Origin of the sequence: Trinickia dinghuensis (genome assembly GCF_003367175.1) — a bacterium.
Taxonomy (GTDB): domain Bacteria; phylum Pseudomonadota; class Gammaproteobacteria; order Burkholderiales; family Burkholderiaceae; genus Trinickia; species Trinickia dinghuensis.
The window spans coordinates 57,672-115,109 of sequence record NZ_QRGA01000011.1 but is presented as its reverse complement, the minus strand read 5'-3'; the positions used below and the strand labels follow the sequence as shown (position 1 = coordinate 115,109).

The 57,438-nt window shown below is 65.2% G+C and carries 48 protein-coding genes, 1 tRNA gene, 2 pseudogenes and 1 riboswitch (2 of these 52 running past the window's edge); of the genes and pseudogenes, 25 read left to right on the top strand and 26 right to left on the bottom strand.

Annotation, left to right across the window (positions count from 1 at the left end; translation table 11 throughout):
• The 4 genes from DWV00_RS20210 to DWV00_RS20195 form a co-directional block, all read left to right on the top strand.
• A protein-coding gene (locus tag DWV00_RS20210; RefSeq protein WP_115535387.1) for an ABC transporter permease crosses the window boundary here: on the top strand, nucleotides 1-640 show its 3' portion. Its footprint begins 122 nt before the window's first position; only the last 640 of its 762 coding nucleotides appear in the window; the start codon falls outside the window, past its left edge; its stop codon occupies nucleotides 638-640.
• 90 nt (nucleotides 641-730) lie between these two features.
• Nucleotides 731-2,335 carry a sensor histidine kinase gene (locus DWV00_RS20205; protein ID WP_115535386.1) on the top strand — a complete coding sequence of 535 codons (1,605 nt, stop codon included), beginning with the start codon at nucleotides 731-733 and terminating at the stop codon, nucleotides 2,333-2,335.
• 73 nt (nucleotides 2,336-2,408) lie between these two features.
• Nucleotides 2,409-2,858, top strand: coding sequence for a response regulator (locus DWV00_RS20200; RefSeq protein ID WP_115535560.1), 450 nt, complete (start codon nucleotides 2,409-2,411; stop codon nucleotides 2,856-2,858).
• On the top strand, nucleotides 2,855-4,492 hold the full coding sequence (locus tag DWV00_RS20195; RefSeq protein WP_115535385.1) for an ATP-binding response regulator: 1,638 nt from the start codon (nucleotides 2,855-2,857) through the stop codon (nucleotides 4,490-4,492). Before DWV00_RS20200 ends, DWV00_RS20195 begins: the two co-directional genes overlap by 4 nt.
• Here the strand turns inward: DWV00_RS20195 and DWV00_RS20190 are convergent.
• Nucleotides 4,489-5,070: a DJ-1/PfpI family protein gene (locus DWV00_RS20190; protein WP_115535384.1), complete on the bottom strand. Its 582-nt coding sequence runs from the start codon at nucleotides 5,068-5,070 to the stop codon at nucleotides 4,489-4,491. The two genes, DWV00_RS20195 and DWV00_RS20190, sit on opposite strands and share 4 nt — an antisense overlap.
• Nucleotides 5,071-5,335: 265 nt before the next feature.
• On the opposite strand from DWV00_RS20190, the gene DWV00_RS20185 reads away from it, so the two are divergent.
• The 4 genes from DWV00_RS20185 (at nucleotide 5,336) to DWV00_RS20170 (ending at nucleotide 7,468) form a co-directional block, all read left to right on the top strand.
• Nucleotides 5,336-5,776, top strand: coding sequence for an Rrf2 family transcriptional regulator (locus DWV00_RS20185; protein ID WP_115535383.1), 441 nt, complete (start codon nucleotides 5,336-5,338; stop codon nucleotides 5,774-5,776).
• A gap of 99 nt (nucleotides 5,777-5,875) precedes the next feature.
• Nucleotides 5,876-6,520, top strand: a complete 645-nt coding sequence (locus tag DWV00_RS20180; RefSeq protein ID WP_115535382.1) for an NAD(P)-dependent oxidoreductase — start codon at nucleotides 5,876-5,878, stop codon at nucleotides 6,518-6,520.
• Between the two features lie 173 nt (nucleotides 6,521-6,693).
• On the top strand, nucleotides 6,694-7,146 hold the full coding sequence (locus DWV00_RS20175; protein WP_115535381.1) for an Lrp/AsnC family transcriptional regulator: 453 nt from the start codon (nucleotides 6,694-6,696) through the stop codon (nucleotides 7,144-7,146).
• A 106-nt stretch (nucleotides 7,147-7,252) separates the two neighbouring features.
• Nucleotides 7,253-7,468 carry a hypothetical protein gene (locus tag DWV00_RS20170; RefSeq protein ID WP_115535380.1) on the top strand — a complete coding sequence of 72 codons (216 nt, stop codon included), beginning with the start codon at nucleotides 7,253-7,255 and terminating at the stop codon, nucleotides 7,466-7,468.
• Nucleotides 7,469-7,548: 80 nt separating this feature from the next.
• On the opposite strand, the gene DWV00_RS20165 is transcribed toward DWV00_RS20170, so the two are convergent.
• On the bottom strand, nucleotides 7,549-9,855 hold the full coding sequence (locus tag DWV00_RS20165) for an FUSC family protein (RefSeq protein ID WP_115535559.1): 2,307 nt from the start codon (nucleotides 9,853-9,855) through the stop codon (nucleotides 7,549-7,551).
• A gap of 236 nt (nucleotides 9,856-10,091) precedes the next feature.
• On the opposite strand from DWV00_RS20165, the gene recC reads away from it, so the two are divergent.
• The 3 genes from recC to DWV00_RS20150 are packed head-to-tail and all read left to right on the top strand — an operon-like array spanning nucleotide 10,092 to nucleotide 19,664.
• Nucleotides 10,092-13,601, top strand: coding sequence for an exodeoxyribonuclease V subunit gamma (gene recC / locus DWV00_RS20160; protein ID WP_115535379.1), 3,510 nt, complete (start codon nucleotides 10,092-10,094; stop codon nucleotides 13,599-13,601).
• Nucleotides 13,598-17,383, top strand: coding sequence for an exodeoxyribonuclease V subunit beta (gene recB / locus DWV00_RS20155; RefSeq protein ID WP_115535378.1), 3,786 nt, complete (start codon nucleotides 13,598-13,600; stop codon nucleotides 17,381-17,383). Before recC ends, recB begins: the two co-directional genes overlap by 4 nt.
• Before the next feature lie 25 nt (nucleotides 17,384-17,408).
• Nucleotides 17,409-19,664, top strand: coding sequence for an AAA family ATPase (locus tag DWV00_RS20150; protein ID WP_115535377.1), 2,256 nt, complete (start codon nucleotides 17,409-17,411; stop codon nucleotides 19,662-19,664).
• A 101-nt stretch (nucleotides 19,665-19,765) separates the two neighbouring features.
• Here the strand turns inward: DWV00_RS20150 and DWV00_RS20145 are convergent, their stop codons facing one another.
• Nucleotides 19,766-20,281, bottom strand: a complete 516-nt coding sequence (locus tag DWV00_RS20145) for a DUF2867 domain-containing protein (RefSeq protein WP_115535376.1) — start codon at nucleotides 20,279-20,281, stop codon at nucleotides 19,766-19,768.
• 167 nt (nucleotides 20,282-20,448) lie between these two features.
• Here DWV00_RS20145 and arfB point away from each other — a divergent pair, with 167 nt between their 5' ends.
• Nucleotides 20,449-20,853 (top strand): alternative ribosome rescue aminoacyl-tRNA hydrolase ArfB, encoded by a 405-nt coding sequence (arfB, locus tag DWV00_RS20140; RefSeq protein ID WP_115535375.1) that lies wholly within the window; start codon nucleotides 20,449-20,451, stop codon nucleotides 20,851-20,853.
• A gap of 93 nt (nucleotides 20,854-20,946) precedes the next feature.
• On the opposite strand, the gene DWV00_RS20135 is transcribed toward arfB, so the two are convergent.
• The 3 genes from DWV00_RS20135 to thiC form a co-directional block, all read right to left on the bottom strand.
• Entirely contained in the window at nucleotides 20,947-22,221 is a 1,275-nt protein-coding gene (locus DWV00_RS20135; RefSeq protein ID WP_115535374.1) for an EAL domain-containing protein, read from the bottom strand.
• A gap of 363 nt (nucleotides 22,222-22,584) precedes the next feature.
• Entirely contained in the window at nucleotides 22,585-23,508 is a 924-nt protein-coding gene (locus tag DWV00_RS20130) for a DMT family transporter (RefSeq protein ID WP_115535373.1), read from the bottom strand.
• A gap of 366 nt (nucleotides 23,509-23,874) precedes the next feature.
• On the bottom strand, nucleotides 23,875-25,806 hold the full coding sequence (gene thiC / locus DWV00_RS20125) for a phosphomethylpyrimidine synthase ThiC (RefSeq protein WP_115535372.1): 1,932 nt from the start codon (nucleotides 25,804-25,806) through the stop codon (nucleotides 23,875-23,877).
• Nucleotides 25,807-25,879: 73 nt separating this feature from the next.
• A riboswitch (TPP riboswitch) is annotated at nucleotides 25,880-25,993 on the bottom strand.
• A 229-nt stretch (nucleotides 25,994-26,222) separates the two neighbouring features.
• Here thiC and DWV00_RS20120 point away from each other — a divergent pair.
• The gene (locus DWV00_RS20120; RefSeq protein ID WP_115535371.1) at nucleotides 26,223-27,161 is read left to right on the top strand and encodes an EamA family transporter; all 939 of its coding nucleotides are present in this window, start codon (nucleotides 26,223-26,225) and stop codon (nucleotides 27,159-27,161) included.
• A gap of 103 nt (nucleotides 27,162-27,264) precedes the next feature.
• On the opposite strand, the gene DWV00_RS20115 is transcribed toward DWV00_RS20120, so the two are convergent.
• From DWV00_RS20115 to DWV00_RS20080, 9 genes and pseudogenes are all read right to left on the bottom strand, one after another.
• Nucleotides 27,265-29,289: an NADPH-dependent 2,4-dienoyl-CoA reductase gene (locus DWV00_RS20115; RefSeq protein ID WP_115535370.1), complete on the bottom strand. Its 2,025-nt coding sequence runs from the start codon at nucleotides 29,287-29,289 to the stop codon at nucleotides 27,265-27,267.
• Nucleotides 29,290-29,477: 188 nt separating this feature from the next.
• Complete coding sequence (locus DWV00_RS20110; RefSeq protein WP_115535369.1) at nucleotides 29,478-30,692, bottom strand: MFS transporter; 1,215 nt, start codon at nucleotides 30,690-30,692, stop codon at nucleotides 29,478-29,480.
• Nucleotides 30,693-30,822: 130 nt separating this feature from the next.
• Entirely contained in the window at nucleotides 30,823-31,650 is an 828-nt protein-coding gene (locus tag DWV00_RS20105; protein ID WP_115535368.1) for a phosphodiesterase, read from the bottom strand.
• A 52-nt stretch (nucleotides 31,651-31,702) separates the two neighbouring features.
• Nucleotides 31,703-31,927: pseudogene (locus DWV00_RS35100) on the bottom strand (TOBE domain-containing protein); the annotation flags it as partial.
• 71 nt (nucleotides 31,928-31,998) lie between these two features.
• Nucleotides 31,999-32,746: pseudogene (locus DWV00_RS34640) on the bottom strand (ABC transporter ATP-binding protein); the annotation flags it as partial.
• A 31-nt stretch (nucleotides 32,747-32,777) separates the two neighbouring features.
• On the bottom strand, nucleotides 32,778-33,623 hold the full coding sequence (locus DWV00_RS20095; protein WP_245964962.1) for an ABC transporter permease: 846 nt from the start codon (nucleotides 33,621-33,623) through the stop codon (nucleotides 32,778-32,780).
• Between the two features lie 56 nt (nucleotides 33,624-33,679).
• The gene (locus DWV00_RS20090) at nucleotides 33,680-34,504 is read right to left on the bottom strand and encodes an ABC transporter permease (protein WP_115535365.1); all 825 of its coding nucleotides are present in this window, start codon (nucleotides 34,502-34,504) and stop codon (nucleotides 33,680-33,682) included.
• 92 nt (nucleotides 34,505-34,596) lie between these two features.
• Nucleotides 34,597-35,640 carry an ABC transporter substrate-binding protein gene (locus DWV00_RS20085; RefSeq protein WP_115535364.1) on the bottom strand — a complete coding sequence of 348 codons (1,044 nt, stop codon included), beginning with the start codon at nucleotides 35,638-35,640 and terminating at the stop codon, nucleotides 34,597-34,599.
• Nucleotides 35,641-35,743: 103 nt separating this feature from the next.
• A complete protein-coding gene (locus DWV00_RS20080) occupies nucleotides 35,744-36,787 on the bottom strand; it encodes a substrate-binding domain-containing protein (RefSeq protein ID WP_115535363.1) in 1,044 nt (347 codons plus the stop codon).
• A gap of 240 nt (nucleotides 36,788-37,027) precedes the next feature.
• On the opposite strand from DWV00_RS20080, the gene DWV00_RS20075 reads away from it, so the two are divergent.
• The 5 genes from DWV00_RS20075 to DWV00_RS20055 all read left to right on the top strand — a co-directional run bounded on the left by DWV00_RS20075 (nucleotide 37,028) and on the right by DWV00_RS20055 (nucleotide 40,384).
• Nucleotides 37,028-37,858, top strand: coding sequence for an undecaprenyl-diphosphate phosphatase (locus DWV00_RS20075; protein WP_115535362.1), 831 nt, complete (start codon nucleotides 37,028-37,030; stop codon nucleotides 37,856-37,858).
• Nucleotides 37,859-37,949: 91 nt separating this feature from the next.
• Nucleotides 37,950-38,024: transfer RNA gene (locus tag DWV00_RS20070), tRNA-Arg, on the top strand.
• 197 nt (nucleotides 38,025-38,221) lie between these two features.
• Nucleotides 38,222-39,340 carry a tyrosine-type recombinase/integrase gene (locus tag DWV00_RS20065; RefSeq protein WP_245964958.1) on the top strand — a complete coding sequence of 373 codons (1,119 nt, stop codon included), beginning with the start codon at nucleotides 38,222-38,224 and terminating at the stop codon, nucleotides 39,338-39,340.
• Between the two features lie 174 nt (nucleotides 39,341-39,514).
• The gene (locus DWV00_RS20060; protein WP_115535361.1) at nucleotides 39,515-40,042 is read left to right on the top strand and encodes a hypothetical protein; all 528 of its coding nucleotides are present in this window, start codon (nucleotides 39,515-39,517) and stop codon (nucleotides 40,040-40,042) included.
• A gap of 12 nt (nucleotides 40,043-40,054) precedes the next feature.
• Complete coding sequence (locus DWV00_RS20055) at nucleotides 40,055-40,384, top strand: hypothetical protein (protein ID WP_115535360.1); 330 nt, start codon at nucleotides 40,055-40,057, stop codon at nucleotides 40,382-40,384.
• A 45-nt stretch (nucleotides 40,385-40,429) separates the two neighbouring features.
• Here DWV00_RS20055 and DWV00_RS20050 read toward each other — a convergent pair whose 3' ends face one another.
• Together DWV00_RS20050 and DWV00_RS20045 are read right to left on the bottom strand one after the other, a co-directional pair.
• Nucleotides 40,430-40,948: a hypothetical protein gene (locus DWV00_RS20050; RefSeq protein WP_147297947.1), complete on the bottom strand. Its 519-nt coding sequence runs from the start codon at nucleotides 40,946-40,948 to the stop codon at nucleotides 40,430-40,432.
• Between the two features lie 9 nt (nucleotides 40,949-40,957).
• On the bottom strand, nucleotides 40,958-41,251 hold the full coding sequence (locus tag DWV00_RS20045; protein ID WP_115535358.1) for a hypothetical protein: 294 nt from the start codon (nucleotides 41,249-41,251) through the stop codon (nucleotides 40,958-40,960).
• Nucleotides 41,252-41,489: 238 nt separating this feature from the next.
• Between DWV00_RS20045 and DWV00_RS20040 the strand changes: the two genes are divergently transcribed.
• A complete protein-coding gene (locus DWV00_RS20040; protein WP_245964957.1) occupies nucleotides 41,490-42,500 on the top strand; it encodes a P63C domain-containing protein in 1,011 nt (336 codons plus the stop codon).
• Nucleotides 42,501-42,592: 92 nt separating this feature from the next.
• On the opposite strand, the gene DWV00_RS20035 is transcribed toward DWV00_RS20040, so the two are convergent.
• On the bottom strand, nucleotides 42,593-42,871 hold the full coding sequence (locus tag DWV00_RS20035; RefSeq protein WP_115535356.1) for a hypothetical protein: 279 nt from the start codon (nucleotides 42,869-42,871) through the stop codon (nucleotides 42,593-42,595).
• A gap of 734 nt (nucleotides 42,872-43,605) precedes the next feature.
• On the opposite strand from DWV00_RS20035, the gene DWV00_RS33740 reads away from it, so the two are divergent.
• From DWV00_RS33740 to DWV00_RS20010, 6 genes are all read left to right on the top strand, one after another.
• On the top strand, nucleotides 43,606-44,340 hold the full coding sequence (locus tag DWV00_RS33740) for a hypothetical protein (protein ID WP_147297946.1): 735 nt from the start codon (nucleotides 43,606-43,608) through the stop codon (nucleotides 44,338-44,340).
• Nucleotides 44,341-44,758: 418 nt separating this feature from the next.
• Nucleotides 44,759-44,938: a hypothetical protein gene (locus tag DWV00_RS20030; protein WP_115535355.1), complete on the top strand. Its 180-nt coding sequence runs from the start codon at nucleotides 44,759-44,761 to the stop codon at nucleotides 44,936-44,938.
• A gap of 713 nt (nucleotides 44,939-45,651) precedes the next feature.
• On the top strand, nucleotides 45,652-46,317 hold the full coding sequence (locus DWV00_RS20025) for a response regulator (protein WP_115535354.1): 666 nt from the start codon (nucleotides 45,652-45,654) through the stop codon (nucleotides 46,315-46,317).
• Between the two features lie 50 nt (nucleotides 46,318-46,367).
• Nucleotides 46,368-48,245 (top strand): ATP-binding protein, encoded by a 1,878-nt coding sequence (locus tag DWV00_RS20020; protein WP_181885538.1) that lies wholly within the window; start codon nucleotides 46,368-46,370, stop codon nucleotides 48,243-48,245.
• On the top strand, nucleotides 48,217-48,615 hold the full coding sequence (locus DWV00_RS20015; RefSeq protein ID WP_115535352.1) for a hypothetical protein: 399 nt from the start codon (nucleotides 48,217-48,219) through the stop codon (nucleotides 48,613-48,615). The genes DWV00_RS20020 and DWV00_RS20015 overlap by 29 nt, the downstream gene beginning before the upstream one ends.
• Nucleotides 48,616-48,894: 279 nt before the next feature.
• Nucleotides 48,895-51,009: a flagellar biosynthesis protein FlhA gene (locus DWV00_RS20010; RefSeq protein WP_147297945.1), complete on the top strand. Its 2,115-nt coding sequence runs from the start codon at nucleotides 48,895-48,897 to the stop codon at nucleotides 51,007-51,009.
• 35 nt (nucleotides 51,010-51,044) lie between these two features.
• On the opposite strand, the gene DWV00_RS20005 is transcribed toward DWV00_RS20010, so the two are convergent.
• The 8 genes from DWV00_RS20005 to DWV00_RS19975 form a co-directional block, all read right to left on the bottom strand.
• Nucleotides 51,045-52,145: an EscU/YscU/HrcU family type III secretion system export apparatus switch protein gene (locus tag DWV00_RS20005; RefSeq protein WP_115535350.1), complete on the bottom strand. Its 1,101-nt coding sequence runs from the start codon at nucleotides 52,143-52,145 to the stop codon at nucleotides 51,045-51,047.
• A complete protein-coding gene (locus DWV00_RS20000) occupies nucleotides 52,142-53,005 on the bottom strand; it encodes an EscT/YscT/HrcT family type III secretion system export apparatus protein (protein WP_147297944.1) in 864 nt (287 codons plus the stop codon). Before DWV00_RS20000 ends, DWV00_RS20005 begins: the two co-directional genes overlap by 4 nt.
• Nucleotides 53,006-53,033: 28 nt before the next feature.
• Nucleotides 53,034-53,297: a flagellar biosynthetic protein FliQ gene (locus tag DWV00_RS19995; RefSeq protein WP_181885537.1), complete on the bottom strand. Its 264-nt coding sequence runs from the start codon at nucleotides 53,295-53,297 to the stop codon at nucleotides 53,034-53,036.
• A gap of 4 nt (nucleotides 53,298-53,301) precedes the next feature.
• Nucleotides 53,302-53,991, bottom strand: a complete 690-nt coding sequence (sctR, locus tag DWV00_RS19990) for a type III secretion system export apparatus subunit SctR (protein ID WP_115535347.1) — start codon at nucleotides 53,989-53,991, stop codon at nucleotides 53,302-53,304.
• Entirely contained in the window at nucleotides 53,955-54,926 is a 972-nt protein-coding gene (gene sctQ / locus DWV00_RS19985; RefSeq protein WP_181885536.1) for a type III secretion system cytoplasmic ring protein SctQ, read from the bottom strand. The genes sctR and sctQ overlap by 37 nt, the downstream gene beginning before the upstream one ends.
• Nucleotides 54,927-55,032: 106 nt before the next feature.
• The gene (locus DWV00_RS34130) at nucleotides 55,033-55,542 is read right to left on the bottom strand and encodes a hypothetical protein (protein ID WP_181885535.1); all 510 of its coding nucleotides are present in this window, start codon (nucleotides 55,540-55,542) and stop codon (nucleotides 55,033-55,035) included.
• A complete protein-coding gene (locus DWV00_RS19980) occupies nucleotides 55,508-56,893 on the bottom strand; it encodes a FliI/YscN family ATPase (RefSeq protein ID WP_115535345.1) in 1,386 nt (461 codons plus the stop codon). The genes DWV00_RS34130 and DWV00_RS19980 overlap by 35 nt, the downstream gene beginning before the upstream one ends.
• Nucleotides 56,893-57,438, bottom strand: partial view of an FHA domain-containing protein gene (locus DWV00_RS19975; protein ID WP_115535344.1) — the 3' portion only. The gene runs 201 nt beyond the window's last position; only the last 546 of its 747 coding nucleotides appear in the window; its start codon lies off the right edge, out of view; the stop codon is at nucleotides 56,893-56,895. Before DWV00_RS19975 ends, DWV00_RS19980 begins: the two co-directional genes overlap by 1 nt.

Here is a 57,438-nt window from a genome sequence, read left to right as displayed (position 1 = left end):
GGCGATCGGCTCGCGCATTCGCGAGATCGACGGCATCAGCTACGGCGCGTTCATCGTGCCGGGGCTCGTCATGCTGTCGCTGCTCACGCAAAGCATCAGCAATGCCTCGTTCGCGATTTATTTTCCAAAATTCACGGGTACGATATACGAGCTTTTGACGGCGCCCGTCTCGTACTTCGAACTCGTGCTGAGCTTCGTGGGCGCGGCCGCCACCAAGTCGATCGCGCTCGGGCTCATCATCATGGCGACGGCCGCGTTCTTCGTGCCGCTGCGGATAGACCACCCGTTCTGGATGATCGTGTTTCTCGTGCTCACGTCGGTCACGTTCAGCCTGTTCGGATTCGTGATCGGAATCTGGGCCGACGGCTTCGAAAAGCTGCAGGTGATCCCGCTGCTCATCGTCACCCCGCTGACGTTTCTGGGGGGAAGCTTCTATTCGATCGGCATTTTGCCCCCGCTTTGGCGCACGATCGCGCTCGCGAACCCGGTCGTCTATCTGATCAGCGGTTTCAGATGGAGCTTTTATGGCATCTCCGACGTGCATGTGGGCGTGAGCCTCGGCATGACGTTCGTATTTCTTGTCATTTTCACGGGCATCGTGGCATGGATTTTTAAAACCGGGTACCGTCTCAAAAATTAGCGACGGCTTTGTCATTCGCTAAAAAGGCCGACATAATGCGTCAATCTCCGGCTCTCGAACCGCCGGGCTCCCGAACCGCATTGACCGCGCATGAGACTGACGACCAAAGGCTTGTTGCTGATCGCTATTCCGACGGCGGTCGAGCTCGCGTTGCTTTCCGGGCTCGTGAAAGCGCAGAACGACGCCGAGCAGGCCGAGCAATGGGCGCTGCATAGCAAGGACGTTCTGCGTCAAACGAGCGCCATTTTGGAACCCGTGCTGATCGAATCGGTCCGCATGCGCGGCGCCGTACTCAAGAACGAACGCGGCTCGTCCACGCCCGTCACGCTGTGGATCGATCTCGATCGCCGGATCGACCATCTCGTCGATCTGGTGGCGGACAACCCTGTCCAGGTCGAGCGCGCCGCGCAGATCCGCCAGTCGGTGCAGGCCTATCGGCAATGGTCCGACCGCGTGCAAGATTTGCTGCGCACGGGCCGGCGCGACGACTTGCTCGAGCGGTTCCGCAACCAAGCCAGCGTCGACGTCGTCGATCGCTTCCGGACCCAGCTCACGGCGTTCCAGAACGAAGAACTGCGGATGGACGCGATGCGCTCGGCGCAGGCGGCCCAGGCGCTCGCGCAACAGCAGCAATTGACGGCCGCCGTCGTGGTCGGTTCGCTCGTGATGACCGCGTTGGCCGTGTTTCTGTTCACGCGCGGCTTGCGCGGGCGGCTCGCGCGCCTCTCGGACAACGCGGCCCGGCTGGCCGAGAGCGCGCCGCTTGGGCCGCCGTCGGCAGGCAACGACGAAATCGCGCAGCTCGACGAGATCCTGCACGATACGAGCCGGCGCCTGCTCGAATCCGAACGGCTCCAGGCGCGCTTCCAGAGCGACTTGGCGCGCCGCGCCGATGAACTCGCGCGCACGAATGAAACGCTGCATCAGCAGACGCAGGAAAACGAGATGTTCATCTATAGCGTGTCGCACGATTTGCGCGCGCCGCTCGTCAACCTGCAAGGCTTTTCGAAAGAACTCACGCATGCCTGCGACGATTTGCGGGAGGCCGTACGCGCGTCGTCGCTGGAGCCGGCCGAGCGCGAACGCATCGAGCGGCTCATCGACGAAGACATCGGCGAGGCGCTGCGCTACCTGCAAAGCGCGGTGCTGCGCGCGGCGCACATCATCGATTCGCTGCTGCGCCTGTCGCGCGTCGGGCGCGTGGAATACCGGCGCCAGGAAGTCGACGTCGCGGCCGTCGTGCGCCATGTGCTCGACGCGATGCAGGCGTCGATCCGGGCTTGCCACGCGGAAATCGTGGTCGACGAACTGCCGCCCGTCTGGGGCGATCCCACCGCGCTCGAGCAGATTTTTGCCAACCTGATCGGTAACGCGATCAACTATCTCGACGCGGACCGTCCCGGCCGCATCGAGATCGGCGCGCTGCCCGCGCCGCCGGGCGGCGTGCGCTCGCTGCGCATTTTCTACGTCAAGGACAACGGCCTGGGCATTCCGGCCGGGGCGATGCCGCGCCTGTTCAATGCCTTCCAGCGCCTGCACGGCAATATCGCCGCCGGCGAAGGCATCGGCCTCGCGCTCGTGCGCCGCATGGTGGAGCGCCATGGCGGTCGCGTATGGGCCGAGTCGACGGAAGGCGAGGGCACGACGTTCTATTTATCGCTACCGGAGGCGGCCAAGCAGGTCGTCGCCGCATAACGAACCGAGGAATCTGAACACAATGCATACCCCAACAGGGCCCGCGGGCCTGCCGACGGCGGGGCAGCCCACGATGGGCCATATGGGCCAGTCGGTCGGCATCATCTTGATCGAGGACGACGACGGCCACGCCACGCTGATCGAGCGCAATCTGCGGCGGGCCGGTTTGACGAACGGCTTCACGCGCTTCGCCGACGGCCAAGAGGCGCTCGACTACTTCTTCAGCGAGCCGTCGCAGTTCGTGCGCGAGGATTTGCCGCCGACGGTGATCCTGCTCGATCTGAAAATGCCGCGCATCGACGGCCTCGAGGTGCTGCGGCGTCTCAAGGCCGACCGGCGTACGGCGTCGCTGCCCGTCATCGTGCTGACGACCACCGACGATCCGCGCGAAATCGAGCGTTGCTACGAGCTCGGCTGCAATGTCTATGTCACCAAGCCGGTCGAGTACGACGCGTTCATCGAGGCAGTGCGGCGCCTCGGGTTCTTCTTGCAGGTAGTGAAGCTGCCCGCGGCCGCTCGATGAGCGCGAAAGCGCTGTTCGTCGACGATGACGAAGGGCTGTTGCGGCTCGCCGCGCGCTCGCTGACGCGCGCCGGCTACCGCGTAAGCACCGCGGCGAGCACCGAAGCGGCCCGCGAGGCGATCGGCGCCGAGCCGCCCGACGTGATCGTCGTCGACTATGCGCTCGGCGGTGCCGAAACGGGGCTCGATTTCCTGCGCGCGCTGCGCTCGCAAGGCCTCGTGCTACCGGCCATTCTTTGTACCGGGTTCGCGGACGAAGCGCGCGTGATCGAAGCGCTGCGCTCGGGCGTTGCCGACGTCGTGCCGAAGAGCGAAGGCTATCTCGATTACTTGCCCGAAGCGATCGAGCGTGTCTTGCGCGAGCGGCGCATCGAGCGCGAACTGGCGCAGGCGCAGCGCTCGCAGGAGCGCGAGGCGCATTTCCGGGCGCTGGCGGAGGAGCGCGAGGCGCTGCTCGCGGCCGAGCGCGCGGCCCGTGCCGAAGCCGAGCGCGCCTCGCGGATGAAAGACGAGTTCGTGGCGACGCTCTCGCACGAGTTGCGCACGCCGCTCAATGCAATCGTCGGCTGGTCGCAATTTCTGCTGCGCGATGCGAGCGTTCCGGAATCGCTGCGCAAGGGTCTCGACGTCATCGACCGCAATGCGCGCGCGCAGGCGCGCATGGTCGACGATTTGCTCGATTTTTCCCGCATTCTTGCCGGCAAGCTGCGGCTGGAAACGGAACGCGTCGATCTGGTCGACGTGGTCGAATACGTCATCCACTCGGTCGGTCCGGCCGCGCAGGCCAAGGGAATCCGTTTCGTACCGTCGCTCGGGGCGGCAGGGGACGTGCTCGGCGATCCGTCGCGCTTGCAGCAGATCGTCTGGAATCTGCTCTCGAACGCCGTCAAGTTCACCGGCCAAGGCGGCTGTGTCGAGGTCAAGCTCGAGCGGCGCGGGAGCGAAGTCGAGCTGATCGTGGCCGACAACGGGCAGGGCATCAAGCCTGAATTCCTGCCGCACGTATTCGAGCGCTTTTGCCAGGAAGACCCCGGCATCGCGCGTCAGCACGGCGGCTTGGGTCTCGGTCTATCGATCGCTCGGCAACTCGTCGAGATGCATGGCGGGCAGATCGTCGCGCGCAGCGACGGCACCGGCCGCGGCGCCACGTTTGTCGTGACGCTCCCCGCGACGTGCGCCGAACCGGCTCGCGAACGCGATGCCGACGCGCTCGAACTCCATGCGCCGCCCGCGCTGGCGGGCCTGCGCGTGCTCGTGCTGGAAGACGAGCCGGACGCGCGCGAACTCGTCGAGCGCGTGCTGCAAGAGCGCGGCGCGACGACGCTCGCGTTCGCCTCCGCTCTGGAGGCGTTGGACGCCTGCACGGCCGAGGCGCCCGATGTCATCCTCAGCGATATCGGTCTGCCCGGCGTCGACGGCTACGAGTTCATCCGGCGCTTGCGGATGTCGGAAGGGCAGCGCGGACGCAGCACGCCGGCGGCGGCGCTCACCGCCTTCGCCCGCAGCGAGGACCGGCGCCGGGCACTGCTCGCCGGCTTCCAAACGCACTTGGCCAAGCCGTTCGATCCGCTCGAACTCGTCGTCGTCGTGGCCGCGCTGGCGGGGCGCACGACATCGTTTGCCGAAGAGGCTTAGAGCTCGATGCGCGTGCCGAGCAAGACGAGGAATTGACGCAGCCACTCGGGGTGGGCCGGCCAGGCGGGCGCCGTGACGAATTGTCCGTCGGTGACGGCCGCATCGACGGGAATGTCGGCGTACTCGCCGCCCGCGAGGCGGACTTCGGGCGCGCAGGCCGGATACGCGGAGATGCGTTTGCCCCGGATCACTTCGGCCGCCGCGAGCAGTTGCGCGGCGTGGCAGATGGCCGCGATCGGCTTGCCCTCCTGCGCGAAATGGCGCACGAGGTCGATCACCTTCGGATCGAGGCGCAAATATTCGGGGGCGCGGCCGCCGGCGATCGCCAGCGCGTCGTAGGTGACGGGGTCGATTTCATCGAAGGTCGCGTTCAGCGCGAATTGGTGACCGGGCTTCTCGGTGTAGGTCTGATCGCCCTCGAAATCGTGGATCGCCGTTTTCACTTTCTGGCCGGCCCGCTTGCCGGGACAGACGGCGTCGACCGTATGTCCGACCGCCTGTAGCGCCTGAAACGGGACCATCGTCTCGTAATCTTCTGCGAAATCACCTGTCAGAAACAGAATCTTCTTCGCGGCCATGGCCTTTCTCCTTCGCGATGTGAGGGGATGGACGACTACAGAACGAGTACCGAACGACGACCGATCTAGGCTTCGTGGGACGAGCAAGGGCGAGCAGGGCAGTGTACTCCTCGCGAGTGACGGCGATGCGCGCGGCATCGCGACGTCGATCGTTTCGTCGTTTCCCGTGGCGGTTCCCGGTTGGCCGGCGTTTTTGTCCGGGGTTGCACACGGTGTGAAATGTAATTACTATAGTTACAGTTTTTGAAGCCCAACCCTTTCCTCGATGAACACCAGCAGTCGTTTCGCCTACGCTGTGCATATCCTGGCGCTGCTTTCGCTACAGCAAGGCGTGCCGTTGTCGTCGGACATCATCGCCGGCAGCGTCAACACGAATCCGGCGCTGATCCGCCGGCTGCTGTCGATGCTGGCTCAAGCGGGGCTTACCGCGTCGCAACTCGGTGCCGGCGGCGGTGCGCTGCTGGCGCGGGAGCCCGGCGCGATTCGGCTCGTCGAGGTCTATCGCGCGGTGGACGAGGCGCGTTTGTTCGGCTTGCATCGAGAGGCGCCGAATCCGGCGTGCATGGTCGGGCGGCACATCCAGCAGGTGTTGGAAGGTATCGTCGACGATGCGCAGCAGGCGATGGAGGCGTCGCTCGGCGCGCGGACACTGGCCGACGTCACGGCGGGCGTGATCGAAGCCGAAAACGCGGTCGGTGGGGGATAGGCGGGGCGGTGATTGACATCCGCGAGAGGCGCAGCCTCTCTTTTTTCGGCTCATAAATGTAACTATCTAAGTTACATATTAATTTGACAGGAGTCTCACATGCAACAACGTTTGAAAATCGCGCTTTTCGGCGCCACGGGGATGATCGGATCGCGGATCGCTGCGGAAGCGCTCGCGCGGGGGCACGAGGTGACAGCGATCGTGCGTCGGCCGAAGGCGGTGGATGGGTTGCCCGAATTGAAGGTTATCGCGGGCGATCTGTTCGATGCGGCAGCGAGTGCGGCGCAAATCGCCGGCTTCGACGTCATCGCCAGTGCCTACGGTCCTGCGCATGACGACGCGTCGAAAGTCATCGAGGCCACCCGTTCGCTCGTTGGGCTTGCACGCGCGGCGGGCGTCAAACGGCTCGTCGCCGTCGGCGGCGCGGGCTCGCTCGAGGTCGCACCGGGCAAGCAGCTCGTCGATACCGAAGGTTTTCCGGATGCCTACAAGGCGGTCGCGCTCGCGCATCGGGAAGCGCTCGGCGTCTATCGAACGGTTGACGATCTCGATTGGACGTTCTTCTCGCCGGCCGCGATGATCGCGCCGGGCACCAAGACCGGCACGTTCCGCACCGGGGCCGACTCTTTGATTGTCGATGCTAGCGGCAACAGCAAGATCTCGGCCGAGGACTACGCGGCCGCCTTCGTCGACGAAATCGAGCAGGGCCGCTTCGTGCGCCGTATCGCGACGGTCGCGTATTGAGCGGAGCCTCTTGAGCGATGACGTGCCGTTCGGGGCGGCACGCCATCGACAATACGCCGCCGGATTGGAGCGAGGCAGGATTGATAGCGTCTTGTCTCGACGAAGCATTTCCCTATAATTCCACGGTATCGCTACTATGTAGAAAAAATTTCTATCTAGGAATTGAAATGGGAATGGATGCTATCGATCGCAAGCTCGTCGAGTTGCTACAGGCCGACGCGACGTTGCCGATCGCCGAACTTGCCAGCCGGGTCAATCTCTCGCAGACGCCCTGCTGGAAACGTGTTCAGCGGCTCAAGGAAGAGGGCGTGATTCGCGCGCAGGTGGCGCTGTGCGACGCGCGCAAGCTTGGGGTCGGCACGACGGTGTTCGTCGCCGTGCGCACGAACCAACATACGGAGGAATGGGCGCGCCAGTTCGTGCAGGCGGTGCGCGACATTCCGGAGGTGGTTGAAACGTACCGGATGAGCGGCGAAACCGACTATCTGCTGCGTATCGTCGTCTCCGACATCGACGATTACGATCGCGTCTACAAGCAGTTGATCCGGGCCGTGCCGCTGTTCGACGTCAGTTCGAGCTTCGCGATGGAGCAGATCAAGTACTCGACGGCGCTGCCGGTCAGGTGACACAGACGACGCCGGTGACACTCCCCCCGATGCGCGTAGAATGCCGGCTTTCGTCTCACTATTTTTGCCCGGCGGTTCGTCTTTGATGCGCCGCGGGCCCGCACTCATGAACGATCCGCGCCAATCGAAGAAATCCGATCCCACGACCCGCGTCGCCATCCTCATCGTCGTAGTCGTGCTGATCGTGATCGCCACCTTCGTCTACAACGCGATGAAGGGCAAACGCGAGTACGACGAGCAGCATTACGGCGCGCAATCGGCGGCCACGGCCGCGGTAACGAGCGGCGCCGCTGCCGCGAGCGCCACCGGCGCTTCGCAGTAAGCTACTTCGAACCGGCGACCCGGCCCGCCAAGCGGATACCGGCCCGATAACGCGCAGTTGTTCGGCCCGCACGCGGGCCGTCAAGCCTCGGGCAGGTGAATCGCGCCCGCGTCCTTCCTAATGAGGAACGAGGCGGCGAGCATCTGCTTGCATTGGAGCGCGAGCAGCTTCAACTCGCCGATGAACTCGGCCGGCTGCGCGCCGGCGCGCTCGACGTCGACCACCATCGCATCGAGTTCGCGCGTGACCTGCTTGGTCGTCTCTGCCTGGTCGGCGGGTGCCGCGTTGCCCGATTGCGCTTGCGCGAGATTCTCGCGCACCGTCGACAACGCCCGCTGCAATGCCTGCGAGCCGTCCGGCTCGCGCTGAACCATGCCGCGCAGCAGCGGCGCGGCCGCGGTAATGTGGGCGGCCAGCACGTGACTTTGCACGAGCAAGTCGTTCATTTCGGGCACGAACCGCTGCTGGGCCTTGGGTTCGAGCATCATGCGGCGAAACGCCTGCGCCAGATTCGCGAACGCGATATGGACGTTCTTGCGGGCAAGGCGATAACGGAAATCGCGATCGTCGTCGCCGGCTGGGTCGGCGGGTGAACCGCCGGCCCGCGCTGCGGTTGCCGCGCCCGAGGTGCGCTCACCTTCCGTATTCGCCGCACCCGCACCCGTACCCGGCGCGTTGCCCCACCACCAGGCACTCTCGAGATACTGCCGCGTCGCGGCCAGCATTTCCGTGACGAGCTTGCCCATCAGCCTATATTCCCAGTAGGGGAACAGGTGACTCGCCGCGATCGCGAGCGCGCAGCCGATGAAGGTGTCGATCGCCCGCTCGCCGATGATGCGCATGCCGCCCGGCGCGAGCAGGTGGAACAGCAGCAGCACGTACGACGAGGTGAACACGACGCTTCCCGCGTAGTTGAACAGCAGCAGGCTGTAGCTCATCACCATCGACGCGAACATGAAGACGAGCAGCACGACCGGCGACTTCACGAACCAAATCAACGCAAGGCTCGCCGCGCAGCCGATCGCCGTGCCGACGATCCGCTGCGTGTTGCGCTGCTTGGTCAGCGAGTAGCCCGGCTTCATGATGATGAGCGTTGTCATCACGATCCAATAGGCGTTCGTCAGCGGCAGCAAACGCCCGAGCCAGAAGCCGACGGCCACCGCGATCGTCACGCGCAGCGCGTGGCGAAAACTCGGCGACGCCATCGTCAGATTCGAAAAGATCTGCGGCAGCGGCACGCGTCGGCCCGACAGAAACCGCATGAGCGTATGGTCGATGCGCATCTCGGTCTTCACGCTCGGCTTCTCGTTGGCGACGCTCTTTTTCATCTTGTCGATGAGGCGCACCGCGCTCCAGATGCGCCGGAACGTGGCCGATGCCGCCGCGTAAGCCTCGGGGTTGCGCTCGGGCAGATTTTGCTTGCGCATGACCTCGATCTCATACTCGATCGCGCGCATTTCGGCCTTCATGTTCACGCGCGAATCGGGCTTGCGGTTTTGCAGCACGGCCAAGCCGATCTCCTCGAGGTCGCTCGCCGCCTTGCGGATCAGATCGCGGAAGAACAGCATCAAGTCGGCATTGCCGAAAGTACTGCGCATGAGCGGATAGTCGGTGTGCGCGCCGACGAACAGCTCATGCAGATCCACGGTATTGATGAACAGATTGAACAGCGTGACGCGTTGCGCGTCGAGCTTGCCGCGCCGGAGCTTCGGCAAATTGCGCAGGACGATCGCCCGCGCGGCGTCCTGCATTTCGACGGCCGCCGTCTGCTTCTCGACGAGCCGGGTGTAGCACTCGTCGAGGTTCGCGTCGACATCGTAGAAATCGGCGCGAGCGAGCAGGTATTCGGCGCTGGCGAAGACGTTTTCGGCCAATGCCTGCTGTTCGATCCGGTGCGCCTGCCACTGCGAGATCAGCGTCGCCCAGTAGGTGTACCAGAGCCCGCCCAGCAAAATCCAGCTCGCGTTGATCAGCGCCTGCAGCGGCGTGAAATGCTCCTCGAGCGTCATCACCATCATGAACAGCGTGGCAAAGCTGATTTGCGGCCAGCGGTTGCCGTAGACGACGGCCAGCGACAGCACGAACGTCAGCGCGACGACGACGGCCCATAGCGCGAAGACGTTGAACGTCGCCAGTCCCGTCGCCAGCGCGGAGAGGAAGCCGAGGACGCTGCATACGAGCATTTCGTTGTGCTTGTATTTGAGCGGGCCGGGCATGTCGACGACGCAGGCGCCGAGCGCGCCCGTCGCGATCGTGAAGCCGAGGTCGGCCTTGTGAAACACGACCAGGCACAGGACTGCCGGCAGCGACACGCCGATGGCCGAACGCAGTCCACCGAAAAAATATTGGCTGTAGAGAAATTTTTCGATTTCTTTCGAGTAGCGCATCGATCTCGCGGCGGGCAGCGGGAAGGGCCAGATGGGGTTCGCGTGGAGTCTATCGTATTTCATGCGCGCCGGGCACGGCCGCCTGGGCTCGCCTTGCACCAGAGGCGAGCGCGAGAGGCGAGTGTGCCGCCGTGCCACCGCAAAGCGGATCCGGCGGCCCATGCCTTTGCTATGCTGACGCTTTTGCCGCCCGCCTCGCGCGCGAGTGTCGGGCGCGCGCTCCACGCCAAGGGTTCATGCTCCAGCTTTTCTATTCGAATCGGTACGAAACGCTCGTTCAAGCGCTCGTCGACGATCTCGCCGCCATGCCCGCCGATCCGTGGACGAGCGAGCAGATCGTCGTGCCGAGCGCGGCCGTGCGCCGCCGGCTCGAACTCGAACTCGCCGCGCGCCGCGGCATTTGCGCGAACGTCGATTTCGATTACCTTGCCCAGTGGCTCTGGAAGCAGATCGGCGGCGTCATCGACGTGCCCCAGCATTCGCCGCTCGGGGCCGAGCGTCTCGCTTGGCGCTGTTACCGGCTGTTCGCGCGAAGCCCACAAGGGGCGGACGGCGCGCTTGACGACGAATCGGCGGGCTCGGCCGCGTGGCTCGATTCGCCGCGCCTGCGCAGCTATCTCGAGGCGGCCGACGCGCCGATGCGCTACGAGTTGGCGCGGCGCGTGGCGACCGTCTTCGACCACTACCTGACGTACCGCCCCGAATGGCTCGCGCGTTGGCAGCGCGGGCAGTCGATCTTCGAGGCCGGCCCCGGCGGTGTCGCGCCGTCGCGCGTCGCGAAGGCGACGGCCGCCGCGCGCGAAGACGAGCGCTGGCAGGCGGGGCTCTGGCGCGCGGTGCTGGCCGAACTTGCGCAGGCGAACGGGACGGCCGACGCCACGCCGCCCGCTCACCGCTTCCTGGAACTCGTCCGCACGCTCGATCTCGACGCGGTGATGCGCGCGCGTTGGCCCGAGTCCGTCAGCGTATTCGCGTTGCCGACGATCGCGCCGCTTTATATTGCGCTGCTGCGCGAACTGTCGCGCTGGATCGACGTGCGGCTGTACGTGATGAACCCGTGCCGCCAGTTTTGGTTCGACATCGTCACCGAAAAGACGGCGCTTGCGCTCGACGCGGCCGACTCGCTCGATTTTCACGAAGTTGGGCATCCGCTGCTCGCCGAGTGGGGGAGGCAAACGCAGGCGCAACTGCATCTGCTGCATGAATTGACGGAAGGCGCGGCATCGGGCGAGGCGACGCGTTTCGCCGAGAACGAGGCGCCGAACTGGCTCGCTCGCGTGCAGAACGCCATGCTGGATTTGGTGCCGGAGGGGTCCGGCGGCGACGGCGACGGCGATGGAGGTGCCGATGCCGACGGGTACGCGGATGCGGAGGATGTCACGGCTGAGCTTGAAAGCGCACGCGGCATCGAGGTTCACGCGTGCCATAGCTTGTCGCGCCAGCTTGAAGTGCTGCATGACCGGCTCCTCGGCTGGTTCGACGATGCCCGCGCGACGAGCGGCGACGCGCTGCCTGGGCTGCGTCCGTCCGACGTGCTCGTCGTCTGTCCGGACCTCGCGGCGGCCGCGCCGCTGATCGACGCTGTGTTCGGCACGACGCAGGGCGACGAACGCGGCCGCATTCCCTATCGGATCACGGGCCTGCCGCCGTCGCAGGCCAATCCGATCGCGCGCGTGCTGCTCGATTGGCTCGCGCTCGCCGATCGTGGCGTGACGGCGCCCGAACTCGTCGAATGGCTGCGTGTCGATGCGGTTGCGGTGCGCTACGGCATCGATGCCGTGGCGCTCGACACGGTGCAGGGATGGTTGGCCGCGGCCGGCGCGCGGCGCGGCCTCGCGAACGAGGCGCCGGCGGGTGGCGACGAGCGTGCCGCGCATGCCTTGACGGGCGCGCGCCATACCTTCGCCGATGCGCTGACGCGGCTCTTCCTCGGCTATGCGATGCCCGACGACGGCGAGCCCGTCGATGCTTGGTTGCCCGTTGCCGGCGCGCGCGGCGCCGATGCCGAACTGCTCGGGCGTCTCGCGCGCTTCGTCGACGACCTATACGGCTTCGTCCGGCGATCGCGCGAAGCGCTGACTTGCGACGCGTGGAGCGCGCTGTTGGCCGATGCGCTCGCGCGCCTATTCGATGCGGCGCCCCCGTTCGCCGATTCACTCGCCGGCGTGCGCGACGCCGTCGAGAAAGCCCTCGATGCGATGCGCGACGGTGCCCGCGACGAGCAGGCGCCGGCCGCGGTCGTGCGGGCCGCGTTGACGGTCGCACTCGATGATGCGGCGCACGGCGGTGTGCCGTGGGGCGGCGTGACGTTCTCGTCGCTGACGAGTTTGCGCGGCTTGCCGTACCGCGCGATCTGCTTGATTGGCATGGACGATGGTGTCTTGCCGAGCCTCGCGCGCGCCGACGAGTTCGACTTGATGGCCGCGATGCCGCAGCTGGGCGACCGCCAGCGCCGTGCCGACGAACGCAATCTCTTCCTCGATCTGCTGCTGGCCGCGCGCGAGCGCTTCTTCATCGGCTACACGGGGCGCAGCATCCGCGACAACGCGCCGCTGCCGCCGGCCTCGCTCGTCGACGAATTGCTCGATCACCTCGCGCGCGCGAAGGCGGGCGCGGACGCGGCGCCCGCCGAAATCGAGGCCGCGCGCGCCTCGTTCGTCGTCGAACATCCGTTGCAGCCGTTTTCGGCGGCCTATTTCAACGGCACACGTCCGTTGTTCTCGTACGACGCCGAGCGCGCCCGTCTGGCGCGGCAATTGGCCGCCAATGCCGAGCCCGTGACCGCGCCGTTCTTCGCGGCTCCGCTGCCGCCCGAAGCAGCCGAGCCCGTTTCGTTCGCCGATTTTCAGCGCTTCTGGCAGCACCCCGCGCGCGCGTTGCTACGCGAGCGGCTCGGTGTCGTGCTCGAGAAGTCGCAAGGCGAACTGCTCGAAGTCGAACCGTTCGAACTCGACTACGCGGGGCGCGATGCGCTCGCCGATCGATTGCTGCCGCGGCTAATCGATCGCGACGACGACGAGTCGCGCGCTCGTGCATGGCGAATCGCGCAAGCGAGCCCCGAACTGCCTGCCGGCGCGACGGGCGATGTGCTCAAACGCCGCGAACTCGGCGCGCTGGGCCGGCTGGCCGGTGACGTGCGCACGGCCCTCGCGGCGGGCGCGGCCCGCTTGCCGTTCGCACTGCAAGTGTCTGCCCGCTGGCCGGATACCGGCGGCGTCGCGCTCTTCGGCGAGCACGACGCGGCCCTGCGCGAGGCGCTGCTCAACGCGGCGCCCGTGCAGCTGCAAGGGACGTTGAGCCGCGTGACCGATGCGGGTCAGGTGCTCTATCGCTACGCGAGCCCGAATGCGCGCGAATATCTGAACGCTTGGCTCGCTCATCTCGCGTACTGTGCGGCGCAGCCCGACGGGCCCTGCCGCACGGTGTGGTACGGCGCAACCGATCGTTTCGCGTTCTCGCGTGTCGATGAGCCGCTCGAACATCTCGCACTGCTCGTTGCGCTGTTCGTCGCCGGGCGCCGGTTGCCGTTGCGGTTTTTTCCACGCAGTGCGTGGGCCAAAGCGAACGGCGGCGATTCGGAAGCGCTCGGTGTTTGGATCAGCGACCGCGTGCGCGGCGAGTCCGACGACCCCGCACTGACGATCGCCTGGCGCGGCCTCGACCTGACGCTCGACGAACCGTTCGGTGCGCTGGCGGGCATCGTCTTCGAGCCGTTGATCGCGCATTTGACCGGAGCCGAAGCATGAGCGTGCACGATCGCGCCTACGCGCTGCCGCCTCAGCCGCTCGACGTCTTTACCTGCGTGCTGACCGGCGTCAATCAGATCGAGGCGTCGGCCGGTACCGGCAAGACCTGGAATATCTGCGCGCTCTACGTGCGGCTGCTGCTCGAACGCGATTTGAACGCGGATCAAATTCTGGTCGTGACGTTCACGAAGGCGGCCACGGCCGAGTTGCACGAGCGGATTCGCGGCCGGCTGGCCGAGCTCGCCCGCGCAATCGAGATCGACGACGACGGCGGCGACCCGTTCGTCGCGCAGTTGCTCGACACGACGCTCGGACCCGACGGGCTCGACCGCGAGCTGGCCGGCAAGCGCATTCGGCGCGCGCTGTCGACGTTCGATCAGGCGGCCATTCACACGATCCACGCGTTTTGCCAGCGCGCGTTGCAAGAGGCGCCGTTCGCCGCCGCCATGCCGTTCGCGTTCGAGATGGAAGCCGACGACGCGTCGCTGCGTTTCGAATTGGCCGCTCAGTTTTGGCGCGAGCGCATCGAGCCGGTCGCGGCCACCTATCCGGCCTTCGCGGCGTGGCTCGTCGCACGCGGTGCGAGCCCGTTGGAACTCGATGCGCAACTCGCGCGGCGCCTGAAAAAGCCGCTCGCGCAGTTGCGCTGGGGGACGTCGGGAACGACGCCCCCCACGCTCGAACGGGAGAGGAATGACGATGCGCGCGCGCGGTTCGATGCCGCCGGCGCGCTGTGGCACGCCGAGCGCGAGTCGATCGAGCGTGTGCTCGACGATGCGCAAGCCGCGCTCAAACAGACGACGCACAAGCGCGAAGCCGTGCGCGCGGCGCTCGATGCGTGGGGCAGGTATTTCGCCGAAGGCGACTGCCACGCGGCGCCGCCGCGCGAGGCGGCGAAGCTGACCGCGACGGCGCTCGCGAAGGCCACCAAAGTTAAATTCGAGCCGCCCGAGCATCCGTTTTTCGAACTGGCCGACGCACTCGCTTCAGCCGCCGAAGCTGCGGAGGCCGGGCATCGGACGCGCTGGCTCGCCTTGCTCGCGATGTGGCTCGACGGCGCGCCGCAGGCCCTTTCGGCGATGAAGCGCACGCGCCGGCTCGCGTCCTTCGACGATCTGCTGTCGAACCTGCACGGCGCGCTGACCGCCCACCCGTGGCTGGCCGACACGCTGCGAGCGCGATACCCGGCCGCGCTCATCGACGAATTCCAAGACACGGACCCGCTGCAGTTCGCCATTTTCGAGCGCATCTTCGCGGGGCCGGGCAGCGACGGCGAGGCTGGTCCGCTATTCCTGGTCGGCGATCCGAAGCAGGCGATCTACAGCTTCCGCGCCGCCGATCTGCACACGTACCTGGCCGCGCGGCATGCGGCCACGGCGCGCTACACGCTGGCGGTCAACCAGCGTTCGACGGCGCCGCTCGTCGCCGCGTGCAATCGGATCTTCGGCGCGAACCCGCGTGCGTTCGTGCTCGATGGGCTCGACTACACGCCCGTTGCGGCGGCCGGGCGCGCTCGCGCGCCGCTGATCGACGAGACCGATCCCGCCCGCGAGCGGGACGCGGACGGCGCGTTGCGCGTCTGGATGCTGCCGTCGGGCGAGGCGACGCTGATCAAGCGCGAGGCGCAGAGACAGGCAGCGGAGGCGTGCGGGCAGGAGATCGTTCGCCTGCTGCGTGGTGCGCGCGAAGGCGGCGTTGCGCTCGGGGCTCAGGCGCTGGCGCCGGCCGACATCGCCGTGCTCGTTCGCACGCACAAGCAGGGCAGCTTGATGAAGCGCGTGCTCGCGGCGTGGGGCGTGGGCAGTGTCGAACTCGCGCAGTCGTCGGTGTTCGCGACGCTCGATGCCGAGCAGCTCGAACGCGTGCTCGCGGCCGTCGACGCGCCCGGCGACTTGCGGCGTTTGCGGGCGGCGCTCGCGGCCGATTGGTTCGGCCTCGATGCGCAGGCGCTCGCGCGGCTCGCGCAGCTCGCCGACGCGCCCGCGCTGGCGCATGCCGACGAGGCGACGGCTTGGGTCGAGCGATTCTCGCGCTACCGGTCGCTATGGCTCGACCGCGGCTTTGCGACGATGTGGCGAACGATGATGCGCGAACTCGGCATCGGCGAGCGCCTCATTGCGGGGCGGGAAGGCGAGCGGCGGCTCACCGACGTCAATCATCTGGCCGAGCTCGCGGGGGCGCGCTCGGCCGTGCACCCCGGCATCGCGCCGACCTTGCGCTGGCTCGCGGCCGAGCGCGCGCGAGGCGGCGGCGAGGACGCGCAGTTGCGGCTCGAATCGGACCGCGATCTCGTGCAGATCGTCACCGTCCACAAATCGAAAGGGCTCGAATATGCCGTCGTCTTCTGTCCGTTCTTGGGCGACGGCGCGCGCATGACCGGGGTGGGCACCGGCTTGCCCGACGCGAGCGAGTATCACGAAGATGCACAGGCGGGCGCGCGTGCCGTGCTTCACTACGGCTGCGAAGGCGCCGATGCCGATCGCGCCGAGGCCGAAGCCGCGCGCGAGGAGGCGGCCGAGCGTGCTCGGCTCGTCTATGTTGCGCTGACGCGTGCCGTGCATCGCTGCTACCTCGTCGCCGGCGCGTATCTCTCGTCGCGTTCGACGAAGGAGTCGCGCCGCAGTGTGCTCAATTGGCTCGTTGCCGGCGACGGCCGTCCGTTCGAAACTTGGGCCGACGATCCTCCGGCCGACGACGCGATCGAGGCGGCATGGGCGGGGCTGGCCGACGATACGATCGCACGCGCGCCGCTGCCGTCGCCGGCCCGGCGCGTCCCGCTCGCGCGCGAGGCCGCGCTCGGCAGCAAGCTCGCGGCGCGCACGATGGGCCGCACGCTGACCGAGACTTGGCGTATCGCGAGCTTCAGCTCGCTCGCGGCCGCCGGTGCGAGGCACGCGAGCGTGACCGTGGACGACGAGCCGAGGCCCGATCACGATGCACTCGCCGCCGCTCGGCAAGAGGCAGCGGCTGCTGCCGATCCGGTGTGGCTACCGGAACCGACGCTGCCGGTGCCGGCGCCGACGCCGGAAGCACTGCTCGCGGCCGACGACATTCTGGCGTTTCCGCGCGGGGCGGCAGCCGGCGAGTGTCTGCACCGGATGTTCGAATTGGCGGACTTCTCCGACCCGTCGACGTGGCCGGGCGCCATCGCGGACGCGCTCGTCGAGCGGCCCGTCGCCACCGATGCCGACACGGCCGCGCGCCTGCCGGCGATGATGGCGCATCTGATTGCCGACGTCACGGCGACGGAGGTGGCGCCCGGCATGACGCTCGCGGCACTCGATCCCACGCGCAGGTTGACCGAATGGCCATTTCTGTTCGCCTCGCCGTCGCTCGAACTGCCTGCATTGCGCGGCTTGCTCGCGCGTCACGGATATGCGGACGTGGCATTGGAGGCAGGGACGCTCTCCGGCTACGTGAAGGGGTTCATCGACATGGTGGTCGAGCATGAGGGCCGGTTTTGGATCATCGATTGGAAGTCGAATCATCTTGGTACGAGTCCCGCGGAGTACGGCGCGGCCGCGCTCGAAGCCGCGATGGCGCACCATGCCTACCATCTGCAGGCACTGCTTTACCTGGTCGCGGTGCACCGCTACTTGAAGGCGCGCCGCCCGAGCTACGACTACGACGCGCACATCGGCGGCTACAGCTACTTGTTCGTTCGCGGCGTGCGGCCGTCCTGGCGCGACGGGGCGGTTCCGGCCGGAGTGCATGCGCGCCGGCCGGCGCGCGAGTTGATCGAGGCGCTCGATGCGCTGATGAGCGGGGAGCGGACATCATGACGGCTATTTGTCTGCGGAGGCTCGCATGAGCGCGGCGACGCAACCCTCGCGGCCGGTCCGGGCGCGCGCGAACGGCGACTTCGGAATGGCGCTGGCCGAAGGCTTCGCACGCCGCATCGGTGCCTTGGCGCAGCGCTTGGGCGCCGGTCCCGCCGCCGCGGCTTGGGCGCGCCGCGCCGCGTTCGCGGCCAGCCGCGCGACGGGCGCGGGCCACGTTTGTGTCTCGCTTGCGCGACTGGCCGACCGTTATGGCGAAACGCTCGATGCCGCCGCCGCGGCGCTGCGCGCGAGCGGGGTCGTCTCGGACGAGTCGGAGGACGCGGCAGCGTTGAAGCCGCTCGTCGTCGATGCCGACGGCCGGCTTTACCTTGCGCGCTACTACGACGACGAGCGGCGGCTGGCCGCCGCGGTCGTCGGACATGCCGCGACGAGCGCGCGCGGCGCGGCGAGTACGCTCGCCGCCGATGCGGCCGCGTCGGCGGCGCGCCTTGCGCGTTTTTTCGGGCCGCCTAATGGCAGCGAAGTCGACTGGCAGCGCGCGGCCGCGGCGTTGTCGTTGTCGAGCAGGGTGACCGTCGTGAGCGGCGGGCCGGGCACGGGCAAGACGACGACCGTCGTCGGCATACTGGCTTGTCTGCTCGATGCGCAACCCGCGTTGACGATCGCACTTGCCGCGCCGACCGGCAAGGCCGCGCAGCGAATGCAGGAGGCGCTGCTCGCGCGCGCGGCGAGCTTGCCCGGCGAGATCGCGGCACGGTTGCCGCGCACGTCGCAGACGCTCCACCGCCTGCTCGGGCTCAGTCAAGGGATGCGCGCGCGCTACGGGCCCGACAATCCGCTGCCGTACGACGTACTCATCGTCGACGAAGCATCGATGATCGACGTTGCGCTGGCCGCACAGTTGTTCGACGCGCTCGCTCCCGAGACGCGGCTCGTGCTGCTCGGCGACAAGGATCAGCTCGCGGCCGTCGAAGCGGGGGCCGTGTTTGCCGAACTCAGCGCGCGTCCGTCGTTCAGCGAGGCCGGCATCGCCCGCATCGCCGAGGCGACCGGTGTCGATGCGGCGCGTGTTCAAGCAGCGTTGCCTCGCCCGGATCGGGAGGCTTACGCGAGCGCCGATCCGTTGGCGCTCGAACCGCTGTCGGCGGATGACGACATGTACCCGTTGTTCGATGACCTTGAACCGCCGGAAGCGATTGCTTCGATCGACGACGGTTGGGCGTGGACGGGGCTCGACGAACCCGACGCCGAGTACGCCGGCGATGGATCGCGGCTTCAGACGCAGCGTCAGCTTCAGACTCAGCGCGACGATCTTTCTTTCATGGCGCGGGGAGCAGGGGCGGGCGACGACCCGCATCCGAGCCGAGCGACGCGCGCGAAGGCAAGGGACGACGTTTCACCCGAAAGCGTGCCGCTCGTCGATTGCGTGGTCTGGCTCGAGCGCAACTATCGCTTCGGACTCGACTCCGCGATCGGCCGTTTGTCGCTGGCGATTCGGCGCGGCGATGTCGAGGCCGCGCTTGGTGCGCTTGGTGCGAGCAGGCCGGCCGAGCCCGACCTGTTCGGCGCGTATCACCATGACGACGGTGCGGCGGGCCATGACGTGCCTGCTGTGCTCGACGAAGACGCAGGCTCATCGTTGGCTCCCCGCACCCTCGAGCGTTTGGGGCAGGGCTTCGGCCCGTACGTCCACGCGCTGACGACCGCGCTCGCTCAGCATGAACCCGATTGCGTGCCGCTCTTCGACGCCTTGAATGCTTTCCGCATCCTTTGTGCGATGCGGCTAGGCGCGCGCGGTGTCGAGGCGCTGAACGCGCAAATGGCCGACCATGTGCGCCGGGCTGCGCGCGTGCCTCTCATCGTCGGCACGAACTGGTTCGCCGGGCGGCCGGTGATGGTGGCGCGCAACGACTACGCGCTGGGCCTGTTCAATGGCGACATCGGCATTGCACTGCCCACGCGCGAAGGGCAACTGCGCGTGTACTTCCGCACGGCCGACGGCGGCGTGCGGGCCGTGACGCCGGCTGCGCTGCCGCCGCACGATACGGCGTTCGCGCTGACGGTTCATAAGTCGCAGGGCTCCGAGTTCGATCATGCGGCGCTCGTGTTGCCCGCTTCGGAGAGCCGTGTGCTCGCGCGCGAACTTGTCTACACGGCGATCACGCGCGCCCGTAAGACCGTGCGGATCGTCGGCGCGCGCGAGGTGCTTGCACAAGCCATCGCCACGCCGACGCGGCGCGATTCGGGGTTGTTCGCGCGCATGCGGGAGGTCGCGCTATGACAATCACGAAGCCTGTTCCCGTGTCACTGGCTCACTAGTCGCCGCAAAGGCGCGGGTGCCAACCCTGGACGGCTAGCCCACGGCTGCGCTTTCCGCTGGATCTACCTGGCGTGCGGAGACGCATAGTCGCCCCGAGTGAGCGCCGCCTGCAGCAGCGAGCGGGACAGGAGCTTATGAAACGGCATGATGACCGACAAGTAGACTCGTCCAAGCAGATGATTGATCTTAACCAACGTTGAAATTGTCACTTCCGATCCCGTTTGGCTCGGTTGAATACCAATCCAGATCCGAAAATCCAGATGCTTGTCGTCGCCACCGACGACGATCTCAGTGCTCGTACTCGAAATGATCGGAAACACGTCGATTTTCCCCAGCCCGCGATCTCGAAAATCAACGCTGGCCCGCAATCCGAACGGCGCCACGATTCGGTTGCGCAAGGCCATCAGTCCTTTGACCATGTCCGGCGGATCGGCGAACACGGCGCGCGCGGCTTGCTCGGCGTCGACGTAGGTTCGATCTGCCTGACCGGAATAGGCGTCGGCGAAATCGATGTGCGACAATCCGGACGCACGAATTGCCGCCCCCGGCGTGGGAATCAGGAAGACTTTGTTTGCCATGCGTCACCTCTGAAAATGGGGTGCGGCGAGCGTTGATCGCCCCTGCTTTCGTGGAAGCCGGTTGGCTTAGGTCAGGCCGTCATGCAAGCCGGATCGGCAAGTTGCCGAGTAGTTTGCCTCGGCTTCGGCCGGCGGTATATACCCGATGGGCGCCAGCAGGAGCCAAGATGACATTGCGGTACCAGGTACTACCCGAAGAAGTCGAGTTGACGGCCGTGCGCGCGCAAGGCGCCGGCGGCCAGAACGTCAACAAAGTATCGAGCGCGATTCATCTGCGCTTCGACATCCGCGCCTCCTCGCTGCCCGATGCGTTGAAAATGCGCCTGCTCGCGCTCGAAGATCGCCGCATCACGCGCGAGGGTGTCGTCGTCATCAAGGCCCAGGAATATCGGACGCAGGAAATGAATCGGACGGCGGCGCTCGCGCGGCTCGACGAATTGATCGCGAGCGTCAGCGTCACGCGCCGTCCCCGGATCCCGACGCGGCCGACGCGTGCGTCGACGGCGCGGCGCCTCGACAGCAAGACGCGCAGATCGAGCGTGAAAGCGGGGCGTGGCCGCGTCGTCGAATAACGATGGGGATCGAGGGAATACGGCAAATACCGCAAATACCGCGAATGCGGAGGCCAGAGGAGATAGGCCGCCGCCGGCCGCCTTCGCCGTCGACTACTCGGCGCCTCTGTCCGGCACGTGCACGCTAGCGACGAAGTCGACGCAAAACACCTCCAGCTCGCCGCCTCGCTCGATGGTGACGGCGGCCGTATAGCAGTCCTTGCCGTCGGTCAGCGAGTAGTGCGGCCCCATGACGGCGACGCGTCCCGGCGCGGCCATTGCGCGCTTGAAATAGGCGCGCCGCGACCAATTGCTCGCGGAGTCGGGAAAGAGCGGGGCGAGGCGTGCCGATTGCGCCTGCGGCTCGGCGGCGATCGACGGTTGCCCCTGATCGCCGTGCCGATCGACGACGAACACGCGCCGCGCCCAAGCGCTGCGGAACGTGCGCTGCGCGGCCAGCGCGAGATCGTCGGTGGCTTTGTAGGCATTCGCGCCGCCGAGCACGGCCTCTTCGACGCTCCCGAATTCGACGGGCATGCCGGGCAAGCCGACCGAAGACTCGCGAAAGCGCCGCCACATCGAGTCGATCCGGGCGGGCGCCTCCTCGCTGGCGGCTTCGATCGAAGCATGCGGGCGCCCGAGCCAGTAGCCTTGAACGAAGTCGACGTCGGCCTCCATCAGCGTCATCAACTCGTCCTCCGATTCGACGCCTTCCCCGAGCACCATCGTGCCCGCCCGGTGGAGCATCGTCACGAGCTGCGTGGCGAACTGGTGGTCGGCGGTCGGCGAGGCGATGCGGGAGATGAGCGAGCGGTCGAGCTTGACGATGTCGGGCCGCACGCGCCAGATCCGATCGAAGTTCGAAAACCCCGTGCCGAAATCGTCGATGGCGATCAGGAGATCGCGTTGGCGCATCGTTTCGACCATGCGGTCGAAGCTCGATTCATCGCTGCTCGGCTGTTCGATGATCTCGACGACTAGGCGATGATGCGGGATGCCGAAGTAGTCGCACAATTCGTCGGTGAACGCTCGATGATTGGGGCCGACGCGCAGCAATAGCGGCAATGCGTTGACGAAGAGCCAGCCGGTTTCGGCGCCTTGCTCGGCGAAGTTCGCGAAATGCACGCAGCGTGCGAGCCGTTCCAACGCGAGCGCGGGGCCCGTCGCCTTGGCACGCGCGAACAGCTGATCGGGTGCGATGACTTGCCCGCCCGCATGCGTGGCCCGCAGCAGCGCCTCATACCCGACGATGCGCTTGTGCGTGATCGAAACGATGGGCTGAAAGGCGCTGCGCAGCGTCACGCCCTGATAGACGATATGCCAGCCGCCCGAATCGCGGGTGAGATGCGGCAGGATGCCCGCGAGTGTCAGGTCGCGTTTGGACGACATGGCAAGCGATGCACGGCCACGTGCCGTGGCCGCATGCGGCGGGCGCCGTGCCAGCCGGGGAAAGAGATCATGCCGGCCGCGCACGACGAGCCGCTCGACCGGCAGCGAACGAAAAGACCTAGCATGTCGAACGTAGTCCATATGACGAATGGGCAGTTTAACGCAGTGTGGGCAGAAGAATACGAGCCCAGCGTAGAACCACGCCCGGAGGCGCCAACGTTCGGTGACAGACGATCGAGGGGAAATGCGCGCGCTCACGCGCGCCGGGTGTGGGGCGCCGTACTTTGGTCGGGGGAAAGGCGGGCGGCGGGTGGGGGTTTCCCCGATGCGGCCGGCGCACCCGCCAGGCGCGGTTAAGCGCGCTTAAGCCTGACGCTGCCGCAGGCCGGGGATGCGCTTGATGACGCCGGTGGCGAGCGCGGTGCCGACGAGGACGATCGCGCAGCCCTCTAGCATGCCGGCATTGACCTGCTCGTTCAGGAACAAGGCGCCCCAAAGGATGCCGAAGACGGGGATCACGAACGTGACCGTGATCGCGCGCGCCGGCCCGGCGACGGTGATCAGATGGAAGAAGATCAGATAGGCGATGCCCGTGCAGGCCACGCCCAGGGCCAGCACGGCGCCCCACGCGTGCAGCGACACGGGGGCCGCCGGCCAGGTGGCGATCGCGAACGGAATCAGCACGAGGCTGCCGCCGATCATGCTGCCGGTGGCGATCGTCATCGAATCGACGCCGGTGAGGTACCGCTTCGTGAAATTGGCGGCGATGCCGTAAAGAAGCGCCGCGCTGAGGGCCGCGAGCGCGGCCAGCGCGGTGGCGGTGGCCGACGGGGCGAGGGCGCCGTGCGGAGCCGCGATTTGCCCCCAGACGAGCGACACCACGCCCGAAAAGCCGATGAACATGCCGAGCGTGCGCAGGGGCGTCAGCCGATCCTTGAGCCAGACGAAGGCCACGACCGCGCCCCACAGCGGCGTCGTGGCGTTGATGACGGATGTGAGACCGGCGGTCAACGTCAGTTCGGCAAACGCGAAGAGGCAGAACGGCGCGGCCGAGTTGAGCACGCCAACCACGAGGAGCGGCAGTGCCCTGGAACGCAACGTGGCGAGCGATGCGCGCGGCGTGCCGCGCAGCGCGAGCATGATCGCCAGAACGATAGCGCCGATCGACACGCGCAGCGCCATCAGCGGCGCCACCCCGAAGTCGGCGACGCCTACGCGAATGAATAGGAAGGACGCGCCCCACAATGCGGCGAGCACGAGCAATTGGACGGCGTGGCTAGGTTTCATGAGGGTCTCGAGGCGGATGCCTATATCGTTTTGGCGTTTTAGCGGCTTGTTTTGAGTAGCCGAACCGCATGCTATCACCGACTGATCGGGCGATATTTCAGCGCGAGATGAAACAGCAAGAATCGACAACAATCGAGAGACGAATGGCAGGATTTGACGGCTCGATCGTCGATGGCGCGAGGCGGGCGAACGCCGGCAACCGGCCACTGCCACCATCGCCGCCCCCAATGAAAAAGGGGCGCGGTTCGAAAACCGGCGCCCCTCATGCGAATCGCAAACCTCGAACTTTCACCGACGAACCGTGAACGATGAGCGGCACGCGCGCTGCATGCCGCCGCGCCGCTTCCCCGTCACATCGCCGCGGCCTTACTGCTTCTGATAGATCTGCGAGCCGCTCTTGACGAATTCGACGGCCTTTTCCTCCATGCCCTTCTTCAGCGCGGCTTCATCAGTGACGCCTTGCGCCGCCGCGAAGTCGCGCACGTCCTGCGTGATCTTCATCGAGCAGAAGTGGGGACCGCACATCGAGCAGAAGTGAGCGACCTTGGCCGAATCCTTGGGCAGCGTTTCGTCGTGGAATTCGCGCGCCTTGTCCGGATCGAGGCCGAGGTTGAACTGATCCTCCCAGCGGAACTCGAAGCGCGCCTTCGACAGCGCGTTGTCGCGCACCTGCGCGCCCGGATGCCCCTTGGCCAGATCGGCCGCGTGCGCCGCGAGCTTGTAGGTGATGATGCCTTCCTTGACGTCGTCCTTGTTCGGCAGCCCGAGGTGCTCCTTCGGCGTGACGTAGCAGAGCATCGCCGTGCCGAACCAGCCGATCATCGCCGCGCCGATGCCCGACGTGATGTGGTCGTAGCCCGGAGCGATGTCGGTCGTGAGCGGCCCGAGCGTGTAGAACGGCGCTTCGTCGCACCATTCCAATTGCAGGTCCATGTTCTCTTTGATGAGCTGCATCGGCACGTGGCCGGGGCCCTCGATCATCACCTGCACGTCGTGCTTCCACGCGATTTGCGTCAGTTCGCCGAGCGTCTTGAGTTCGCCGAGCTGTGCTTCGTCGTTGGCGTCGTAGATCGAGCCCGGACGCAGGCCGTCGCCGAGCGAGAAGCTCACGTCGTAGGCCTTCATGATTTCGCAGATTTCCTCGAAATGCTCGTAGAGGAAGCTTTCCTTATGGTGCGCGAGGCACCATTTGGCCATGATCGAGCCGCCGCGCGAGACGATGCCCGTCATCCGGTTCGCCGTGAGCGGCACGTAGCGCAGCAGCACGCCGGCGTGGATCGTGAAGTAGTCGACGCCTTGCTCGGCTTGCTCGATGAGCGTGTCGCGGAAGATTTCCCACGTGAGGTCTTCGGCCTTGCCGTTCACCTTTTCGAGCGCTTGGTAGATCGGCACCGTGCCGATCGGCACCGGGCTGTTGCGGATGATCCACTCGCGCGTTTCATGGATGTGCTTGCCGGTCGACAGATCCATGACCGTGTCGCCGCCCCAGCGGATCGCCCACGTCATTTTGTCGACTTCCTCGCCGATCGACGACGTCACGGCCGAGTTGCCGATGTTCGCGTTGATCTTCACGAGGAAGTTGCGGCCGATGATCATCGGCTCGCTTTCGGGGTGGTTGATGTTCGCGGGGATGATCGCGCGTCCGCGCGCCACTTCTTCACGAACGAATTCCGCCGTGATTTCTTGTGGCGCATTCGCGCCGAAGGCGGCTGCGCCGAACGCTTGGCCCGCGTGCTGTCGGCCCATCATCTGGGCGAGCTTGGCGCCGTTCGGACCGCTCGCGCGCAGGCTTTCGAGGTATTCGGCGCGGCGCTGGTTCTCGCGAATCGCGATGAACTCCATTTCAGGGGTGATGATCCCCTTGCGCGCGTAGTGCATTTGCGTGACGTTCGCACCCGCTTTCGCGCTGCGCGGCGTGCGGTGCAGGCCCGGGAAGCGGAGCGAGGCCGTGGCCGGATCGGCCGCGCGCTCGCGGCCGTACTGGCTCGTGAGGCCCGACAGAGGCTCGGTGTCGCCGCGCTCTTCGATCCAGCGCTGGCGCAGCGCGGGCAGGCCCGCGCGGATGTCGATCTTCGCTTGAGGATCGGTGTACGGGCCCGACGTGTCGTAGACGTAGATCGGCGGGTTCTGCTCGCCGCCGAAGCCCGTCGGCGTATCGGCCTGCGTGATCTCGCGCATCGGCACGCGGATATCGGGGCGCGAGCCCGTCACGTACACCTTCTGCGAATTGGGCAGCGGGGCCACGGCGGCAGCGTCGACGTGTGCTTCGGATGAAATGAACTTCGGGTTGGCACTCATGCGAATCTCCTGACTTAGGGCGCTAATGCAGGAGACGACAGGAAGGTCGGGCGGATGAGAGAAGTGCGTCGAGCGATGAAGCTCGCACGCTTCCCTGCGCTGGCATTATCCAGATCAGGTTCAAAGGGTATTTCTCACCCGCGCGTACCGAGTGCTACGGCACGACGCAGGACCCCCGCGTTAGCACCGCAGAAGATACACCGGGCGGCCCGCCTTTGGCAACCTGCAACGAACGAGGCCTTGCGTGTCGCGCCCGCCGGCCTCCGAGACCGCTCGCCGCGGCGAAATGCCTGTCCGCGCGGCGCCGGCGCGCGGCTTGCTCGCAGCGCTCGTGCCGCCGACCGTTGCATAATGACGACGTATCCCCGAAATAATCCAGCCGCGCTTGCGCGCACCCCCGAAGCCTGTCGACCGAAATGCCGCCTCGCCTCCCCCGTTTTGCCCGCGCCGTGCCGTTCGACATCCTCATGCGCATTCGTCCGCCGCGCAGCCATGGCGGGCGCGTCGCGCTTGCCTTGACCGTCGTCTATCTCGCCTGGGGCTCGTCCTATCTGGCCGTGCACGTCGCGCTCGAATCGTTCCCGCCGCTGCTGCTCTCGGGCCTGCGCAACGTGATCGCCGGTATCGGCCTATTTTTTCTCGCGACACGCCGCACGTTCGTCTGGCCCACGGCCGCCGAAATACGCAACGCCGGCATCGTCGGCACGATGCTCATCTGTTTCTCCAGCGGAATGCTCGCGTTCGGCATGCGCAGCGTCGGCACGGGTACGGCGGCCGTGATGGTCGCGACCGTGCCGTTGTTCGCGACGATCATTTCGGCTATCGCCGGGCGGCCCATCGCCAAAGGAGAGTGGGTGGCCGTCGGGCTCGGCCTGCTCGGCATCTTCATCCTCAATCACGGCGATACGTCGAACTCGTCGACGAGCGGCACCATCGTCATCCTCGGCGCCGCGCTTTTTTGGGCGGTCGGCGCGCATCTCGCGAGCCAACTGGCGCTGCCCGCCGATCTGTTCTTGTCGACCGCGCTGCAGATCGGCCTGGGCGGCGCGATTTCGACGCTGATCGCCTTGGCCGGCGGCGAGCGCGTCGGCTCGCTCGGCTTCGGCTCGGTGTTCGCGTTCGTGTATCTGATGTTCGTCGCGACGATGGCCGCGTACGTCGCCTATGGCTTCTTGATCCGGCACACGAGCCCGATCGTCGCGAGCAGCTGCATGTACGTCAATCCGATCGTGGCGGTGGCGCTCGGCGCCGTGACGCTCGGCGAGCGCGTGACCGGTGCGACGTACGTCTCGACCGGCGTCATCCTCGCGAGCGTGGCGCTGTCGTTCTGGTTCGACCGCAGGCGGGCGGCCTAGGCGTAGGCGGTTGCTGGCGCGTTCATTCGGGTTTGTGTCACGGGGCATTGCAGCTTCGCTGCTTTGCGACTGTGCGGCTTTGAGGCCTCGCAGCTTTGTCGCCTCACAGCTTTGCGGCCAACTCGGCCCCTTCGCGAATGGCCCGTTCCGCGTCGAGTTCGCTGGCGAGCGCGGCGCCGCCGATCAAATGGAAACGCGGACCGCCGGGTTGCGGCGAGGCGGGCATGAGTTCGCGCAGCGATTCCTGCCCGGCGCAGACGACGATCGTCTCGACCTCGAGCCACTCGTCGACGCCTTCGCGCTCGATCTTCAACCCACGCGGACCGATCTCGAGATACGCGACGCCGTCGAGCATTTTCACGCCCTGGCGTGCGAGCGCCGCGCGATGGACCCACCCCGACGTCTTCCCGAGCCCCGCGCCCAATTTGCCTTTCTTGCGCTGCAGGAGCCAGATTTGGCGCTCGGGGGCGCGCTCGTGCCGGGTTTGCGCGAGGCCGCCGGGTTCGGTCACGTCGAGATCGACGCTCCACTCGCCGAGCCATTCGTCGCGCGGCTGCGGCAACGGAGCGCCGGCCCGGTGCAGCAGGAATTCGCTGACGTCGAACCCGATCCCGCCCGCGCCGACGACGGCGACGGTGCGGCCGACCGGCGCGCCGCGCAGCACGTCGACGTACGAGAGGACGTTGGCGCCGTCGATGCCGGGAATCGCCGGACGGCGCGGCACGATGCCCGTCGCGACGACGATCTCGTCATAGCCCGAGCGTGCAAGCAGGGCCGCGTCCACGCGCGTGCCGAGCCGTACGTCCACGCCGTGCTTGCGCAATTGCGCGCCGAAGTAGCGCAGCGTTTCGGCGAATTCCTCTTTGCCGGGGATACGCTTGGCGAGGTTGAATTGGCCGCCGATTGTCTCCCCCGCATCGAACAGCGTCACGCGGTGGCCGCGCGAGGCGGCCACGCAGGCGGCCGACAACCCGGCCGGTCCGGCTCCGACGACGGCGAGCGAGCGTGCCCGAGCCGCGGGGCGATAGACGAGCTCCGTCTCGCGCGCCGCGCGCGGATTGACGAGACAGCTTGCGCGCTCGTTGCGAAACGTATGATCGAGGCAAGCCTGATTGCAGGCGATACAGGTGTTGATTTCGTCGGCACGATCTTCGGCGGCCTTGACGACGAACTGCGGATCGGCGAGCAGGGGCCGCGCCATCGAAACGAGATCGGCGCTGCCCTCGGCGATCAGCGAATCGGCGAGTTCGGGCGTATTGATCCGGTTCGAGGCGATGACGGGTACCGAGACAGCCGCGCGCAGCCGGGCCGTGAGCGGTGCGAACGCGGCGCGCGGAACCGACGTCACGATCGTCGGCACACGCGCTTCATGCCAGCCGATGCCCGTGTTGATGAGCGTCACGCCGGCGGCCTCGAGCGCGCGCGCAACCTGCACGGTCTCGTCCCAAGTATTGCCGCCTTCGACGAGATCGATCAGCGAAAGCCGGTAGATGACGATGAAGCGCTCGCCGCAGGCTTGGCGCACGCGCCGCACGACGTCGAGCGCGAGGCGCATCCGGTTCTCGATGCCGCCGCCGTAGCGATCGGTGCGGCGGTTCGTGCGGCTGCACAGGAACTGATTGAGCAGGTAGCCCTCGCTGCCCATGATCTCCACGCCGTCGTATCCGGCCCGCTGCGCGAGCCGGGCCGTGCGCGCGTAAGCACGGACGGTGCGTTCGATCCCGGCTCCGGTCAGCGCGCGCGGCTTGAACTTCGAGATCGGCGAGCGCAGCGCGGAAGCGGAGACGACGAACGGGTGATAGCCGTAGCGGCCGGCATGCAGGATCTGCAATGCGATCTTGCCGCCTTCGTCGTGCACGGCGCGCGTCAGCTTGCGGTGATTGCGCAGATCGAAGACGGTGTTCAGCGTTCCCCCGAACGGCAGCAGCCAGCCCTCCCGGTTGGGCGAGATGCCGCCCGTGACGATGAGGCCCACGCCGCCTTTCGCCCGCTCGCGGTAGTACTCGGCGAGCGCGGGGTAGTGCCAGAACCGATCCTCCAAGCCCGTATGCATCGAACCCATCACGACACGATTCCTGAGCTTCGTGAAGCCGAGGTCCAATTCGGACAGCAAATGAGGGTAGGGCATGGGGCGATTTCGGAAGAGTGCACGCGTGCGAACGATAGCGCGGCGCGCCGTGCCTGGGGCTGGAATGGAGGCGTGGCTCTAATCGCCTCCGGCGCTCGGCTCCCGCTGTTCGTGACGGGTCGCTCGAGCCACAAGCCTCGCCAGCCGCACTCGATCGCGACGATGCGCTGCGATGTGGCTCCGGCTGCTCAGAGCGAAATACTCGCCCGTGCCTCGGGCGCGCTCAAGTGCCGCGCCGCCGCCGCGCCGGCGAACAGCACGCCCGCCGCGCAGACGCCGAGCCACCCGAATGTCCGCCAAGCATAGGCGCCGACCGCCGATCCCGTCGCGCCGCCGATGAAATAGCAGACCATGAAGACCGTGTTGACGCGGCTGCGCGCCTCGGGCTTGAGCGCGTAGATGCGCGACTGATTCGAGATTTGCGCGGCCTGCACGCCGATGTCGAGCACGATCACGCCGAGCACCAGGCCGACGAGGCTCTTCGCCGACAGCGCGAAGATGACGAAGGCGAGCGCCACGAGCGCGATCGACAGCGTGATGACGGCGTGCGGGCCGCGCTTGTCGGAAAAGCGGCCCGCAATGGGCGCCGCGAGTGCGCCGGCCGCGCCGACGATGCCGAACAGTCCCGCGGCTTGCGGCCCCAAATGAAACGGCGCGCCGGCAAGCAGCAGCGTGAGCACCGACCAGAACGCGCTGAATGCCGCGAACAAGGCGGCACCGGTGATCGAGGCGTCGCGCAGCCCGCGCAAGTCGAGAGCGAGATGCCACATCGACCCGAGCAGCTTGCCGTACGGCAGCGTCGAGGTCGGGCGGCTGTTCGGCAAGCGGGCGATCACGACGAGCGCGAGCACCGCGAGCGCGCCGACCGACGCGCCGAACACGGTGCGCCAGCCGAAGTACTGCGCGATGAAGCCGGCCGCGGTGCGCGCGAGCAAGATGCCGAGCAGCAATCCGCTCATGACGGTGCCGACCGCATGGCCGCGCTCGGCCGGCGGCGCGAGTTCGGCAGCGAACGGCACGGCTTGCTGCGCGATCGTCGAGAGCACGCCGATCGCCAGGCTCACCGCGGCGAGGACGACGAGCGAGGGCGCCGCGGCGGCGGCCGTGAGAGCCAGCGCGAGGCCCAGCGTTTGCAGCAGGATGATCCGTTTGCGATCGAAGCGATCGCCGAGCGGCGCGAGAAAGAACATGCCGGCCGCGTAGCCGAGCTGGGTGGCGGCGGGCACCGCGCCGATCCACGATGCGCCCTGCGGGAACGTCTCGCGGAAGCGATCGAGCAGCGGCTGGTTGTAGTAGATATTGGCGACGGATACGCCCGCGACCGTCGCCAGAAGCAGCAACAGCGCGCGCGAGTAGGGGTTCGCGTGATCGGGATGACTGGCGTCGTGCTTCGATGGGGACACGGCTCGTTTGTCGCTTCGCTTCGTTTCGTTTCGTTTCGTTCAGGAGACATCGAGAATCGAGAAGACCGAGAGAAAAACGAACATCGACGCATGACGACGTCGGCGTTCGATTGCTTCGTCTCGGCCGCGATCAATCGATCAGCGTGCCGTCCGGTTCGTAGAACGGGAAGGGCCCCTCGCCTTCGTCGACATAGGCGTGATGCGTGACGATGCCCGTCTCGGGCGCATATTGGTGCAGCGCGAACGCGGCAGGTTCGAGCCGGAACGCGGACGGCCCGTTCTCGCGCAGATCGAGCGCCACTTGGTGGGCCGGCGAGGGAACGGCGGACGCGATCGTACCGGCGAAGCGCGTATGAATCGGCCGATGCACGTGGCCGCAGATCACGCGCTCGACGTTCGGATAGCGGCGCACGATAGCGGCCAGGCGGTCGGCCGATGCCGGATCGAGCCGTTGCCGGTCCATGTGCCCGATGCCCGAAACGAACGGCGGGTGATGCAGCGCGAGCACGACGGGCTTGCCTTGCGCATCCGCTAGTTGCGTCTCCAGCCATGTAAGGCGTGCGTCGCACAGGTGCCCGCCGCTTTGCCGCGGTATTTGCGAATCGAGCGCGATGAGCCGCAGCGGCCCGATATCCACGGCGTATTGAACGAATTCGCCGCCTGTGCGCAAGTACGGGTGATCGTGGAACACTTCCCGCAACGCGGCGCGATCGTCGTGATTGCCGACGAGCAGGTACACCGGCATCGCGAGCGGCTCGAGCAGCTTCTTGAGCGCTTGGTACTCTACGACATTGCCCAAATCGCCGAGGTCGCCGGTCACCACCACGGCATCGAGTTTGGGCTGGCACGCATTGAGCCGCGCGACGCAGCGTTCTAGGGCGGCGGCCGTATCGACGCGCCGGTAGGCAAGCGCCCCAGGGCGCTTGATGTGCAGATCGCTGATTTGCGCCAGTAGCATGAGCAGGTCCAGTGAATTCGTTTATGTGATCGATATACGCGATCGATCAAGATCAAGGCAGTGCGATCAGTCCTTCGGGGGCAATCTCGATCCCGACCTGCGCCCCGGACGCCCACTCGCTGCGTCCAGCGACGTCGATCACGAGCGGATCGGGCGCGGCGCCCGTCACGGTGACGCGCGTGCGTTCGCCGAGAAACGAGACCGTTTCGACGATCCCGCGCAGGGGCGCGCCTTCCGGCGCCACGAGCCGCCCGTCCTCGGGACGGAAAAAGAACTCGGCTTGACCGCCGCGGGCGCCGACGGCGCCGTTTGCACCATTTGCGCCGGCTGCCGTGGGCGCACGGCCTTCCCATTGTCCCCCGAGTCGATTGATCGTGCCGACGAACTGAGCAACGGCACGATTCGCCGGGCGATAGTAGATGTCGCGCGGCGTGCCGATCTGCTCGATTCGCCCCGCGCTCATGACGACGATGCGGTCGCCGAGTTCCATCGCTTCGGCCTGATCGTGCGTGACGTAGACCGTCGTGATGCCGAGCCCGCGCAGCAGCGTGTTCATCTCGTGCCGCAGCGCATCGCGCAGGCGCGCATCGAGGGCCGTCAGCGGCTCGTCGAGCAGCAGGACGCGCGGCTCGCGGGCCAGCGCGCGGGCCAATGCCACGCGTTGCCGCTGGCCGCCCGACAACTGCGTGACCGGCTTGTCGGCATGGGCCTCGAGCCGCATCATCGCGAGCAATTCGTCGACGCGTTTGCGCGCGAGCGCCGGCTCGGCCTTCGCGATCTTGAGCCCATAGCCGACGTTGCCGCGCACGGTCAGGTTCGGGAACAGCGCGTAGTTTTGAAACACCATGCCGACGTGCCGCCGCTCGATCGGCAGCCGCGTTACGTCGTCGTCGCCGAAGCGGACGGTGCCGCCGGCATCGGGCGATTCGAGCCCGGCGACGATGCGCAGTGTCGTCGTCTTGCCGCAGCCCGACGGCCCGAGCAGAACGAGCGTCTCGCCCGCGCCGATCGACAGATCGAGCGGCTCGAGCACGCGCGTGCCGTGGAATGTCTTCGCGCACTGCGTGAGTGCGATGGGAACCGGGGTGAATTTCATCGTGGCGAGTAAAGGCGTAGGGGCGCGAAAATTATTCGTTCTTGTCGGCGGCGCCGTGCGCGGCGTCGGCGCGGCGCATGAGTTCGACTTGCCCGCCGCCCAGGCGCTGCATCGCGACGAGCAGCGGCATCGTCATCGCGAAAAACAGAATCGTGTAGGCGCTGCCGACTTCGATGCGCAGCGACGCGTAGGTATCGGCGAGCCCCACGGGCAGCGTCTTCGTTTCGGGCGTATGCAGCATCCACGTCAGATTGAATTCGCCGACGGACAGCGTGACGACGGCGAGCGCGCCCGCGACGATGCCGGGTTTCAGATTCGGCAGCACGACGGTGAAAAAGCGTTGCGCGAACGTTGCGCCGAGGCTGGCCGCGCCTTCCTCGAGCGTGCGCAGATCGGCGCTTGCGGCGACGGCCGCGACGGCCCTCACCATGAACGGCAGCGTGAAGACGACGTGGCCGACGACGATGAACCACACGCTCATGCGAAACGCCGTGATGCCGCCGTAGACGACGATGAGCGCGAGCGCCGACGCGAGGCCCGGCAGGGCGATCGGCAGCACGATCAGCTCTTCGACGATGCGGGCCCAGCGCGTCTTGCTGCGTGCGAGCGCGTAGGCGGCGGGCACGCCCGTGAGGAGCGTCACGGCGAGCGTGGCCGCGGCGACTTCGAGCGAAAGGAACACGGATCCGTGGTATTGCGTCCAGACTTGCACGAGCCAGCGCAGCGTCAGGCCGCTCGAAATGCCACGAAAATAATTGACCGTGAGTCCCGCCATGATCGACATGACGACGGGCACGACGAGAAATGCGCATAGGCCGAACGTCACGAGCCACTGCCCGAGCGCGAGCAGTTTGCGTGGCGCGAGGTGCTCGGCCATCCAGGAGGCGCGGCGATCGAAGCCGGCGGTATCGGCGAGCTGATTCATCCTGGGCCTCACGCGGTGGCGGCGACGGCCGAGCCCGTGGCGCTGCGCGCGAGCGCGAGCACGAGCCAGGTGACGATGCCGAGAATCACGGAGAGCCCGGCCGCGGTGATCATGTTCGCGTTCAATGTGAACTCGGTATAGATCGTCATGGGCAGAACGTCGATGTCGGTGGCGAGCGTAAACGCGGTGCCGAACGCGCCCATCGCCGTGGCGAAGCAGATGGCGCCGGCCGCGACGAGCCCCGGCGCGAGGCCCGGCAAGACGACGTCGCGCATGATCTGCCAAGGCGAGGCACCGAGCGAGCGGGCGGCTTCTTCGAGCGACGGGTCGAGCTTCGTGGCCGATGCCATGACGGTGACGATCACGCGCGGGATCGAAAAATACAGATAGCCGATAAAGAGCCCCGTCATCGAATAGGCGAACACCAGCCGATCGCCCGTGAGCTTTTGCGTGAGTGTGCCGATGAGGCCCTGCCGGCCGGCGAGCATGATGACCATGAAGCCGACCACCACGCCGGGGAAGGCGAGCGGAAACGTGAGCAGTGCGACGAGCGAGCGCTTGCCGGGAAATTCGCGGCGGGCGAGCAGCAGCCCCGAGATGACCGACAGCACGAGCGTGGCCAGCGTGACGGTGGCCGAGAGCACGACCGTCGCAACGAGACTGTCCATGTAGCGCCCGTTCGTGAGCAGCGCGCGATAGGTGGCGATGGCGTCGCCGTTGCCGCTCACTTGCACGAGCACGGCCATCGGCAGCAGCCAGAACGCGATGAAGACGGCAAGAGCGGGCGCGATCAGAGCGATGCGCCAGCGTAGCGGAAACGTGATGTCGTGCATGGTGATGACCGCTCGTCGAGAGGCCGTGTCGGGTGGGGCGGGTGGCGCGCGAGCCGAGCGCGCCACCGGATCATGCCGATCGTGCCGGTTGCTTAGTGCATGACCTTCAGATATTGCTCGCCGAATGCTTGCTGCTTATCCGCCATCTTGGCGAAATCGACGGGTTTGGCGCGCGCGTAGTCGCTCGCGGGCAGGAACTTGGCGGCGGCTTCCTTCGTCATCGCGTTGGCGCGCACGGGGCGCAGGTACGCGTTGGCCCAGATCTTCTGGCCTTCGTCGGACAGCACGAAATCGAGCACCTTCTTGCCGTTCGCTTCATGCGGCGCGCCCTTGACGAGGCTCATCACGTACGGCACCGAGATCGTGCCTTCGGCGGGGATCACGAACTCGACGTTCGCGTGATCCTTGTACTTGGCGCGATAGGCGTCGAAGTCGTAGTCGAGCAGGATCGGAATTTCGCCCGAGAGCACGCGTGCGTAGGCCGTCTGTTTCGGCACGATCGGCTGGTTGGCCTTGAGCTTGGCGAACCAGTCGAGGGCCGGCTTGAAGTTGTCGAACGAGCCGCCGAGCGCCTGGTTTACAGCGACGGCGCCCGCGTAGCCGACGAACGCGCTCGACGGATCGAGGTAGCCGACCATTCCTTTGTACTCGGGCTTGAGCAGATCGGCCCAGGAGCGCGGCACGGGTTTGCCTTCGAGGGCGTCCTTGTTGACGAAGAAGCCGAGCGTGCCGGAGTGGATCGCGAACCAGTAGCCTTGCGGATCCTTGAGGCCGGCGGGGATGTCGTCCCAGTGCGCGGGCTTGTACGGTTGGATCACGCCCTTGTCCTTCGCTTGGAAGGCAGAGGACACGCCCAGGTAGACGACGTCGGCGACGGGGCTCTTTTGTTCCGCGATCAACTGAGCGATCGCCTGGCCCGAGTTCTTGTTGTCGGACGGCACGTGAATGCCCGTCTTGTCCTGAATGGCCTTCAGTTCGCTGGCCCAGTCGGCCCATTCGGGCGGGCAGTTGTAGCAGATGGCCGTTTGCTGGGCATGCGCGGCCGGGGCGAAGGCGCCGGCGAATGCCGCCAGCGCGGCGGCTGCGCCGGCGAAGCGCACGAGGCGTGCGCGAAGGCTGGATGTGCGACGTATCACTTTAGAGGTCTCCTTGCGGGACAAGAAAGAGAAGAATTTGGACGTCGTGGGAATGCGGCGCCGGCCTTGACGGCCGGCGCGGGAACGGCGAGTGCTCCGCCGCTTACGCGGCGGGATGCGCGGGCAGGGCAGCGCCCGCCGTGCTCGACAGCACGGCGATCGTTCCACCCTTGCGCAGCAAGTGGGGCAGCGTGAGGGACAGCGATTCGCCGTCGTCGGCGCCTTCGATGCGCGCCATCAGACGCCGCCACGCGGCGCAGCCGATTTCGCGATTCGGCGTGCCGATGCTGGCGAGCGGCGGCGAGAGCAGTTCGCCCATCGCGAGCCCGTCGAAGCCGAGGATCGACATGTCTTCGGGCACGTCGAAGCGGGCACGGCGCAGGCCGCGCATGACGACCATCGCGAGCAGATCGTTGCTGCAAAAGAGCGCGGTGGGGCGGTCGGGTCCCGAGGTGAGATGGGCGAGCACGGAGGGGGCGAGTTCGTCGGCGTTGAAATCGACCTCTAGCGCCGGCGCGGGCGTGAGCCCCGCTTGACGCATCGCTTCCGAGTAGCCGCGATAGCGCAGGCGCGCGCGATCGGACTCGGCGAGCGTGCCGGCCAGCATCATCACGCGCTCGTGACCGTGCTCGATCATCATGCGCACGCCGTCATACGCCGCGCGGCGGTTGTCGACCGACACCGACGGGCGCCGCACCGTGTCGTTGTGCATGAGCACGTAGAGCTTGCCGTCGCGGTCGAGTTCGTCGAGCAGCGGGTGGGTATCGGCATCGGCGACCGTCAGAATCAGCCCCTCGACGCGCTGGGCGAGCAGCGTCTCGATCGCATGGCGCTCGCGCGCGGCATCGTATTGCGTCGTCATCAGCATGAGCCGATAACCCTGTGCCGCCGCGAGTTCGTCGATGCCTTGCAGGCATTCGGCGAATACGGGGTTGGCCAGTGTGGGCAGCACGACGCCGATGAGGCGCGTGCGTTCGCCGCGCAATTGCCGCCCGAGCGGGCTCGGGCTGAATTGGAGCGCCTCGATTGCCTCGCGAATTTTTGCGAGCGTGACGCGGTTCACCGTGTGAGGCGCGTTGATGGCGCGCGAGACCGTCGCGATGGAAAAGCCGGCGTATGCGGCTACATCCTTGATCGTATGTTTCATTGCTGTGTGTACAGTCCGGTAGTGCTGGGCCTGAAAACGTTTACGCCGCAACGATTATCCGGGTCGATTATGACTGACCCATGACGTTTTTGCTCGATATTTGGGCTGAAAAAAATGTTTTCTTAGCTTGGCTCAATCGTTTGTGCTAGGCATAATCGGTCGCGATCGGGAGGCTGCCGGCTGGCGGCTATCCGGAAAATTTCTCATCATCCCCCCTTCGAACAAAGAAAGGATCGACGCGTGAGCCTTTGGTTTTTGATTTTTCTGAGCGTCCTGCAGGGCGTAACCGAACTTTTCCCCGTCAGCAGCTTGGGTCATACCCTGCTGGCGCCGGCGCTGCTCGGCATCCATATAGACAAGCATGCGCCGCAGTTGATTCCGTTCCTCGTTGCACTGCACCTTGGCACGGCGCTTGCTCTTTTGTGGTATTTCCGCAAACGCTGGATCGCGCTGATCGCCGGATGGTTCGGTTCGCTGGCCGGGCGGCGCAGCGAAGAAGGCCACATGATGTGGGCGCTGATCATCGGCACGATTCCCGCGGGCCTCGTCGGTCTCGTGCTCGAAAAGCGGCTCGAGCGTCTTTTTCACGATTTGCGGATCGTTGCGCTCGCGCTCGTGGTGAACGGCGTGCTGCTCTGGCTCGGCGATCGCCTGCAGCGCTCGCGCGTGCACCGGCCGCCTGAGAATCTGACGTTCAAGCAAGCGTTTTTGGTCGGCCTCGCGCAGATCGGGGCGTTGATTCCGGGTTTTTCGCGTAGCGGTTTGACGATGATCGCGGGCAACGCGGCCGGACTGACGGCTGAAAGCGCGGCCGAGTTCGCCTTCCTGCTCGGCACGCCGATCATTTTCGCGGCGGGGCTGCTCGAGATTCCGAAGCTCTTTCACACGCAGGGGCAATTGGGCACCGCGCTGGTTGGCGGCGTGCTGACGGCGATCGCGGCGTATTTGAGCGTGCGCTTCCTGATGCGCTATTTCGAGGGGCGCGGCCGTCTGGCCTCGTTCGGCGTGTATTGCGTGGTGGTGGGCCTCGCGTGTTTCGCGTGGTTCGTGACGCACGGCCAGCCGGTCTGATGTTAATCGTCCGGCGTTTCGCCCCGGGGGATCGGGTATAATCCCGCCCCCGGCTCGGTGTGGCCGGCACGTCGTACAATCACGCCTTCGCCTCCCCATAGTTCAACGGATAGAACACGGGTCTTCTAAACCTGAAATCGAGGTTCGATTCCTCGTGGGGGGGCCAACAATGTTGCCAACGCTTCCTGTCATCTACCAAAATCCCAAGCCAGTCAAGGGCTTGCGGCCAGTTAACTTCCCATCGTTGCCCAAGTTTTCCCATTGACACCCACTAACCGTGGAGGTACTTTTTTGACTGAATGGGGTACCGAAATACCCCCGCTTTTCAGATGCCCCTGACTGACGGCCAAGGCATGTATCTTCATGTCGCGGCCGAGCGGCGCCAAGTACTGGCGGCTGAAATACCGTGTAGACGGCACGGAGAGGGTGCATGCCATCGGCGTCTACCCGACTGTGTCGCTGCTGGCCGCCAGGAAGGCGCGAGACGCCATCAAAGCCCAAATCAGGGGTGGCCTAGACCCGTCCCATGAGAAGCGCCGCGTAAAGCTCGAGGCTGGGCTACGCCGGACAAACTCGTTTGAGACGATCGCGCGCGAATGGCATGAGGCGAAATGCCAAACGTGGAAATCGAGTTATGCCGATGGCGTAATTAGCCTGATCGAGAAGGAACTGTTCCCGGCACTCGGCGCGCGGCCGATCGCGGAGATTACGCCGCCCGAACTGCTCGCCGTGCTGAGGAAGATCGAGTCCCGCGGCGCATTCGAAATGTCGAAGAAATCGATGCAGCTCGCCGGGCAGGTGTTCCGCTTTGGCGTAGATACGGGCCGCTGTGAGCGCGACCCGACGCCCGATCTGAAGGGCGCGCGCAAGACGCGCAAGGTCAAGCACATGGCGCGCGTTACCGAGGCCGAGTTGCCCGAACTGATGCGCAAGATCGCGGCGTACGACGGTGATCTGCCGACGCGTCTCGCGCTGCAGTTCATGGCGCTGACGTTCGTGCGCACCGGCGAGATGCGGTTTGCCGAATGGCCCGAGTTCGACGAGGCGAAGGCCGCGTGGCGTATCCCGGCGGAGCGGATGAAAATGCCGAGCCCACATATCGTGCCGCTGTCGACGCAGGCGCGCGAGGTAATTCGTCAGATCAGGGAACTCATCGGCCGGTGGAAGTGGGTCTTCCCGAGCCGTTCCAATACGCAGAAGCCGATCAGCGAGAACACGGTGCTGTTTGCCCTATACCGCATCGGCTACCACTCCCAGATGACCTGGCACGGCTTCCGCGGACTGGCCTCGACGATCCTGAACGAGAACGGCTTCGAGCCCGACTGGATTGAACGTCAGTTGGCGCACAGTGAGCGCAACGACGTGCGCGCTGCGTACAGCCACGCACAGTACTTGCCGGAGCGCCGGCGGATGATGCAGTGGTGGGGCGATTTTTTGGGGAAGATGCGACTGTCAGGCTCCCCAATTATTGGGGTCGGCTAGCGCCGAGGCGAAGCTTTGAAAGGGGTAAACTCTTGACAGATCTGCATGATTGTAGTTACGGTTGTTTCCGAAAGACCCACATTTTTTCGCGGCTTTCGGCTGTGGGCTAAAGGTTCTTGGGTACAATGCCGACACCCAACTAGGGTGGCTTTGTCAAGTTCCTCGGAGAAATTTATGTACGCAGTGACGATAGAAACGACCGCACGAGGTGTCGAAGCGTCCCTGTCGGACCTGATCCGAGAGTCAGGCGGCGTCTTTTGGTCCAACAAGTTCGCGGTTCCTTGGATGGCTCGAAGAGTTATCGCCCGCGCTCGTCGGCTCAACGAGCAATTGGCAAACAGCAACGTTAGGCTGATGGAAGTTTGTCGTGCAATTCCGTTTGCTACGGAGCGTGTCATCGATCCGGATTTCGAATTGCGGGACAGTCTCGAGGCGATTAAAGCCGACGCATTGGCGCTTCGCGATCGGCTGCTGCAGAGCAAAGCCCACATGCAGCCGGAACATAAGGGGCTGCGTGGCCGCTTCGACAAGGCATTGCTTAGCGAAGTTGAGCGGTCCGTGGCATTGTGCTGCGAGGGGTTCGAGCTCGCAAACAAAATTCAGTGGGAAATAGCGGAGCACGACGCCGATCACACTGTTCGTCATGAAGGCTTCGTTGCGTCGACTGCCGATGAAGTAATGAAGATGCTCAGCCAGTTCTGACGGAGACGTTCATTGGCGGGTTTCATAATAGAAAAAATCGACTTTGGCTCTGAGACCTTCCGAAAGACGTTTGCTAAGCTAGACGAGCGGGTCAAAAAAGAGGCGCGCAAAACGCTCTCCGAATTGATTTTGCTGGATATCAGCAAGGCACCGAGCAAGCTTCATCTGCATACGCTAAAGGACAAAGAGGTAAAATGCGCCGTGGATCCGAAGAAGAAATGCGCCGTGTACACGGTACACCTAACTTCTGACGACAAGGTCAAGGCAAGCTTTACCTTCGAGGACGGCACTGCATTTATGCGAGTCTGTGGAGAGCACGACTGGGTAGATAAAAATCCGTAGCCCACTCCCCACCTCTCGCAGTTGAGCCCGCCCGGCGCGGGCTTTTCACATCTGCGCGGAGGTGCCCCCGTCGGCACCATCAATCGCTCCACTACCTTTCTGCTTCGCGTCGGTAGGGCTCGGCTCCTTCTCCTCCTTGTTGCCGTGGAAATGGCGATAAGTCCATATCGCGGCACCCACGGTCAGCGCCGTTAGTGCGCAGAACGCGATGAAGTGCCCGTTTAAGGCGAGTTTGATAGCGCACCAGCCGAAAATCGAAACGGAAAGAAGGCCGAAAATTGGCGGGTGCGTGTCATCCGATAAACACGACTTCGCGACATCGTAGAAAAGCCCAGTGGCCATGACGAGCGCCGCGTAAAACGCCGTTGATGCTAGTGCGCTATACGGGTGCGCATGCAATGAATCATCGGCTTTTCCGAGTATCCAACTCGAGAGCAGCACAAATATGACAAGTGCAATCACCTTCAGCCACTTCGGTTCGAGATTCTTGTCTTGCATTCCTTTTAGATTAATCGCCATTTTTTTCGCTCGATTGGTCGGAACGCGCAATTGTCGGGCAATCATCTGATGGAATCAAGCCGAGAGGCATGCCGCCTGTCCGCTAGCCACGCCTGACTGTCGCGTCGGCGCGATCGGCACCGCGATCTCCCCGCCAATCCAAAGCACCGGCCAGTTCGACGCGCCGTCGAAGCCCATGAAATTCCACAGCATCTCTCCCGCGGCGTTCCAGCCGTTGAAGCGGGCCGACTGCATCTCGTCTTGCCATTCCTGGCCTGGTTGCCACTGGTCCCGATCGTCGGCGTCGGGATCGATCTCGGGGATGACCCAGTAGAAGGTGCCGGGGATCAGGCGCTTGTCGTTGGCCATGCTCTCTCCACTGACGGCTCATCGGTAGTCAGGGTACTCGCCGTAGTGGCGTTGCGGGAGAGGGCTGGCGCATGCTCAGTGCTGCTTCTCACGCGAAGCTCACTATGTGGCGCAGGCGATCTCATCGCGCCAAACGCAAAGCGATCTAGCATCTTGCATTTCTTATTTTTGTTAGATATATCTTGCAAGTAATTCGTTTGTTAGATACAGTGAAATCTCTGACCAATTGGAGGTTGGCGTGGCTGAGACGAATCGAAAAGCTAAAGGTGGCAAAGCGGCGGCGGCGAAGCTAACGCCGGAGCAACGCACGCAAAGGGCAAAGAAGGCAGTAGCGGCGCGAGAGGCAAAGAAAGCGCTACCGGTGGCGACGCATGGATCGGTGGACCACCCGATTCGAATCGGTGACATTGAAATTCCCTGTTATGTACTTGCAGACGGCACGCGCGTGCTGGCGCAGCGCGGTGTGCAAGAAAGCTTGGGCATGTCTTCGACGGGCGGCTCCGGATTGGCTCGGTTTACCAGTTCAAAAGCACTTTCCCCTTTTATAAACAAAGAGTTAAGCGCGGCTCTGGAATCGCCGATTCAGTTCACGACGCCACGCGGTGGATCGCCAACCTATGGCTACCCTGCGACGGTGCTTCCGGATCTCGTTGATGCAGTGCTTGACGCATGGAACGAGGGCGCACTCGGCAGGCAACAGGAGCACATTGTCGTTCAGTGCCAAGTGCTCGCGCGTGGCCTAATGCGCGTTGGCATCATTGCGTTGGTCGACGAGGCTACTGGCTATCAAAAGGATCGCGCACGAGATGCGCTTGCCAAGATACTCGAAGCATTCGTCGCGAAGGAATTGCAGCCGTATGTGAAGAAGTTTCCGGCTGAGTTTTACGAGGAAATGTTTCGGCTGCGTGGCCTTCCGTTCGATCCTGATTCAGTAAAACGGCCGCCGTACTTCGGACATTTGACGAACGACATCATCTATCGGCGGCTCGCGCCCGGAGTGTGGAAAGAACTCAAGGCAAAGGTTCGTAAAAATTCTGATGGGCGCGCGACGCACCAACTCCATCGTCTTTTGACAGTTGACGTCGGCGACCCTCGCTTGAAGGAACTTATTACGCGGGTCGTGACTGTAATGCAGCTTAGCGATCGTTGGGCCGACTTCAAAATCAAACTCGATAGAGTTGTGCCGGCATACGACGAAACTCTTTCGCTCCCCATCGAGCTCGAAGAGGACAGTGGGGAAGGCTTGTAGGGAAGTTGACGGCAGTACTAATGGATTCCCGGCGCGCGAGCGCCGGCTTCGCATCCCCCCAATTATCGCGGGCAACTTCGCCGCGGCTTCCGTCATCCCGCCACGCATGAGAACGTCCGATCGGCTTCCTGCGGCGTCCATCCACGCACACCGTGCGTCTGCATATCGACCGGGTGCATCTGCTTGCCCTGTTGTCGGCAGTATTCGTCGGCGCGCTTCAGGCTCGAGGCTTTGACCTCGCCCCACGGCGTCATGCCGCCTCTCACTTGTGTCGTCACCGTATAGTTTCCGTCCCCGGCCGACGTGACGTCCGAGATCGTCGTGCATCCCGCGACGACGATGACGGCCCCAGCTACGTATAGCGCTCGCATATGGTTCCCCGTTGTTGTTTGCGTTTATGGTATATGCCGGCGCACGCGACACCGGCCCAATGTCAGGCCATCGCCGCGAAAAACTTCGCCGCGGCCAGCTTCATCAAGCAAGCCTGCACTTTCATCGTATCGAGTTCGGACAATGATGTCTCGATCGCGCCTTCTCGCATCAACACAAGGCCTCCGTCGCCCGTGATGGTGCAGGCAAAGTTCGTCGGCGTCCGCGACATCGCTTCGATAGCAGATGCTGGGGGTACATGGATCTACATAGCCGAGCGGTTAGGAGGTGAAATTCGGCTTCTCGTGGGGGCAACAAGGCTGCCAACGCTTCCTGTCGTCTACCAGACTCCAAGCCCAAGTCTTCTCGTCGCTTGAAAAGCCAATAGAGCCTCGGAGGGCAAGTCTCCAGCAGCGCAGTAAGTTCAAAGCAACGCTGAACGCATCAAACCTCGTCCGCCCCGCGCGGGCTTTTTCACATCTGCACGGCCGCTGGCCGTGCCGCCACAATCGGCACTTCGATTTCCTCCCCGATCCGCAGCACTAGCTGGTTCGACGAGCAGTCGAAGCGCATGAAGTGTCGCAGCACCTCATCAGCGAATCAGGTATAACGGATCGCGCCGACGCCCCGGTGTCGGCTCAAAAGGTCACTTTGCGTGCCGCCCTTAAAGGTTGTCTGAATTTTGCCGATATGGTGGGTGCGTCAATTGCATTCTCTCTGTCATAAAAGGATAAAAATGAAACAGATTAATCACAGATTGTGCAAGTCGTTCGTTGCGGCGTTATCGGCTATTGCATGCTCGGCTGCTTACAGCCAGGTTTCGATCGTCCAGCAGCCTGCAACCGGCGAATCCCTCGGCATATCGACGTCGAATGCAAGCCAATGGGTCGCGGATCTCACCGGCGGATGCGGAGCCGGAAACGTCTGTATCGGTCCCGTAGCCGCTACCTCCCAGATTGGCCCCGCAGTACAATTCGCCTTCTATCCGTCTCCGTCGATCGCTCAGGTAGATGCGTCGGTGGGAATCTACAATCCGAACCCGTCGTCCCCCGTTCCTAATGACTGGGATCTGACTTCCTATAATAAAATAACTTTCTATTATCGCGACCAAAACACGTCTTCGGTCGTGAATGGAAATAGCTCTCTATCGCATTATTTCCTGATTTATGATAATAATAAATGTTATCGTGAATGGGTGATAAATTTGGCGAACACCGATGGTACGCCGGCTCCGAACTCTCCGACCATTCAAGCGGGTGTGTGGTATCAGATCACCGGTTCGTTTACCGATCCGCAGGGGGCGTTCATCATTCAGGGGGGGAATGCCGTGAACGGTGTAAGCTGCGCCAGCCAGCCGCTGAACTACCAACACATCGTTTACTTTGAAACGGGTATTTTCTCGGGGACGATGCGTCCCCAAGACGGCCGTTTGTACAATTGGGAGGTTGGCCCGGTAACGCCCACTCCTTGACGAGTCGCTTCGCGTGATTTTGCCTGGGACGAGTCTCCGCGCTCCCAGGCAGAATGTCTGCAGGTGGTCGAGCATTGTGGATTGCACCCGCCGCCGAAGCACACAACGCCCGGCCGCCGGCCTAGCCATTCGGTCGACTTTCGCGTTCATTCCCGATCTCCGATGATGCTTGCATGGGCGCCGCCGTTGTGACGTCCGTAGCACGCGGCCTGCGAGCGTGCCGCCCGTCGGCGGCGCTCGGGCGACGTTTGCCGCCGCGCCACCCACCTTACGTCGAGCGAGCCGCCTTATGTCGTCGAGTGCGCGAGATCAGCATCATCCTTGGAAAACAGTCCGATTTCCCGGTCCCTTCGTCCCCTCCGATGCTTGCGACGGCGATCATTCGTTATTTCATGCACGCCTAACCGAGCTTGAACAAATGACGACTGATATCCGAGACCGCGTGGTCCACGTCGAGGCTGGCTTTCCCCACCTTGCAACCAAAAACGACATCACGACTGTCGAGGCAACACTCCTGAAGTGGTTCATCGGAACCTCGATCACCCTTACGGGCGTCGTAACGGGTATCGTTTTCTCTGCGGCCAAGCTGTACCACTGAGCCGCCGTTACCGGCATCGAGCGCACCCCCGCAACGGGGTGCGGTCACGCCGATTTGTGGCAACTTACGCGCCATCGGTTCGTCGGGTGCGGGGCCTGCCGTTTTGCTAGCGCGAGGATCTGCGGCTCCCGGCCCTGTATTCGGGATCCACATCGCTCATGCCGCGAGCATCGCCCGCGTCGGGCGGTTCTTAGCTCGCCACTACATTCCTTCCTTTGGTTAGCGAATCCGGCTTTCATCTCACCGGTTGTCCCCGGTCACCCGTCCTCAGTGAGAAAGCCGATTCGCATACGCTCAATTTTGAATTTTCGCGATATCACAAATAAGATTTATCCTTCTTATCTCAATTTAATTTTAGGACCAAGAGAAGTCATATCGGTCGGTTCCGTTTGTTTCAGACAAAATACGTCTAATCGAGCGTTGTTGGCCCCACGCGCTTGGGCTAGAATCGAGCGCGCCGTCCGGTCAATGTTGCCCCGATTCTGCGGCTAAGCGGCCAAACAGCGTGTGCTGGTGGGATGGGGAGTCAATCGAAATTGATTGAGAATTTTCTTAAAGACGGAAATCGATACATGTGGTAAGTGCCGGTTATCGAAAGATGACTTTATTGTCATATAAAATTCTTGAATTACTTCGTCGCCGCCCAATGACGGTTATTACATTACAACGGCGGTCCTTTCATGTCGCAATGGCAATAGCGAGGATGAAAACACATGATTCCCCGGCAAATCCTATTGTTGTCCCGCCCCAGGCATCGGATTCGCATCGCGGTGCTCGACGACCATCCGATCGTTGCGCTCGGTGTCGCGACGTATCTGCGCGATCACGCCGATTTCGATCTCGTGGCGAACGTCTCGACGATCGACGATCTGTTCATCGTGCTCGAGCGTGGGGGTTGCGACGTCGCACTCGTCGATTTCTACCTTCCGGGAGATCGCCTCGACGGCGCCACGTTCATCAGGCGCCTGCGTGTCGAAGCGCCGCCGCTCGCCATCGTCGTTTTGTCCGCGGCGCGCGCCAGCGATACGGAGTGCGTCTGCCATCGCGCGGGCGCGAATGCCTTTCTCGAAAAGTCGACGCCATTGCCGCTCATCGCCGATGCGATCCGCAACGCCGTCGCATCGCCGCGCAAGTTCTTCGTCATGCGCGAGGCCAGACTTCAGGCGCTCGTTCCACATGCGCGCGAGGACACGTTGTCCGCCGCCGAGATCGAGATACTTCGGCACATCGCCGAGGGCTTGTCGGTCACGCAGACAGCCGCAAGGCTCCGGCGCAGCAAGAAAACGGTCAGCACGCACAAACGCAGTGCGATGCGCAAATTGCGCGTATCCGACGATCTCGGCTTGGCGCTGTTTCTCAAAGAGAAGTTTCGGTGTTGAAAGCGGGAGGGGCGGCAATGTGCGTGAGTCTGCGTGGCGGGCGATCTTTTGTGCGATACGGCTTGCACTCGCACGGCTTCGCTCCGCTGCTCGCTTGCACGATCGCAATCGCGGCCGCCTGCCTAGCGAGCGCCCCTAGGGCGCAGCAAGGCGGGCAGGCTGCGCCGCGAGCCGCGGCCGATGGCGGCGGCTCGAGCACGCTCGCCCGTGTCGGCGATGCAGGCGCGCCCCAAGCGCTCATGGCGGATGGCATCGATGCCGTGCCGGCCGCGCGCGACGGCGGGATGCCCGGCGGCCATGTGCCGCTGACGATCGTGCTCGGCTATGAGAAGCGCGCCGTGATCGGCGTTGCATCGGCCGCGGCCGCCATCGCGTTCGCCGTCATCGCAGCGCTTGCCTGGGCGTATCGGCGGACTCGAGCGGCACGCGCAGTGGCCGTGGCCGCCCGCACGGAAGCGATCGCCGCACGCGAGCAAGCCCTGGCGGCCGATCGCGCGAAGTCGGCGTTCGTGGCCATGATGAGCCATGAAATCCGCACGCCGATGAACGGCGTCGTCGGGGTGCTCGACCTGCTCGACACCATGCCGCTGGCGGGCGAGCCGCGCCGCTATCTCGGCATTGCCCAGCATTCGGCGAGGCTGATGCTGCGCGTCGTCGACGATACGCTCGACTACTTGAAGATCGAGCAAAACGCATTGACGCTCGACGCCGCGCCGTTCGATATCTGCGCCCTCGCGGCCGCGGCAGCGGAATTGCACGCGCCGCTCGCAGCCCGCAAAGGGGTGGCGCTGTATTTAGCGACGATGCCGCACTTCGATCGGCAACTCGTAGGCGATGAAGTACGCGTCAATCAAATCGTGACGAACCTGCTCAGCAATGCGATTCGGTTTACCGAGCGCGGCCACGTACTGCTCGAAGTGCGGCGCAAGACGGTGCGTTCGCGCCCGTGGCTCATCCTATCCGTCTCCGATACCGGTACCGGCATCTCGGAAGCGTATCGTGGCCGCCTGTTCTCGCCGTTCACCCAGCAAGACAGCACGACGACGCGCCGTTACGGCGGCACGGGCCTCGGCCTGTCGATCGTCAAGCGCCTCGTCGATATGATGGACGGCACGATCGACATCGAAAGCCGAGTTGGCGAAGGCACGCACGTCAGGGTTCGGCTGCCGATTCGATGGGGTGGGGAGCGGCGCGCATTGCCCCATGCCGGCCCCGCGCGCGCCGCCGTTCGGATGCCAATATCGGCCATGCATGTCGCGACGCGTGCCGCGCTCGGGAAGATGGGCGTTCGATGCGTCGCGCACGGTCGCAGCGCCGACCTCGATGTCTCGGCCGACCCGACGGGGGCCGTCGTCGTGACTGCCCCCAACATGCCGCCGTGTATCGTGCGCGCGTTCGACGATCTAGCCGACGCCGTCGCAGCGAGCCTTCGCCGCTCGAACGCGCCGAGCGGCGAGTGCCTGGGCGGCGCCGGTGCGCGAGGCCCCTCGTCCTCGGTTGGAGCGAGCCGCGCCGCGCCGCGCGTGCGCGGGAGCGTGCTCGTCATCGAAGACAACGACGTCAATCGAGACATCATGTTGAGGCAGCTTCAGGCGCTCGGCGTGCAGGCCGAAGAGGCGGCGGACGGCATCGAGGGCTACGCATGCTGGCAACGGACTCGGCCGGCGCTCGTTTTGCTCGACTGCCACATGCCCGGCATGGACGGCTACACGCTCGCGCGCACTATCCGCCGGGCCCAAGCTGAAGGACTGCCGCGCACGACGATCGTCGCAATCAGTGCGAACGCAACGCAAGACGATGTGCGTGCATGTCGTCTCGCGGGCATGGACGACTATCTGGCCAAGCCGATCACGCGGCTCAAGCTTGTCGCATTACTCGAAAAATGGGCGGAGCCGGACGATGCCGATGGTGAACCGGCGCGCCCGTGAGATGCGCGGCGCGCAGGACGCGTGTTCGTTCGACCTATCGGAACTGGCCACGCTGTACGGCGAGGCCGGTTTGCAAACGCTGCTGGCCGTGGCGCTCGACGAGTTCGATTGCCAGCATTTTGCATTCGATGACGCCTTTCATGAGGCTCAATGGGCACGGGCGGCTCATGCACTGCATCGGCTGGCGGGAACGGCGGCATTTTTCGTAGGGGACGAGCGAATGCTCGAGCCGCTCAATCGCGCCGAGCGTGCTTTGCGCCTAGCCGATGCGTCGCTGATCGGATTGGCTGTCCCCGGCGCGCGATCGACACTCGCCGCGCTCAGAGTGGCGTTCGTCGACGAGCGCGTCAAAGCGGGACGGGCGCGCTAACACGCGAGATGTGCCCGTCGAATCGCCACGCACTCTTAGAATTTTCGGGAGGAGCGCGGGCGCAAAAGAGCAAAGAATCGAGTCGTTGTTCGAAGCAGGGCGCATTCGGCGTCTCACGCTGCCGCCTCGGCGCAAGGCCCGCTTCGCTGCCCGTCGGGTTTTTAGCGGGCGCAGTCGTTGGCCGAAGGGCAACGCGCCGCTGCTTTCGCTCGCCCGCAGGCGGGAACCTTCGTCGTGTGGTTCGTTACTCAAACGATTCTTCCGGTCCCGGCCGCATCTATGAAGGGTATTTCGCCGACGGCGGCCTCGAAGCACGCCGAGTGGCTGCACCGCGCCTCGATCGGCCGCGCCGCGCGCTGGCTGGCAGTGCTCGGCGCGCGCGGCGATGCGGTCGCGGCCGTGCTGATCGCGCTCGTCATGGCGATGATGATCTTGCCGTTGCCGGCGTTCGTCATCGATGCGCTGATCGCCGTCAACATAGGCGCGGCCGTGCTCCTGATCGCGCTGGCGCTGTACCTGCCGAGCGCGGTGTCGTTTTCGAGCTTTCCCGTCGTGCTGTTGCTGACGACCTTGTTTCGGCTCGGCATCGAGGTCAGCACGAGCCGGTCGATTCTGCTGCACGCGGATGCGGGCGACATTGTCGACACCTTTGGCCGCTTCGTCGCGGGCGACGATCTCGCGGTCGGCATGATCGTGTTCTCGATCATCGCGATCGTTCAATTTCTGGTCGTCACGAAAGGCGCGGAACGCGTGGCGGAGGTGGCCGCACGCTTTACGCTCGATGCCGTTCCCGGACGGCAGATGGCGATCGATGCCGATTTGCGCGCCGGCTTCACTCGGCCGGAGACGGCGCAGCATCTGCGCGAGGAATTGGCGAGAGAGAGCCGGATGCATGGCGCGATGGACGGTGCCATGCGATTCGTCAAAGGCGATGCGATCGCGGGGCTGGCGATCGTGATCGTGAACTTGACGGCCGGCATCGCCATCGGCGTGGTTCGCCACGGGCTGTCGTTCGGCGAAGCGCTCGAGCGCTATTCGATACTGACGATCGGCAATGCGCTGATTGCGCAGATCCCAGCCCTGCTGATCGCCATCGCGGCGGCCATTCTCATTACGCGGGGCGGGGACGAGGCTGGCTCGCCGGCCTCGACGGTAGGCGGCCAGATCGCGCGGCAACTGATCGCGGCGCCGGCGGCTTGGCTGCTGGCCGCGTTCGTCATGACAGTCTTTGCCGCGGTGCCCGGCATGCCTTGGCCCGTGTTCATGCTGCTGTCCGGTGCGATGCTCGCGATCGGCGTGACACGGCGGCGTCGCGATCTGCATGCTCGGGCGCGCTCGGCGGTACCGGCGAAGTCTCCTGATCTCGGTGCGGTGCCCGACGACGTCGATGTACGCCAGATCGTCCCGGTTCGTGCGATCGTCGTGTCACTGTCGTCACTGTCGTCACTGTCGTCGCAGGCGAACGAAGCGAAAGGAACGAAAGGAGCGACAGCAGCTGAAGCGGTCGAAGCACTCGATCCCGCTGCGGAGCGTGTCGAACGGCTGACGCGCGCGATTCGGCGCGTGCGCAACGAACTCGTCTTGCGTTACGGCATGACGGTGCCGGTCATCGAAGTCGATCGCGTCGATCAGCTCGACGCCGATTCATACCGAATCGCGATCCATGAAGTCGTGGTGGCGTCCGGACGATTCGATCGGGCGCGAGAGGGCGCCGAGATCGTCGCCGATTTTTCCTCGCTTCTGCGACAGCTGTTGCACCGGCATGCGGGGCGGTTCGTCGGCATTCCCGAAGCGCAGCTCGTGTTCAATTGGCTGCAGCGGGAAATGCCGGCGATGGCGAAGGAGCTCGCACAGGCGATGACCCTGCCGCATTTCGCCGAAGTCATGAAGCTGCTCGTGCTGGAGCGTGTGTCGCTGCGCAACGTGCGGGAAATCGCCGAGGCGTTAGTCGCATGGGCTCCGCGTGTGAAGGAAACGGCGGTACTGGCCGAGCAGGTGCGCATGGCGCTCGGTGCGCAAATTTGCGAGGAATTTGCCCATGATGGCGTGTTATACGCATGTCTGCTCGAGCACGCGCTCGAGACGCGACTGACTGAAGCGCTGCAGCAGACGGCGTTCGGCGTCGCACTGACGATCGAGCCGGACCTCGCGCAAGACTTGGTTCGGCAGATTCGCGCGCTGGGCGCGACGCTGTCGGAGCAACCGGCGATTCCGGTTTTGCTGACGACGCAGGCATTGCGGCGTCCGCTGCGTCAATGGCTTGCCGATGAACTCACCGATACGTATGTGCTCTCGTATGCGGAGTTGGTATCGACGCAGCGAGTGAAGGTGCTCGGCAGCCTTACGCTCGAATCGGCTTCGGCTTCGGCTTCGGCAGCGGCAGCGGCTCAATAGATCGGCAGCGGCGCGGCCCGGCGCGATAGGGGCCGTTACGATTCGAATGCGTCGTCGTCGATTTCGATCGGCGTGTTCGGCCGCTCGCTGAGCGGCTCGATTTCCTCGACGATTCGATAGACGATCGCAACCGCCCGATAGCAGCTGGGCGGAATGGCGGCCTGCAGTTCGCCATGATGGTGGAGGTGGCGTGCGAGGCGGCGAAAGCGAAACACGGGGACACGTTCGAGCAGCGCATCGTTCGCCATCCGCATCGCACCGTCGTCCACCGCTTTGTCGACGACGATCGGCGGCTCGGACTCGTTGCCCTCGTAGTGCAAGAGGACCGCGAAATGCTCCGGATTCATGAGGAGGGCGCGATGGCCTCGTTCCCGGCGTGCAGACGGTGTCGCGAAAGCGGCTTCGGCGAACGACGCGCGCTGCCGGGCACGCGTGTTCGGATCGCCCATCGTTTGCTTCAGTTCGTCCGTCAATTCGCGGTGCGTCATGCGCAGCCCTCGAAGATGCTGACGCTTCGCGACGATCACCGATAACGCGGCGGGGACCAGCAGCGCCGCGAACAGGACTCGAACGAGGGCACGCAAGGTGGAGATGCCGGCGCTCAGGTCGAACGCGAGCGACTGCGATTCGATCATCGCGCCGACGAGCGCGAGCCGTTGCCGCAAGAGCCCATAGGCACCCGCGCCGACAACGCCTGCCGTCATCAGCGCGAGTCCGATGGCCGTAAGGTTCTTCGTGCCGAAAAGGGTTTTGACGTGCTTGGCGGCATCCAGACGCTTGAACGACGGCTTGATCGCCTTCGGTGCAAGGGACAGGCCGCCGCATACCCACGCGGATAGCACGGCGGCGATGAATGCGATCAGGGTGAACATGCCGACGAACAGAGCGATCAATCCCACGCAGTATGGAATCAGCCGTAAGCAGGCGTCGATGCGATCGGGGCCGGCGATGCCCGCGAATGCGGCCCGCTGGAGAGCGAGCCAGAGGTCGATGCCGATGTCGACCGAAGCGAAGCCGGCTTCCGTCGCGAATACGATGGCGATGAAGCCGGTGAGGATGTCGCTTCGCGCGACGTTACCCTCGGCGCGCGCGTCTCGCAGGCGCTTGTCGGTCGGCGGCAGCGGCTTATCGCTCAACGCGTGTTCCGGATCATGGGCCGTCCGTTTTCTTCGCCGGAACCATCACGGCTGACCGACCTTGCCGATGCGCTTCCCGCTGCTTCCCTCAACGTCTGCCGTACTTCCACGGCATGCCGGTCGACGACGTCGCCCGCCGCCGTCAGCAAGCGGGGCAGCGTCAGCGCGAGCAAGCACATCAGGACGACGCTCTTGAACGGCAATGCCGCGACGTAGGCGGGGAATTTCGCATTGACGCGGGAGAGCACGGCGAAGCAGGCCTCGATCGCGGCGAGGGCGAGCAGGTAAGGCGCGGCGAGGATGAGCGCGAAGCGCATCGTCGCGGCGAGCAGCGCCCCGAACGGCTCCCAGACGCTAGGCCCGATCGGCGGCGGATCGGCAAGCGCGGGCCACACGGCGTAGCTCGCGGCGACGATATCGAAGACCGCATGCAGGCCGCCGCTGTGAATGACGAAGACGATGAGCGCTTGCCGCAGCATGATGCCGAGCACCGACGTTTCGACGGCCATCGCGGGATCGAGCGCTTGCGGATTGCCGCCGCGTTGGTAGTCGAGATAGGTGCCGGCGGCCTCGATGGCCCAAAACGGAACGGCGATGAGCGCGGCGAGCACGCTGCCGAGAGCGGCCTCCTTGGCCGCCAGCGCGAGCCATTGGACGAGAGGGAGCGGCGCGCGCGCGAGTTCGGCCGCGATCCCGTGAGCCGCGGGCAGCGCGAGCGCGAGCATGACGACGGCGCGGGCCGTCCCGCCTAGCGCGTGACCGGCGAAGAGGGGCACGAGGAGGATCGTCGGAAGCCATCGAACGGCGCTGAGCCCCAGCGCCGAAACGAACGGCAGCGCGAATTCGACCGGACCGGTCATCGACGAGAGAGGCAAGCCGGGACGACGGTCATGCGCGCGGCACGCTCGCAAGTTCGAACGCTTGATCGATCAGACGAACGAGTTCGGTGCCGACGCCGTGCCCCGCGATCGCCACCGCGGCGCCGACGACGACTAGCTTGACCGCGAACGGCAGCGTTTGGTCCTGAATTTGAAACACCGACAAGACGAGCGAAATCGCGATACCCGCGCAGGCCGCGGTGAGACAGAGCGCGACGGAAACCTTGAAGGCGAAGACGAGGGCGTGCTGGAGCAACATCAGCGATTCGTGCATGGCTTCATCCGTGATAGGACAGCACGAGTGCATGGAGCAGCTTGCCCCAGCCGTCGGCAAGCACGAACAGAAGCAGCTTGATCGGCAACGCGACGATCGAGGGGGGGACCATTTGCATCCCCATGGCGAGCAATACGTTCGACACGAGGAGGTCGACCGCGACGAACGGCACGAACAGCAGCAGGCCGATTTCGAATGCCGATTGAAGTTCCGATACGACGAAGGCGGGTACGGCAATGCTCCAGTCGTCGGGGCTTGCCGCGTTGTGCGTGGTCTCCGGCCAGGTTTTTCGCGCCATCTCCAAGAAGCGTTCGCGTTCGTCGGCGCGCCCGTTGCGCAGTACGAACTGCCGCAACGGTTCCACGACTTTGAGCGCGGCATCGATCTGCGACGTTCCCGACGATGCTTGCGGGAGCGTTGCTTCTCGTGCCTGAGCCATGCAGGCCGAGAGGGTGGGCGCCATGACGAATAACGTACCGACGAGCGCGATCGCGTTTAGCGCGAGCGTCGTTGGCGCCTGCTGAACCCCGAGCGCGTTGCGGACGAGAACGAGGACGACCGACAACTTCAGGTAAGAGGTGGTGGCGATCGCGATGAGCGGCAACAGCGAGAGCAAGGCGAGCAGCGCGAGCAGGGCCAGCGGGTTTTGATCGAGGATCATGACGTCGAGGACGGCACGTGCGCTTGCGGCCATTGCGTGATCTCGACGGCGAGCCGGCCGTCGAAGTCGACGAGTTCGCCCGCGCCGATCGGCAGCCCGTTGGCTTCGATGCTGACCTTCGGCGGCAGGCCGTCCTTCAATTCGACCAGGGAGCCCGAGCGCAGTGCGGCGACATCGCCGACGGTCAAGCGCAATGTGCCGAGCGAAAAAGACAGGCGCACGGGGATGGCGGCCGTATCGATCGGCGCGATGCCGTCGGCTGGACCTATGGCGCCGCGCGCCGGTGCGGCGTCCATGTCGTTGGGAGAAAGGCTGGGATCGTGGGTCATGTGTTCGACTTCGAAACAACGGTGGGAATCGCCCCAGCGAAGCAGCAGGCGATGCGAGCCGGTGCGCACCGAGCCGCGGCCCGCGACATCGAACGCGCCAACCGCCAAGCGGACGATATCGCCGCACGCCAGAGCGTTGCATTGGGCGAGGGGTAAAGTAGATTCGCCGACAACGAGCCGGATGCCGGCGTCGAGACCCGTCAGCCATGCGGGCGGCGGCAGGGAAGCGCAGTCGGGCTGCCACGGCTCGCCGTCGAGCAGCGCTTGCACGCCGGTAGCCGTCATGACCAGGCGCATCGCGAGCCGGATCGACGGCAAGCGGATTTGCACATTGAGAGCGAATGGCGACTCGCGCCGAAGCGACGTGGCCTCGCTGTCGCTATCGCTCACGGTTGGATCGCCGAGCGCCGTTTGCAGCGCCGGGTCGAGCGCCGCGATGGCGTATCGCGCAAGCGCGGTCTGCGCGGACGGCCCCGCGCCTTGCATCACGTCGACGCCGGTACAGGCAAGCAGCAGCGGAGCGTAGTGATAGGCGATCGCCGGGCCGAAACGGGTCGATAGCGGCAAGCCTTCGTCGTGGTCGCCCGCCGGGCCTAGGTCCTCGCGGATGAGCAAGTCCGCTTGGACGCCGTCCGCCAAGTGGCATCGCGCGCGGTAGGGATGCGTCAGACGGTGTCGCGCGACCGCAGTGGCACCGACGCTCCGCAATCGAATCGGACTAGGCGGCGAGCGCATCGCACGCGGCTCATCGCGATTCGTGATGACCGCCAACGTCGAGGCGCGCTCGCAAGACGCGGCGTTTCTCGTCTTTTCGGGCGCTCGCCCTGTAGTCCTGCTGCGTTTGATAGAGGATTTGGCGCGCCTCATCGGCGCCGCGTGCGACGCTGCGGACATCTTCGGCGTGCTTTGCGAGCAAAACTTCGCGTTGCGCTTGTGCGGCACGCGCGCGCTGAAGATCGCGGCCTTGCGCTTCGCGGTATCGGTGGGCGCGATGCCATTCGCGTTCGAGTTCGTCCGCGTGGTTTCTCAGCCGTGCGAGGTCGGCTTCGGCGCGCCGCGCCTCGTCGCATGCGCGGTGGACCTCGCGCTCGGCTCGTGCGAGCTTTTGCGCGGCGCGTTTGCGGCGGGCATCCGACACCGCCGCGAGCGCTCGCCAGGCACCCGGCGAACTCGGGGCGAACGTCTCTTCAGCCAGGAACGGGCGACGACCGCCGGCGGGTTCATTGCCCGCGAACCGCGGCATGCAGTTGTTCAAGTGTTTTCTCCCAAGGAACGGGTATGCGCAGGTCCTGCCGTAAAAGTTCGGCGAGCCGCGGGTAGCGCGCGACGGCGTCGTCGGCGGCCGGGTCATGGCCTGGCTCGTATTCACCGAGCGAGATGAGCCATTCGAGATCGCCGTAGCGCGAGAGCAGCATGCGTGCGTGCTCCGCGTCGTGTCGATGGGAAAGATCCGCAACGACGGGCATGAGACGACTGAGACTTGCGATGACATCGACGGCGGGGAAATGACCGCGCTCGGCGAGCTTGCGAGAAAGGACGATGTGCGCGTCGAGCAGCGATCGTGCTTCGTCGGCGATCGGATCCGCGTGCTCGGTCTCGGTCAAGACCGTGTAGATGCCGGTGATGGCCCCATGCTCTCGATTGCCCGCGCGTTCGATCAAGCGCGGCAACGCCGCATAGACCGAAGGCGGGTATCCCAATCGGCCGGGCGGTTCGTTCGACGCGAGTCCGATTTCCCGTTGCGCGCGGGCGAAGCGCGTCAGGGAATCGATGAGCAGGAGAACATGCCTGCCGCTATGACAGAAGCCTTCCGCGATCGCGGTCGCCGTGAACGCGGCCCGAGCGCGTTCCATCGGCGGCGCGTCGGACGTGGCGCACACCACCACCGTGCGGCGTGTCAGCGGTGGGTCGAGTTCGCGCTCGAGAAATTCGTTCAATTCGCGGCCGCGTTCACCGACGAGCCCTACGACGATCGCATCGGCGTCGATGCCGCGCGCCAGCGCACCGAGCAGTGTGCTTTTGCCGCAGCCCGGGCCGGCGAACAACCCGGCTCGCTGGCCGCGCGCGAGCGTCAGCAAGGCATCGATCGCACGGACGCCCGTCACCACGCGCCGATCGATCAGCGGACGGGCGGCGGCGCACGGCGCTGCCGCCAGCACGCGTACCGTCGTCGAATCGTTCGAGGCGCTGGCCGCTGCCGCGGCATCCGGCCGCATCGACCGGCCGAAGCCGTCGAGCACTTTGCCGAACAGGTGCGGGCCGACGCGCACGCTGTGCGGTACGCCGAGCGTACGGATCGGCGAGTTCGATCCAATACCGTCGAGCGGGCCGAGCGGGGCGAGCAAAGCGTGCTTCGCGTCGAAGCCGATCACCTCGGCCAGCACGGGTGCGCCGGCGGAATCGAGCTTGCTCAGCTCGCACAGATCGCCGATCGCGCACCGCGGCAGCGACGCGACGACAAGCGTCGCACTGATTTGTTCGACACGCCCGTAGCAAAACACCGCCCGCGCGGGATCGAGCCGATCGTGGGCGCGCCGCGTCCACGCCGCGAGGCGTGCCTTCACGTCGGTGCCTACGGAGAGGTTCGCCGTCCCGGCTTCATTCATCACCACGTCAGCTCCGCGGCGTGGGGCCCGGTGAACACGGCGCGCCGTGGCTCGATTCGCACGAGTGTGAAGGCGTGCCAGCGGCTGCCGGGAATGAGCACGTGCTCGTCATCGGTCACGACGAAGCCGTAAGGCCCCGTACTGGCGCTGCGTATTCCGAACGGCGGCCGGCGGACTGCTTGCTCGGGATAGACGATTGCGCTGACGACCCGTATGGGCGGGCCGTCGGCGTCAAGCGCGGATACCGCCGACGCCGACGCCGACGCCGCGGCCGAACGCGCGGGGTTGGAAGGCCGGCCCGGCAGTGCGAGTACGGCGACTAGCACCGTCAAAGCGATGGCGATGACGAGTGCCGCGCTCATCTTCATTGCGAACGAAGTGGGCCGTTTCCTTGCCTGAGCACGCCGTGAGGTATCGCACGGTACGGGCTCGGCCGGCCAAGGGGCGCCTTCTTCCTCGCATCCGATCAAGACCGGGCCGGCGAACCACCGCGCGCCGGCAACGAGCGCCGTGCCGTTCGGCGCTCCGGTCGCGTCGAGCGTGTC

Coding starts and splice junctions, on each gene's coding strand:
- DWV00_RS20205 (WP_115535386.1), top strand. CDS start 731: ATGAGACTGACGACCAAAGGCTTGTTGCTGATCGCTATTCCGACGGCG.
- DWV00_RS20200 (WP_115535560.1), top strand. CDS start 2,409: ATGGGCCATATGGGCCAGTCGGTCGGCATCATCTTGATCGAGGACGAC.
- DWV00_RS20195 (WP_115535385.1), top strand. CDS start 2,855: ATGAGCGCGAAAGCGCTGTTCGTCGACGATGACGAAGGGCTGTTGCGG.
- DWV00_RS20190 (WP_115535384.1), bottom strand. CDS start 5,070: ATGGCCGCGAAGAAGATTCTGTTTCTGACAGGTGATTTCGCAGAAGAT.
- DWV00_RS20185 (WP_115535383.1), top strand. CDS start 5,336: ATGAACACCAGCAGTCGTTTCGCCTACGCTGTGCATATCCTGGCGCTG.
- DWV00_RS20180 (WP_115535382.1), top strand. CDS start 5,876: ATGCAACAACGTTTGAAAATCGCGCTTTTCGGCGCCACGGGGATGATC.
- DWV00_RS20175 (WP_115535381.1), top strand. CDS start 6,694: ATGGATGCTATCGATCGCAAGCTCGTCGAGTTGCTACAGGCCGACGCG.
- DWV00_RS20170 (WP_115535380.1), top strand. CDS start 7,253: ATGAACGATCCGCGCCAATCGAAGAAATCCGATCCCACGACCCGCGTC.
- DWV00_RS20165 (WP_115535559.1), bottom strand. CDS start 9,855: ATGCGCTACTCGAAAGAAATCGAAAAATTTCTCTACAGCCAATATTTT.
- recC (WP_115535379.1), top strand. CDS start 10,092: ATGCTCCAGCTTTTCTATTCGAATCGGTACGAAACGCTCGTTCAAGCG.
- recB (WP_115535378.1), top strand. CDS start 13,598: ATGAGCGTGCACGATCGCGCCTACGCGCTGCCGCCTCAGCCGCTCGAC.
- DWV00_RS20150 (WP_115535377.1), top strand. CDS start 17,409: ATGAGCGCGGCGACGCAACCCTCGCGGCCGGTCCGGGCGCGCGCGAAC.
- DWV00_RS20145 (WP_115535376.1), bottom strand. CDS start 20,281: ATGGCAAACAAAGTCTTCCTGATTCCCACGCCGGGGGCGGCAATTCGT.
- arfB (WP_115535375.1), top strand. CDS start 20,449: ATGACATTGCGGTACCAGGTACTACCCGAAGAAGTCGAGTTGACGGCC.
- DWV00_RS20135 (WP_115535374.1), bottom strand. CDS start 22,221: ATGTCGTCCAAACGCGACCTGACACTCGCGGGCATCCTGCCGCATCTC.
- DWV00_RS20130 (WP_115535373.1), bottom strand. CDS start 23,508: ATGAAACCTAGCCACGCCGTCCAATTGCTCGTGCTCGCCGCATTGTGG.
- thiC (WP_115535372.1), bottom strand. CDS start 25,806: ATGAGTGCCAACCCGAAGTTCATTTCATCCGAAGCACACGTCGACGCT.
- DWV00_RS20120 (WP_115535371.1), top strand. CDS start 26,223: ATGCCGCCTCGCCTCCCCCGTTTTGCCCGCGCCGTGCCGTTCGACATC.
- DWV00_RS20115 (WP_115535370.1), bottom strand. CDS start 29,289: ATGCCCTACCCTCATTTGCTGTCCGAATTGGACCTCGGCTTCACGAAG.
- DWV00_RS20105 (WP_115535368.1), bottom strand. CDS start 31,650: ATGCTACTGGCGCAAATCAGCGATCTGCACATCAAGCGCCCTGGGGCG.
- DWV00_RS20095 (WP_245964962.1), bottom strand. CDS start 33,623: ATGGCCGAGCACCTCGCGCCACGCAAACTGCTCGCGCTCGGGCAGTGG.
- DWV00_RS20090 (WP_115535365.1), bottom strand. CDS start 34,504: ATGCACGACATCACGTTTCCGCTACGCTGGCGCATCGCTCTGATCGCG.
- DWV00_RS20080 (WP_115535363.1), bottom strand. CDS start 36,787: ATGAAACATACGATCAAGGATGTAGCCGCATACGCCGGCTTTTCCATC.
- DWV00_RS20065 (WP_245964958.1), top strand. CDS start 38,222: ATGTCGCGGCCGAGCGGCGCCAAGTACTGGCGGCTGAAATACCGTGTA.
- DWV00_RS20060 (WP_115535361.1), top strand. CDS start 39,515: ATGTACGCAGTGACGATAGAAACGACCGCACGAGGTGTCGAAGCGTCC.
- DWV00_RS20050 (WP_147297947.1), bottom strand. CDS start 40,948: ATGATTGCCCGACAATTGCGCGTTCCGACCAATCGAGCGAAAAAAATG.
- DWV00_RS20045 (WP_115535358.1), bottom strand. CDS start 41,251: ATGGCCAACGACAAGCGCCTGATCCCCGGCACCTTCTACTGGGTCATC.
- DWV00_RS20035 (WP_115535356.1), bottom strand. CDS start 42,871: ATGCGAGCGCTATACGTAGCTGGGGCCGTCATCGTCGTCGCGGGATGC.
- DWV00_RS33740 (WP_147297946.1), top strand. CDS start 43,606: ATGAAACAGATTAATCACAGATTGTGCAAGTCGTTCGTTGCGGCGTTA.
- DWV00_RS20030 (WP_115535355.1), top strand. CDS start 44,759: ATGACGACTGATATCCGAGACCGCGTGGTCCACGTCGAGGCTGGCTTT.
- DWV00_RS20025 (WP_115535354.1), top strand. CDS start 45,652: ATGATTCCCCGGCAAATCCTATTGTTGTCCCGCCCCAGGCATCGGATT.
- DWV00_RS20015 (WP_115535352.1), top strand. CDS start 48,217: ATGCCGATGGTGAACCGGCGCGCCCGTGAGATGCGCGGCGCGCAGGAC.
- DWV00_RS20010 (WP_147297945.1), top strand. CDS start 48,895: ATGAAGGGTATTTCGCCGACGGCGGCCTCGAAGCACGCCGAGTGGCTG.
- DWV00_RS20000 (WP_147297944.1), bottom strand. CDS start 53,005: ATGACCGGTCCGGTCGAATTCGCGCTGCCGTTCGTTTCGGCGCTGGGG.
- DWV00_RS19995 (WP_181885537.1), bottom strand. CDS start 53,297: ATGCACGAATCGCTGATGTTGCTCCAGCACGCCCTCGTCTTCGCCTTC.
- sctR (WP_115535347.1), bottom strand. CDS start 53,991: ATGGCCGCAAGCGCACGTGCCGTCCTCGACGTCATGATCCTCGATCAA.
- DWV00_RS19980 (WP_115535345.1), bottom strand. CDS start 56,893: ATGAATGAAGCCGGGACGGCGAACCTCTCCGTAGGCACCGACGTGAAG.